The organism is Pseudonocardia sp. ICBG162 (genome assembly GCF_020496225.1).
In the GTDB taxonomy this organism is placed as follows: Bacteria; Actinomycetota; Actinomycetes; order Mycobacteriales; family Pseudonocardiaceae; genus Pseudonocardia; species Pseudonocardia alni.
In genome coordinates, this window is record NZ_JAHLJD010000021.1 from 1 (window position 1) to 57,041 (window position 57,041).

The 57,041-nt window shown below is 69.7% G+C and carries 57 protein-coding genes, 1 pseudogene and 1 other annotated feature (1 of these 59 running past the window's edge); of the genes and pseudogenes, 28 read left to right on the forward strand and 30 right to left on the reverse strand.

Annotated elements, in window-relative coordinates; genetic code table 11:
• Positions 1-1,092 (reverse strand): IS110 family transposase (locus tag KPL60_RS20985; protein WP_226366926.1); only part of this gene is annotated, 1,092 nt, incomplete at its 3' end.
• A 229-nt stretch (positions 1,093-1,321) separates the two neighbouring features.
• Here KPL60_RS20985 and KPL60_RS20990 point away from each other — a divergent pair.
• Positions 1,322-2,548, forward strand: coding sequence for a DUF6545 domain-containing protein (locus KPL60_RS20990; RefSeq protein ID WP_226366917.1), 1,227 nt, complete (start codon positions 1,322-1,324; stop codon positions 2,546-2,548).
• Here the strand turns inward: KPL60_RS20990 and KPL60_RS20995 are convergent.
• From KPL60_RS20995 to KPL60_RS21010, 4 genes are all read right to left on the reverse strand, one after another.
• Positions 2,524-3,084, reverse strand: a complete 561-nt coding sequence (locus KPL60_RS20995) for a hypothetical protein (protein ID WP_226366918.1) — start codon at positions 3,082-3,084, stop codon at positions 2,524-2,526. The two genes, KPL60_RS20990 and KPL60_RS20995, sit on opposite strands and share 25 nt — an antisense overlap.
• Positions 3,085-3,360: 276 nt before the next feature.
• Positions 3,361-4,263, reverse strand: coding sequence for a hypothetical protein (locus KPL60_RS21000; RefSeq protein WP_226366919.1), 903 nt, complete (start codon positions 4,261-4,263; stop codon positions 3,361-3,363).
• Positions 4,264-4,267: 4 nt separating this feature from the next.
• Positions 4,268-5,416: a GGDEF domain-containing protein gene (locus KPL60_RS21005; RefSeq protein WP_226366920.1), complete on the reverse strand. Its 1,149-nt coding sequence runs from the start codon at positions 5,414-5,416 to the stop codon at positions 4,268-4,270.
• A 1,296-nt stretch (positions 5,417-6,712) separates the two neighbouring features.
• Positions 6,713-7,945 (reverse strand): MFS transporter, encoded by a 1,233-nt coding sequence (locus KPL60_RS21010; protein ID WP_226366921.1) that lies wholly within the window; start codon positions 7,943-7,945, stop codon positions 6,713-6,715.
• Positions 7,946-8,151: 206 nt separating this feature from the next.
• Here KPL60_RS21010 and KPL60_RS21015 point away from each other — a divergent pair, with 206 nt between their 5' ends.
• Positions 8,152-8,592 (forward strand): helix-turn-helix domain-containing protein, encoded by a 441-nt coding sequence (locus tag KPL60_RS21015; protein WP_226366922.1) that lies wholly within the window; start codon positions 8,152-8,154, stop codon positions 8,590-8,592.
• A 9-nt stretch (positions 8,593-8,601) separates the two neighbouring features.
• On the opposite strand, the gene KPL60_RS21020 is transcribed toward KPL60_RS21015, so the two are convergent.
• From KPL60_RS21020 to KPL60_RS21070, 11 genes are all read right to left on the reverse strand, one after another.
• On the reverse strand, positions 8,602-9,732 hold the full coding sequence (locus KPL60_RS21020; protein ID WP_226366923.1) for a hypothetical protein: 1,131 nt from the start codon (positions 9,730-9,732) through the stop codon (positions 8,602-8,604).
• A 154-nt stretch (positions 9,733-9,886) separates the two neighbouring features.
• A complete protein-coding gene (locus KPL60_RS21025) occupies positions 9,887-11,110 on the reverse strand; it encodes an acetylxylan esterase (protein WP_226366924.1) in 1,224 nt (407 codons plus the stop codon).
• Between the two features lie 233 nt (positions 11,111-11,343).
• Entirely contained in the window at positions 11,344-11,520 is a 177-nt protein-coding gene (locus KPL60_RS21030; protein WP_226366927.1) for a hypothetical protein, read from the reverse strand.
• Positions 11,513-11,881: a hypothetical protein gene (locus tag KPL60_RS21035; protein WP_226366928.1), complete on the reverse strand. Its 369-nt coding sequence runs from the start codon at positions 11,879-11,881 to the stop codon at positions 11,513-11,515. The genes KPL60_RS21030 and KPL60_RS21035 overlap by 8 nt, the downstream gene beginning before the upstream one ends.
• A complete protein-coding gene (locus KPL60_RS21040) occupies positions 11,871-12,155 on the reverse strand; it encodes a hypothetical protein (RefSeq protein WP_226366929.1) in 285 nt (94 codons plus the stop codon). Before KPL60_RS21040 ends, KPL60_RS21035 begins: the two co-directional genes overlap by 11 nt.
• 578 nt (positions 12,156-12,733) lie before the next feature.
• On the reverse strand, positions 12,734-12,940 hold the full coding sequence (locus KPL60_RS21045; protein ID WP_226366930.1) for a hypothetical protein: 207 nt from the start codon (positions 12,938-12,940) through the stop codon (positions 12,734-12,736).
• A gap of 93 nt (positions 12,941-13,033) precedes the next feature.
• The gene (locus tag KPL60_RS21050; RefSeq protein WP_226366931.1) at positions 13,034-13,225 is read right to left on the reverse strand and encodes a hypothetical protein; all 192 of its coding nucleotides are present in this window, start codon (positions 13,223-13,225) and stop codon (positions 13,034-13,036) included.
• A 93-nt stretch (positions 13,226-13,318) separates the two neighbouring features.
• Complete coding sequence (locus KPL60_RS21055) at positions 13,319-13,675, reverse strand: hypothetical protein (protein WP_226366932.1); 357 nt, start codon at positions 13,673-13,675, stop codon at positions 13,319-13,321.
• Positions 13,676-14,466: 791 nt separating this feature from the next.
• Positions 14,467-14,943, reverse strand: a complete 477-nt coding sequence (locus KPL60_RS21060; RefSeq protein WP_226366933.1) for a hypothetical protein — start codon at positions 14,941-14,943, stop codon at positions 14,467-14,469.
• An 82-nt stretch (positions 14,944-15,025) separates the two neighbouring features.
• On the reverse strand, positions 15,026-15,298 hold the full coding sequence (locus tag KPL60_RS21065) for a hypothetical protein (RefSeq protein WP_226366934.1): 273 nt from the start codon (positions 15,296-15,298) through the stop codon (positions 15,026-15,028).
• Positions 15,299-15,500: 202 nt separating this feature from the next.
• Positions 15,501-17,042 carry a hypothetical protein gene (locus tag KPL60_RS21070; RefSeq protein ID WP_226366935.1) on the reverse strand — a complete coding sequence of 514 codons (1,542 nt, stop codon included), beginning with the start codon at positions 17,040-17,042 and terminating at the stop codon, positions 15,501-15,503.
• 138 nt (positions 17,043-17,180) lie between these two features.
• On the opposite strand from KPL60_RS21070, the gene KPL60_RS21075 reads away from it, so the two are divergent.
• Positions 17,181-17,402 (forward strand): hypothetical protein, encoded by a 222-nt coding sequence (locus tag KPL60_RS21075; protein WP_226366936.1) that lies wholly within the window; start codon positions 17,181-17,183, stop codon positions 17,400-17,402.
• A gap of 17 nt (positions 17,403-17,419) precedes the next feature.
• On the forward strand, positions 17,420-17,659 hold the full coding sequence (locus KPL60_RS21080; protein WP_226366937.1) for a hypothetical protein: 240 nt from the start codon (positions 17,420-17,422) through the stop codon (positions 17,657-17,659).
• Between the two features lie 468 nt (positions 17,660-18,127).
• Here the strand turns inward: KPL60_RS21080 and KPL60_RS21085 are convergent, their stop codons facing one another.
• Positions 18,128-19,300 carry a hypothetical protein gene (locus KPL60_RS21085; protein WP_226366938.1) on the reverse strand — a complete coding sequence of 391 codons (1,173 nt, stop codon included), beginning with the start codon at positions 19,298-19,300 and terminating at the stop codon, positions 18,128-18,130.
• 104 nt (positions 19,301-19,404) lie between these two features.
• On the reverse strand, positions 19,405-19,638 hold the full coding sequence (locus tag KPL60_RS21090; protein ID WP_226366939.1) for a hypothetical protein: 234 nt from the start codon (positions 19,636-19,638) through the stop codon (positions 19,405-19,407).
• Between the two features lie 486 nt (positions 19,639-20,124).
• On the opposite strand from KPL60_RS21090, the gene KPL60_RS21095 reads away from it, so the two are divergent.
• The 6 genes from KPL60_RS21095 to KPL60_RS21120 all read left to right on the forward strand — a co-directional run bounded on the left by KPL60_RS21095 (position 20,125) and on the right by KPL60_RS21120 (position 24,485).
• Positions 20,125-20,856 (forward strand): alpha/beta hydrolase, encoded by a 732-nt coding sequence (locus KPL60_RS21095; RefSeq protein ID WP_226366940.1) that lies wholly within the window; start codon positions 20,125-20,127, stop codon positions 20,854-20,856.
• The gene (locus tag KPL60_RS21100; protein WP_226366941.1) at positions 20,856-21,038 is read left to right on the forward strand and encodes a hypothetical protein; all 183 of its coding nucleotides are present in this window, start codon (positions 20,856-20,858) and stop codon (positions 21,036-21,038) included. Before KPL60_RS21095 ends, KPL60_RS21100 begins: the two co-directional genes overlap by 1 nt.
• Complete coding sequence (locus KPL60_RS21105; protein ID WP_226366942.1) at positions 21,035-21,616, forward strand: hypothetical protein; 582 nt, start codon at positions 21,035-21,037, stop codon at positions 21,614-21,616. The genes KPL60_RS21100 and KPL60_RS21105 overlap by 4 nt, the downstream gene beginning before the upstream one ends.
• A gap of 909 nt (positions 21,617-22,525) precedes the next feature.
• On the forward strand, positions 22,526-23,050 hold the full coding sequence (locus KPL60_RS21110) for a glycosyltransferase (RefSeq protein ID WP_374228731.1): 525 nt from the start codon (positions 22,526-22,528) through the stop codon (positions 23,048-23,050).
• Positions 23,051-23,628: 578 nt separating this feature from the next.
• Positions 23,629-24,051 carry a YafY family protein gene (locus KPL60_RS21115; protein ID WP_226366944.1) on the forward strand — a complete coding sequence of 141 codons (423 nt, stop codon included), beginning with the start codon at positions 23,629-23,631 and terminating at the stop codon, positions 24,049-24,051.
• Positions 24,052-24,053: 2 nt separating this feature from the next.
• Positions 24,054-24,485 carry a hypothetical protein gene (locus KPL60_RS21120; RefSeq protein WP_226366945.1) on the forward strand — a complete coding sequence of 144 codons (432 nt, stop codon included), beginning with the start codon at positions 24,054-24,056 and terminating at the stop codon, positions 24,483-24,485.
• Between the two features lie 371 nt (positions 24,486-24,856).
• Here KPL60_RS21120 and KPL60_RS21125 read toward each other — a convergent pair whose 3' ends face one another.
• Positions 24,857-25,735 carry an aminoglycoside phosphotransferase family protein gene (locus KPL60_RS21125; protein ID WP_308016802.1) on the reverse strand — a complete coding sequence of 293 codons (879 nt, stop codon included), beginning with the start codon at positions 25,733-25,735 and terminating at the stop codon, positions 24,857-24,859.
• Between the two features lie 153 nt (positions 25,736-25,888).
• On the opposite strand from KPL60_RS21125, the gene KPL60_RS21130 reads away from it, so the two are divergent.
• A complete protein-coding gene (locus KPL60_RS21130) occupies positions 25,889-26,290 on the forward strand; it encodes a hypothetical protein (RefSeq protein WP_226366947.1) in 402 nt (133 codons plus the stop codon).
• A gap of 180 nt (positions 26,291-26,470) precedes the next feature.
• On the opposite strand, the gene KPL60_RS35165 is transcribed toward KPL60_RS21130, so the two are convergent.
• The 3 genes from KPL60_RS35165 to KPL60_RS34785 all read right to left on the reverse strand — a co-directional run bounded on the left by KPL60_RS35165 (position 26,471) and on the right by KPL60_RS34785 (position 28,250).
• Entirely contained in the window at positions 26,471-27,187 is a 717-nt protein-coding gene (locus KPL60_RS35165; protein ID WP_374228732.1) for an Lsr2 family protein, read from the reverse strand.
• 176 nt (positions 27,188-27,363) lie between these two features.
• Positions 27,364-27,936, reverse strand: a complete 573-nt coding sequence (locus KPL60_RS21140; protein ID WP_226364804.1) for a Fic family protein — start codon at positions 27,934-27,936, stop codon at positions 27,364-27,366.
• On the reverse strand, positions 27,933-28,250 hold the full coding sequence (locus tag KPL60_RS34785) for a type II toxin-antitoxin system Phd/YefM family antitoxin (RefSeq protein WP_226364803.1): 318 nt from the start codon (positions 28,248-28,250) through the stop codon (positions 27,933-27,935). The genes KPL60_RS21140 and KPL60_RS34785 overlap by 4 nt, the downstream gene beginning before the upstream one ends.
• Positions 28,251-28,429: 179 nt before the next feature.
• On the opposite strand from KPL60_RS34785, the gene KPL60_RS21150 reads away from it, so the two are divergent.
• Positions 28,430-28,762: a hypothetical protein gene (locus tag KPL60_RS21150; protein ID WP_226364802.1), complete on the forward strand. Its 333-nt coding sequence runs from the start codon at positions 28,430-28,432 to the stop codon at positions 28,760-28,762.
• Between the two features lie 289 nt (positions 28,763-29,051).
• Here the strand turns inward: KPL60_RS21150 and KPL60_RS21155 are convergent, their stop codons facing one another.
• Positions 29,052-30,125, reverse strand: a complete 1,074-nt coding sequence (locus tag KPL60_RS21155) for a hypothetical protein (RefSeq protein ID WP_226364801.1) — start codon at positions 30,123-30,125, stop codon at positions 29,052-29,054.
• 691 nt (positions 30,126-30,816) lie between these two features.
• Here KPL60_RS21155 and KPL60_RS21160 point away from each other — a divergent pair.
• The 3 genes from KPL60_RS21160 to KPL60_RS21170 all read left to right on the forward strand — a co-directional run bounded on the left by KPL60_RS21160 (position 30,817) and on the right by KPL60_RS21170 (position 33,133).
• Positions 30,817-31,176, forward strand: coding sequence for a hypothetical protein (locus KPL60_RS21160; RefSeq protein ID WP_226364800.1), 360 nt, complete (start codon positions 30,817-30,819; stop codon positions 31,174-31,176).
• A 559-nt stretch (positions 31,177-31,735) separates the two neighbouring features.
• Complete coding sequence (locus KPL60_RS21165; protein ID WP_226364799.1) at positions 31,736-32,740, forward strand: hypothetical protein; 1,005 nt, start codon at positions 31,736-31,738, stop codon at positions 32,738-32,740.
• 141 nt (positions 32,741-32,881) lie between these two features.
• Positions 32,882-33,133, forward strand: a complete 252-nt coding sequence (locus KPL60_RS21170; protein WP_226364798.1) for a hypothetical protein — start codon at positions 32,882-32,884, stop codon at positions 33,131-33,133.
• 472 nt (positions 33,134-33,605) lie between these two features.
• Here KPL60_RS21170 and KPL60_RS21175 read toward each other — a convergent pair whose 3' ends face one another.
• Both KPL60_RS21175 and KPL60_RS21180 read right to left on the reverse strand, forming a co-directional pair.
• Positions 33,606-34,751, reverse strand: coding sequence for an IS701 family transposase (locus KPL60_RS21175; RefSeq protein WP_226364762.1), 1,146 nt, complete (start codon positions 34,749-34,751; stop codon positions 33,606-33,608).
• Between the two features lie 15 nt (positions 34,752-34,766).
• Positions 34,767-36,023 (reverse strand): annotated as a pseudogene (locus KPL60_RS21180) (IS3 family transposase).
• Positions 35,608-35,739 (reverse strand) — a sequence feature (AL1L pseudoknot). Its footprint overlaps the pseudogene before it by 132 nt.
• Between KPL60_RS21180 and KPL60_RS21185 the strand changes: the two are divergent.
• The 10 genes from KPL60_RS21185 (at position 36,022) to KPL60_RS21230 (ending at position 43,893) form a co-directional block, all read left to right on the forward strand.
• On the forward strand, positions 36,022-36,612 hold the full coding sequence (locus KPL60_RS21185) for a bifunctional DNA primase/polymerase (protein ID WP_226364797.1): 591 nt from the start codon (positions 36,022-36,024) through the stop codon (positions 36,610-36,612). The pseudogene KPL60_RS21180 and the gene KPL60_RS21185 sit on opposite strands and share 2 nt — an antisense overlap.
• Before the next feature lie 77 nt (positions 36,613-36,689).
• On the forward strand, positions 36,690-37,349 hold the full coding sequence (locus KPL60_RS21190) for a hypothetical protein (protein WP_226364796.1): 660 nt from the start codon (positions 36,690-36,692) through the stop codon (positions 37,347-37,349).
• Between the two features lie 39 nt (positions 37,350-37,388).
• Positions 37,389-38,681: a DUF1173 family protein gene (locus KPL60_RS21195; RefSeq protein WP_226364795.1), complete on the forward strand. Its 1,293-nt coding sequence runs from the start codon at positions 37,389-37,391 to the stop codon at positions 38,679-38,681.
• Positions 38,682-39,116: 435 nt separating this feature from the next.
• On the forward strand, positions 39,117-39,917 hold the full coding sequence (locus KPL60_RS21200; RefSeq protein WP_226364794.1) for a hypothetical protein: 801 nt from the start codon (positions 39,117-39,119) through the stop codon (positions 39,915-39,917).
• 417 nt (positions 39,918-40,334) lie between these two features.
• Positions 40,335-40,574 (forward strand): hypothetical protein, encoded by a 240-nt coding sequence (locus KPL60_RS21205; protein WP_226364793.1) that lies wholly within the window; start codon positions 40,335-40,337, stop codon positions 40,572-40,574.
• A gap of 105 nt (positions 40,575-40,679) precedes the next feature.
• Entirely contained in the window at positions 40,680-41,624 is a 945-nt protein-coding gene (locus KPL60_RS21210) for a DNA-processing protein DprA (RefSeq protein WP_226364792.1), read from the forward strand.
• Between the two features lie 600 nt (positions 41,625-42,224).
• Positions 42,225-42,377, forward strand: a complete 153-nt coding sequence (locus KPL60_RS21215; protein WP_226366948.1) for a hypothetical protein — start codon at positions 42,225-42,227, stop codon at positions 42,375-42,377.
• Between the two features lie 71 nt (positions 42,378-42,448).
• Positions 42,449-42,709 (forward strand): hypothetical protein, encoded by a 261-nt coding sequence (locus KPL60_RS21220; RefSeq protein ID WP_226366949.1) that lies wholly within the window; start codon positions 42,449-42,451, stop codon positions 42,707-42,709.
• 366 nt (positions 42,710-43,075) lie between these two features.
• The gene (locus tag KPL60_RS21225; RefSeq protein ID WP_226367084.1) at positions 43,076-43,441 is read left to right on the forward strand and encodes a hypothetical protein; all 366 of its coding nucleotides are present in this window, start codon (positions 43,076-43,078) and stop codon (positions 43,439-43,441) included.
• Positions 43,441-43,893 carry a hypothetical protein gene (locus tag KPL60_RS21230; RefSeq protein ID WP_226367085.1) on the forward strand — a complete coding sequence of 151 codons (453 nt, stop codon included), beginning with the start codon at positions 43,441-43,443 and terminating at the stop codon, positions 43,891-43,893. The genes KPL60_RS21225 and KPL60_RS21230 overlap by 1 nt, the downstream gene beginning before the upstream one ends.
• A gap of 247 nt (positions 43,894-44,140) precedes the next feature.
• On the opposite strand, the gene KPL60_RS21235 is transcribed toward KPL60_RS21230, so the two are convergent.
• The gene (locus KPL60_RS21235; protein WP_226366950.1) at positions 44,141-44,722 is read right to left on the reverse strand and encodes a translation initiation factor IF-2; all 582 of its coding nucleotides are present in this window, start codon (positions 44,720-44,722) and stop codon (positions 44,141-44,143) included.
• Between the two features lie 322 nt (positions 44,723-45,044).
• Here KPL60_RS21235 and mobF point away from each other — a divergent pair, with 322 nt between their 5' ends.
• A complete protein-coding gene (gene mobF / locus KPL60_RS21240) occupies positions 45,045-49,742 on the forward strand; it encodes a MobF family relaxase (RefSeq protein ID WP_226366951.1) in 4,698 nt (1,565 codons plus the stop codon).
• Positions 49,743-49,910: 168 nt separating this feature from the next.
• On the opposite strand, the gene KPL60_RS21245 is transcribed toward mobF, so the two are convergent.
• From KPL60_RS21245 to KPL60_RS21260, 4 genes are all read right to left on the reverse strand, one after another.
• The gene (locus KPL60_RS21245; RefSeq protein ID WP_226366952.1) at positions 49,911-50,702 is read right to left on the reverse strand and encodes a hypothetical protein; all 792 of its coding nucleotides are present in this window, start codon (positions 50,700-50,702) and stop codon (positions 49,911-49,913) included.
• Between the two features lie 1,021 nt (positions 50,703-51,723).
• Complete coding sequence (locus KPL60_RS21250) at positions 51,724-52,650, reverse strand: ParB/RepB/Spo0J family partition protein (protein ID WP_226366953.1); 927 nt, start codon at positions 52,648-52,650, stop codon at positions 51,724-51,726.
• 3 nt (positions 52,651-52,653) lie between these two features.
• Positions 52,654-53,370: a ParA family protein gene (locus KPL60_RS21255; RefSeq protein ID WP_226366954.1), complete on the reverse strand. Its 717-nt coding sequence runs from the start codon at positions 53,368-53,370 to the stop codon at positions 52,654-52,656.
• 219 nt (positions 53,371-53,589) lie between these two features.
• Positions 53,590-54,447 carry a TraM recognition domain-containing protein gene (locus tag KPL60_RS21260; RefSeq protein ID WP_308016808.1) on the reverse strand — a complete coding sequence of 286 codons (858 nt, stop codon included), beginning with the start codon at positions 54,445-54,447 and terminating at the stop codon, positions 53,590-53,592.
• Positions 54,448-54,613: 166 nt separating this feature from the next.
• Here KPL60_RS21260 and KPL60_RS21265 point away from each other — a divergent pair, with 166 nt between their 5' ends.
• Together KPL60_RS21265 and KPL60_RS21270 are read left to right on the forward strand one after the other, a co-directional pair.
• Positions 54,614-55,768 carry an IS701 family transposase gene (locus KPL60_RS21265; protein WP_374228582.1) on the forward strand — a complete coding sequence of 385 codons (1,155 nt, stop codon included), beginning with the start codon at positions 54,614-54,616 and terminating at the stop codon, positions 55,766-55,768.
• A 521-nt stretch (positions 55,769-56,289) separates the two neighbouring features.
• On the forward strand, positions 56,290-57,041 hold the 5' portion of the coding sequence (locus KPL60_RS21270; RefSeq protein ID WP_226367075.1) for a DegT/DnrJ/EryC1/StrS aminotransferase family protein. 373 nt of this gene lie beyond the right edge of the window; the window shows 752 of its 1,125 coding nt (coding positions 1-752); the start codon lies at positions 56,290-56,292; the stop codon falls past the right edge of the window.

Here is a 57,041-nt window from a genome sequence, read left to right on the forward strand (position 1 = left end):
CCGCGGCGGAACGCGACGTAGTGCGACCCGGCCGGATGCTCGGGTCGAGGGGGAGATCCCGGCTGCAGCGGCGAGCGCGTCGTCGGTGGGGTAGCGGCCGCGGGCGTCGCCAATCTCGGCGAGCAGGGTCGCGGCGCGGACGCGCCCGGAACGGGGCAGGCTGGTGAACACAGCACCGTCGGTGTGGGCGTCCAGAGCCTGTTCGATGTGGGTCTCGATGATGGTGATTCGCTCTTTGAGGCTGCGCAGCAAGGCGACCAGCTGGGTCGTGATGACCTGCGCGGAGTCGGCTGCGGGCCCGTCGGGGTGTCCGGGCGGGGCCTGGCGCAGGTGGTCGAGCAGCTGGGCCGCGGTGCGGGTGTTGGAGCGGGTGTAGCGGGCGCTGCGCAGCCAGGTCGCGAGGCGCTTCTCCGAGAGCCAGGCCGCGTGGCGCGGGGTGGGGAACCGCTCGAGGAACGCGAGCGAGACCGTCCCGGCGAGTTCGTGGAACAGCCCCACCGCGCCGGGGTGGGCGAGTTGCAGGTGCGCTTCGTGGAACAGCCCCACCGCGCCGGGGTGGGCGAGTTGCAGGTGCGCGCGGAGCTGGTTGTGCGCGGCGACGCGAGCCTTGACCAGGTCGGCGCGGGTGCGGATGAGCATGCGCAAGCCGACGGTGGCGTCGGTGTCGACGGTGAGCGGGATGAGGCGGCGGCGGTCTGTGCGCAGGACGTCGGCGAGCAGGTAGGCGTCGAAGCGGTCGTCCTTGTTCCCGGCGGTGGAGTAGCGGGTGCGCAGGGCGCTGACCTGGCGGGCGACGATCACGAACACCGTCAGGCCGGCGGCGAGCAGCGCGGCCACGACCGGGCCGTCGCCGCGTTCGATCGCGACGCCGGTGACTCGGTGGCGGTGGAGGGTTGTGACCATCGTGGACAGCCCGGTGGTGGTGTTCGGGACGGTGAACCGTTCGACGGCGGCGCCGGTGTCGTCGACGACGCAGACCGCCTGATCGGACCAGGACCAGTCCACTCCGGCCCAGCGGGTCGGAGCCTCAGGGTCGGTGTCATCGGGCAGGTTTGCGCTGGTCGTGGTCGTGGTCGTGGTCGGCTGGTGCATCTGTGTTCCTCCCGTCGGGGCGGGGTGAGCGCTCCGGGAGGACGCGGCTGCCGGTCGGTCACTACAGCGCTCGTGGCGCACAACCCCATCGCCGGTCAGCACGTCCCGTCCCGTCGGGTCTCGCGATTGTCAAGTCAGACCTCGCAGGTCTGGCGAGCCTGGGCGATGACCCGACGGTCCGGGATGCGCACCGGACCCGTCCGGGCCCGGCGAGATCAGCCTGCCCGTAGTGACCCTGAGCCTCATCGCTGCGGCCACGCTTCTGCTGGCCGCGGTGCTGGGACTGCGCCGGCGAACGCAGCCCGCGGTGGGGATCACCGTCGCAGCCCTCTTCGCCGGTGTCGCCGCGCTACTGGGTGCTGTACCCAGCCCCGGGACACCGACGGCGCGGGCCTACCTCGCCGCCGGGATCCTCGTCGCGATCGGGCTGGCAGGGACCGGACTGTTCACCACGGCAACAGCGCTGTCGCGCCGCCTCTACGCGATCTCACCGATCGCTGCCGGAGGCGGTGTTCTGCTCGGCCAGATCCTCCTGCTCGTCGACGGGGCCCTGCTCCCCCTCGTCGAGCCTCGCACCGGCGGGAGCTGCTACCCCCAGCTCGTCATGCTCACCGGTCTGACCCTGGTCTGGCCGATGGTCGGCACCGCGGTGCTGATCGGACACGGCCGACGGGTGCTGCGCTACATCCCCAGCACCGCCATGCAGACGACCCTGCGGCTGTCCGCCGCACTGTTCGTGGCTGCCTTCGCCGCCCTCGCGGTGCTCGCCGCGCTGCAGCTGCACCCCGCCGCCAGCCCGGTAGCCCAGGGGGCGCTCGCCGCGAGCGACGTCGTCCTGCTCTGCTGCGCGACCCTGCTCGGCCTCGGGCTCGTCGCCACCCGCCTGAGCGGCCCGCTGCAGCCGGTCATCGAGCAGGTCCGGGCCGCCATCCTGTTCCTCCGGCTGCGCCGGCTCGAAGGTGTCCTGGTCTCGGCAGTGCCGAGCTGGCAACAGAGCGAGGCCATCGCCCGGCCGAGCCTGCTGCGGGATCGCCCGGACGCGGCGCTCTACGCGCGGATGGTCGTCATCTGGGACACGACACGCGCCCTGCTCAGCGGGGTCCCCACCCACGTGGTGTCCGCAGCGGTCGACTTCGCCCGCGAGCACGGCTCCGGCACCTCCCCCGACCGCCGGGCGGCGCTGGCCGAGGCCAGCTGGCTGGCCTGGGCCCTACGGGGCGGGCGCGGCGACGGTCCGGACGCGACGTTCCAGGTCCTCGACGCCGAACCGCCACCCCGTACCGGCGAGCTCCTGGCCGAAGCACGCCTACAGACCGAGGTCTCCACACAGCTGCGACACGGGCGACTGGTCGAGCCCTTCCTGCGACACCTCCAGAGCACCGAAGCCGAAGACACTGCGCAGGGGAGCGGCATCGGCCAGGAGCCGGACCGTCAGCGGGTTGCGCCGGACTCGTAGCGGAACAGAACGGCGAGCTGGGGCACCGACCGGCGCACGTCCCGTGGCGAGGCGACGGCCAACATGGTCAGGTCCTCAGCCGCAGCCCACAGCTGGTCGGTGGAGGACAGATCACCGTCACGAGCCCATTCGGTCAGACGTGCGATCGCGGCGTCGCTGCGCGGGCTCACGTGCGCGACCCGCCACAGCAGGTGACGAGCGGCGGCACAGAAGGCATCGTCGGGCCGGGCGGCCTGCCGACTGTCGAGATGGGCGAGCAGCTCCCAGGTCGGCTCTCCGACGCTGGGACGCACCGCGAACAGCGGGCGCGCACCTTCCCGCTCCCGGACCGCGTGCTCCCGGCTGCTCATCCGGCTCGACCAGACCACGAAGCCGACTGCAGCGGTGACCAGCAGAAGCACCTGCAGCGCCTCGGTCGCCATCACGACAGCTGCGGCGAGCCCTCCGCCAGCCAGCAGCGAGACCACGACGAGGCGCGCCCGCCGCGGCCCGGTGGCGGACACGTCGTCGGCAGCGTCGGACAGCAGTGCCGTCATCAGCGGTCGGGGCAGAAGGGGATCGGCTACGACCAGCTGGCCTGCCCGCGGCAGCACCGCGCCCCACCAGGTCAGCTCCGCGCCGACCGGTGACGAGGCGGCAGCTCCGCTGAGCTGCTAGCTGTTGCGTGCCGCCACCTACGCAGCCTCCGTGAATGCTTCTCGCCCGCTGAGCCCTTGCCGCGCTCACCCAGCAGCATGACGCTGCGAATACAACACATCGCGCGTTGTGGGACTAGCCATTGGAGCACCCCGTCACCCAGTGAGTCCAACCGCTTACACGAAGCGCAACGGATCATGTGACGCCAAGTAGTTGCAGATGGCAAAGGCAGCGTGATGGGAGTGGTCGGTGCGACCGTCGACGTCCCCGAGGGCGTGTGCCAGGGCCGAGATCGGTACACCGGCGCTCAGCGCGAGCGAGACGAAGGTCTGCTCCAACGCCGCCGGCGTCACCTGCCGGTCCAGGCCGACCGCCGCCGCGACCGCAGTGAACCGCTGGGCCGCCTCCACCGACGAGAGCCGCTCGCCGGCGTCCAGCGCGCGCAGCAGCGGTCCCTCCGAACGTCCGGCGGTGCACTGCGTCAGGGCCGCGGCGGTCGCCGCCGCGAGCGGGACCACCGACCGTCGCCCCCACCGTCGAGGCAGGCGAACCACGGGCAGGCTGTCGGTCGACGCGACGTGCTCGACGTCCAGGCTCAGAGCCTCGCCCACCCCGAGCCCGTTCACTGCGACGAGAAGCGACAGACCCAGGATCGGCGCGTCGATCACCTCCGCGGTGTCGAGCAGCCAGATCAGCGCCGTGGGTTGAAGGGCACCATCGGGGGCGGCGGAGGAGGCAGGACTCGGCAACACCGCCGAGGCCTCCGAGGAGGTGCTCGATTGCATGGCTGCGTCGTCGGCAACCGTCGACCGGAACTGCTCCAGGACCGTCTCGGCGCGCTCCCGGTCCCGGTAGGTATGGCCGACCGGGGCCGTGGCCAGGAACGCCCGTATGGCCGTGCGATCCAGAACCAGCGGATCGGAGCCCTCGCGGCGACACCAGCGCTCCCACGCCCCGAGCACCTGACGCGCCGTGCGCCGCGCGCCCCCCGCGCTGGCGTGAGACACGAATTCCGCCGACTGCCGCAGAAAGCCCGCGTCGTTCACCTGTCCGGCACCGCCCGCGTCGTCTCTGCGCACGCCCTCATGCTCCAGGGCGCGGCGACGGCACCGACGGGCCGGGCGGGGGAGAGGCAGGCGGAGGCGGAGTGGGGCCGTGGCTGACGAGGACCCGGTTCCGCCCGGCGTTCTTCGCCGCGTAGAGCGCCTCGTCCGCGGCCGCGAGCACAGCGTCGAGATCGCGGCCGGCCTCCGGGTAGACCGCGGCCCCGATCGAGGCGGTGAGAGCGGAGACCTGCATCGGGGGAGCCTCGTCGCCGTCGACGTCGACCGTCAGAGCCTCGATCCTCCGACGAATCCGCTCTCCCACCTCACGGACCGCTCCACCGTCGCGGTCGGCCGGCCACCGCACCCCGGCCAGGGCGATGACGAACTCCTCCCCGCCGAAGCGTCCGGCGGCGTCGCGATCACGGATCTCGGCCTCGATCACCTCGGCGACCGCGCGGAGCACCGCGTCACCGACCAGGTGCCCGTAGCGGTCGTTGACCTCCTTGAAGTAGTCGAGGTCGAGGATCAGGACGCCGACGTTGGAGCGGTCACGCTCCGCCGCGTCCAGCAGCTGCAGCGCCTGCGAGCGCCAACCCTCCGCGTTCAGCAGACCGGTTTTCGCATCCGTCGACGCCCGTCTCTCGAGCTGCCTGATGAGAGTGGTCTGCTCCATCAGAACGAGCGCAGGAATCAGCAGCACCACGAGCGGAAGATGGTCCGGCATCACCGCGTAGGCCACGATTGCGCCAAGACTCAGCGTGGCGGTCTCCAGTGCGATCTCGCCACCGGCCAGGATCGTCAAGAACTTGCTCCCGGGCTGAGCCAAGCGGATAACGCTCATGACGAGCAACATGTTCGTGCCAGTGTAAACCGCTAGACACGCCGCGATCTCAACGATCGCAAACCATGAGTTCGACCCGTCGAAGCCTAGTCGGACCGCTGCGACCAGATAGACGGCCAACACGACGGTGGACGTCGAGTAGAACTGTCGATGGGGAGGGGTCCCGGCGGGCCGAAAGACGCGGAAGTACAGATGGGTATAACTGACGATCACGGTGCACGCTGCCAACAGTGGCGGCAGCAACAACGCACCCGCGAATGTCCACACCGAACTCAGGTCGATATACCTGGTCTCTGCGATGCGGCGGCGCAGTCGCTCAGCGCGTAGTGAGATCTCGGCGTGCACGCCACTGAGGACCACCAGCGCACCCGCGGTCAGCCACACTGACAGCCCACGGGGAGCGCCGTGAATGACGATGTCGACAGTGACTAGGCACACAGCTGCGAGTTCGACTGCGACAAGTAACGCCCGAACGCGAGGCGGAAGTGACCAGAGCCGCCACGCCGACAGCCTTGACCGGAGGATGCTCCGGTCGGCGTGTCGCGCGGTGGATGAGGTCACGAGAATCCTCGAATCGTAGATCGTTTTTTCCCGTCTCAGCATAGACGGCGGCGAGCGGTTGCATCCCAGCTCAGTTGTGTCGCTCTCATCCATCCGCTGGTCGCCGGGAGGGCTCAGAACTGGCGATCAAGATCAACTACGGCGCTGACGTAACGATGTTTCTCGCCTACCCTGTCGAGGCCGTCGCGAGCCGGGGCGACCTCGGACGCGGGTGTGGTCGACAGAGCTGCGCCTCAGCTAGGCCATTTGTAGTAACCCGGCGGAAGTTGCCACGACGAGAGGGGGAGCTGTGCGTAACTGGAACTGGTGATGAGGAAAGAGTCTGAGCGTAAAGGGGTCGGATTCTATTGAAAGGGGCTGTAATGCGCAACTGGAACTGGTGAATGAAGCAGGCGAATGAAGCAGGCGACGGAAGCGGGGCTCAACGAGATGGGATCTGGTGAACGTGCGTAATTGGGACTGGTGAACTGGAGTCGATGGGCAGTCGTGACGATTGGAGGTGGCGAGATGCGTAACTGGAACTGGTGAAATGCGGTTGGGTCATGGCGAGTGAAATAGAAAGGAAGGTGCGGGTAATGCGTAACTGGAACTGGTGATGGCGCTGTCGATGGGCCCGTATGTCCTATGCGAAGGAGGGGTTTGAGTGCGCAACTGGAACTGGTGAACGTGGAGTGGCCTGTTCTTGTGGCTATGGGAGGGAGTGTGCAGTGCGCAACTGGAACTGGTGAATGCATTCCGCTGGTAGGTATCGCGTGAAGGGGGATGGCTCGTGCGCAACTGGAACTGGTGACTCGACGATTCTTGGGTATTGGAGAGGAGAGAGGAGAGGGCTCGTGCGCAACTGGAACTGGTGAACGGTTGGGATCGTCCGGTCGAACGACTAGGTAGGAGGATGAATGCGTAACTGGAACTGGTGACGCGGTTCTGGTCGAAACAAGTAAGAGAGGAGAGGTCACGTGATGCGTAACCGTGTGTGGATCTGAGGTCTGCACTGGTGACGGCCAGGCGGTGAAAGTGCGAAGCACGACGACGGTGAGGCGGTGGGGAGCCCGAGTGGAAAGTCCTCGGCAACCCCACCGCTCACAGCGCTCGGGCCGACCCTGACACCGCCAAGGCCGCGAGCCCGACCCCGGCGACGGCGGCGGTGACCGCCACTGCAACGCCGGGGGAGGACCACTCGGCGAGCAACCCGGCTGCGAGAAGGCCGATACCCTGCGCTCCGATCAGGCCGGCGGCGGCAAGCCCGGTCGCGCGCCCCCGCGCCTTGGCGGGAGTCCGGCGCACGAAGCCAGCCTGAGCCTGGATCAATGCGGCGGCCACGGCCGCTCCGCTGAGCGCCCACAGCGTGGCGACCGCAACTACCGACGTCGCGATCGCGCTCACCATCAGGGGGACCCCCGCGACCCCCGCAAGCGGGAGCATCCAGCGCTCCCGGGCCCCCTGGGGGACCCAACGGGCGAAGACGATTGCCCCGACGACGCTGCCGGCCGGGATGGCTGCCAGCAGGATCCCGACGGCGACCGGACCAGCGCCCAGCTGCGCGGCGTACGGAGCAGCCACCCCCTCAGGGGCGATGTAGGTCCCGGACATCCAGACGACGAGGGCCAACGTGCGACGCGAGGGATCGGCGAACACCGTGTGCGCCCCGTCGGCGATGTCACGCCGCCAGGAACGGACCTCGCCGGCCTCGGCAGCAGCGGGCGCCGCCCGAGCCGTGACCCCGGCGGTCAGCACGGCAGCTGAGAGGACGAAGGTCCCGGCGTTCGCCAGCAGAGCGGTCTGCGGACTCAGCAGAGCCAGCAGTGCGCCGCCGGTCGCGAACCCGGCGACCTGCGCGATCTGCCCCGTCACCTGGCGAACGGCGTACCCGCGTTCGAGCAGGTCGCCGCGCAGGATCTCGGGCAGCAACGCTCCCTGCGCCGCCGAGTGCGGGGAGCCCAGCAGCACCATGACCACGATCAGGGCACACAGCACGGGTAGGGGGAGGCCTGGCCACGCCATCGGTGCGACCAGTGCCGCGCGGGCGAGGTCGCTGCCGATCATGACCCGGCGGCGGGGGTATCGGTCGGCGACCCATCCCAGCAACGCGCCGCCGAGGAGCGCGGGCAGGAAGGTCAACGCGTACACGGTCGCCGACAGGGCTGCCGAGCTCGTGCGGTCGTAGACCAGTACCGAGAACGTCACCCGAGCGAGCTGGTCGCCCAGGATCGAAACGACCTCAGCCGACCACAGCGCACGGAACTCTCGAAGCGCGAAGACCTGGGTCAGACGGCGCGGCCCGGGCGCGGCGGCTGCAGAGTCGGCATCGTTCATAGTCGGCGCCCGACCATGTCACGAACAGCAACACGCCGGACACCCAGGGTCCGATCCCGCCCACTAAGCGAACAACACTCGCGAACAGCTGATCAGACAGCGCTCCGATCGGGTTGCGGCGTCCCTGCGTCGGGATGGCCCCGCTGGGCGGTAGAACTACCGTCGGCCTCTCCGGGGCTCGGGAGCGGGCCAGATGAGGGGGCAGGGTGGTGGCGCAAGGGAACTCCGCGGGCTCGCGATCTCTGGCGGACAAGCTGAACTACCTGTTCAGCACGCTGGAGTCGCAAGGTCGGCCCACCACTCTCGACGAGGTGGTCGCAGGCATCCGGGCCTCCGGCGGATCGGTGTCGCGCGGGACGCTCAACCACCTGCGCCTCGGGCGCACCACCAACCCGTCGAAGGCAACCCTGGAGGACATCGCCCGGTTCTTCCAGGTGCCCGTCAGCTACCTGCTCGACGACCCCTACGCCCAGGTCAGCACCGAGGAACTCGAAGTGCTGCAGGTCGTGCGGCAGGCAGACATCGCCGACCTCGTCCGGGCCATCGGTCACCTCCGGCCGGCGACCCGCCGAGCGCTGGAGCAGGTCGTCGCTGATCTGCGGGCCATGCCGACGCCCGGACACACCGAGCGCACGGACCGCCCCTGACCTGCCCACTCATCCGGCAGTGGGACTCGCGACCAGCCGCGACGGATGACGGTAATTCGGCCGCTGTTCGGGCGTCGCCGGGGCGTCGGGCCCCACCGCGAAGTACTCGTTGACCAGCAGCGGAGCCGCCGCCGCGGAGGCGACCCTGTCCTGGCCGGTCCGGCCGTCGAGGACCAGCGGTCCGACGTCGGTGTAGCCGTAGACCATGCCGTGCCAGGCGGTGGTGACCGTCGGTGGGACCCGTCCCGAGTCACGGGTGATCCGCCACAGCTCGACGCCGGCGGCGTCGAACCCGAGGACGGCGTCGGTCCCGATGTAGGGAGCGAGCGAGCAGATCGTGAGGGCCTGGTCGTCGGAGCGGCAGGACCAGCCCGGCTGGCCGTTGAGCGGACTGTCGACCGGCCGCCCGGTCGCGATCTCCACGACCCGACTGCCTCCGGCCGGACGCGACAGGCTGCTCAGGTCGACCAGCATCCGAGCTCGGCCGACCGGCCACACCGCGCTGCCCGTGAGCCCGGCCCAGCGGGTGCTGCCGTCGCCGATGCTGAGGCCGCGCAGTTCACGCTCGACGAGGTCGCGAGCCTCGACGGCGACGGTGCTCTCGCCGACGAGCACAGCAGCGGCGCCGGGCGCGGACCATCGCAGGGTTCCCCCTGCCAGGTCGACCGCGGCGGTGTGGGCGGTGGCGGAGGTCGAGGCGCTCACGATGGCCGTGGTCCCGACCACGCCGGCGACCGAGACCGTGAAGCCTGTCAGCGACTCCTCGAGCCACTCGGGAGGCAGAGGGACGGTGATGGAGGACAGCGTGCGGGCGGTGCCCGGATCCGCGGCGACCAGCTCGATGCCGCGGCGGGCCGGGGTGGTGCCCTGGCCGGGCTGCTCGACCGGCCAGGCCGCCAGGACCCGACGGCCCTCGGGCAGGTCTGCCAGCACCGGGGCGCCGAGGACCGGCGGGGCACCGATCGCGGTCGCCCGGGACACATCCAGTCCGCTGAACAGCGGGGCCTGGGGGAAACCGCCCACGATGGCCTCACCCGAGGTCAGGTCGACCCGGGTCAGGCCGGTGTCGGACAACGACCAGCCATAGACGCCGTCGAGGACCTGCGGGGCCGGGAGTCCGGTGTCCCCGCCGAGGGACAACGCGGCGGACCCGAACGCCGTCGGGGGATCGAACGCCTGCCTGGCAGGCGGGGGCGGCGCTCCGGGGGCGTCGACGGGGGATGGGGCCGTGCACCCGACGAGGAGCAGCGCCGCGGCCGCGCCGGCGACCGCTACTGCGACACGACGCCGCTGATCAGCGCGTGAACAGGTTGCTGCCCAGGTAGATCTGCCAGTCGGCGTCTTCAAGCCCGTGCCCCCCGGATCGCAGGTGATAGCTCATCCCCGGGCCGCGGAAGCCCTTCCCCGTGGCCGGCGGCCAGTTCGCCGAGGACAAACCGGTCTCCCCGAGCCCGTAGAGCTCATAGACCGGGGCGGCACCGAGGTAGGACAGGAACTCGCCCTGCGGGTCGGCGTTGCCGTCGTCCGCGGCCGAGGCGACCACGACCCGACCCGGCGCGATCAGCGCGAGCAGCTCGTTCTGATCCACCGGCAGGGCGTCGGCGTTGCCGTCGAAACGCTTGTAGGTCTCGGGGAACCAGTGCGGGAACTGGGAGTTGATCGCCGAGATCGACTCGCCCGAGGAGTCGCGGCGGGCGAGCTTCGCGCCGGTGGAGCCGGAGTTGTTCGAGATGACCACCGGGAACCGTGGGTCCTGGGCCCCGGCCCACAGCGAGGCCTTCCCGCCGCGGGAGTGCCCGATCACCGCGACCTTGCTCGGGTCGATGTCGGGGTCGGTCTGCAGGTAGTCCATCGCTCGGCTGGCGCCCCACGCCCACGCACTGATCGTGCGGCCCGCGTTGGCCGGGAGGTCCTGTCCGGCGGGGTAGAACGCGTTGATCACACCGTTGCGATAGGAGCCCGCGTCGTCGGGGGCGACCTCGTCGGCGTTCAGCGCGGCCAGGGCGTAGCCGTCACCGGTGATCGCCGAGACCGGGGCGTAGCCCCCCGAACCCGGGTCATCTCCCACCGAACCCCGGTGGTCGATGAGCAGGAACGTGCCCTTCGGCTTGCCCGACGACGGGGTGAACAGCCGCAGCGTGAAGCTCGCCGTGCCCTCAGGCCCGGTCACCGTGATCGTGATCTTCTTGGCCGACCCGCTGCCCCCGCCGCTGTCCTCGGAGAACGTCGTCTTCGTCGGTGCGGGCAGCGAGGTGCCGTAGACATTGTTCTGAAAGGCCTTCAGCAGCTGCGGGCGGCGCTGTTGCTCCCACTGGCGCACGCTGGTGACACGACCACCCGAGTCCGGAGCGAGCGGATCCGGGACCTCCAGGCCGCCCAGCGGGACCGCCGCCCGCACGGCCGCGGCGGCCACGGCCGGGGACCGGTCGACGCCGACTGTCGCCGATCGCGTCACCGCGATCGGCGACTCCTCGGCGGGGAGCACGGCCACGAGCAACGCGACAGCGCCGGCGACCACGCCTATCGGTGCACGCCGGCGGCGAGTCCCAGCCCTCATCCGACCGTCCATTCGTTGATACGTAGGAGGGTAGGCGATCCAGTCAGATAGATCTAGGACGTGAGTGTTCGTTGCCGCGCATCACTTGCGGCAGCGCCCCCGCGTCAGGGGACAGACCGGTGTGCAGGGGAGTAGACGGGCGAAGAGCTGAGCCCGGGAGCGTCTGTCCCAGGGCATGGCCGGGCCGGATGCCCTCAGCTGCCGGCGATGACGATGCGGGTGCCCTCCGGGGCTGGTGTGTCCAGGTCGGCTACTTGAATGCCATCGAGGCGAACGCGCCCGGCCTCGAAGTGCATCGCGAGCCGATCGCCCAACGCGGCCACCCGGGTTCGCACGGTCGGGACGTCCTGCGGCGCGGTCTCATCACTCACGCCGGTCATTGTAGGTGGCGCCCATACCTCTGCCACCGCGCCGGAGCTTCCCCGACGCGAAATCGGCCAGGATCTCGTCGCCGAACGCGAGGTCACCCCGTACCCCGGACTTGATCATCAGCCAGGACTCCGACGCCTGCGCCGCCCGCTCCCGGGAGATCCCCTCCGCGAGGTAGGAGTCCCGCACCGCGTGCACGCACGCCGACAGCTCGTCGCCGTAGCCGCCCTCCATCGCGGCCTTCACTGACGGGTCGCGTGCGACGACCTCCTCGTACCGCATCCGCTCGGCGTCACACACCGCCTGGATCCGCGCGACCGCAGCGTCGGTCAGCTCCTCCGCGGAAGGCCCGTCACCCGTCACGCTCGTCGGCCTTCCACCGCCGGATCGCGTCCCGCATGCCCGACAGCGGGTCAGCCTGCCGCCGCCGGTGCTCCGCCTGGAGCTGCTCCGTCCGCCGCCGCTGCTCGTGCAGCTCCGCGAGGTACGCCCGCCCCTCGTCGGTCGGCCAGCCGTCCGCGTCCACGAGCCCGTACCGGCGGAGCCACCGTAGTGCGACACGGGGCTGCGACTCCGGGCCCTGCCCGCCGTCGACGAGGCGGTGCAGCGTCGCCCGCTGCAAAGGCGTGAGGTCCACGCCCCTGATCGTGGCTCAGCGAGTAGCCGCGCCGCCAGCGGGCACCCGCCCTGGGTGCGGTGCACGGTCGAGCCCCGCGCCGAACCGCACACGGCGGCCGGGTGCACCCTCGGGGGAGCCGCGCCCGGCCGCCCGACCTCGCCCGCGGTCCTGGCTCGTCATGGCGCCGTTTCCGAGGTGGGCACCCATCCTGCGGCGATCGCGCGGGCGGCGTGCTGCTGGGCGGTCATACGCCGGCAGGTCTGATCCCACAACGCTCCAATCGTGCGGGGCTCGGCGCGGTCGTCGAACGCGACCGGATCAAGGATCTGCGCGAGGCGCTCTACCAGTGGCGCGGCGCGGCGATCACCTCGACCGCGGGCCGGTTCTCGATCAGGACGGTGCGCAGCCGCGCCGCGGCGGCGTGGAGGTCGTCGACAGGGGCGGCGAACCCTGGGGCGGGGGGCAGGGGCAGAACGGCGGGTCTCGGCGGCGGGTGTAGCGGCGGGCGGAGTCGGGGGCGCGGTGGTGATCACGGTGTGCTCGCCCTGTTCAGGTGGTGGTGCACTCGGTGAGGTCGTGGTCGGCTGCGACTTCGACTACTCGACAAGATAGTATTCGCTGTGACCGTTTCTGGGGTCTTCTTCGGCGATGCGATATGTCAGTTCGTCGCCCGGGATCCCTCGGTCGCGCAGAATCTCTCGTGGGATGACGATCGTGTCGGGTGCGGGTGTCGTGAACCCTATTATCGTCCCTTTCGCTGGACCGTTCATGCATTCACCGCTGTGGCGTTCGTCGGTATCCATGCCTGAAGTATAGATGCTGAGTGTTGTCCGAGTGGGCGCGGCGACCTCGGTTCTTGTCTGCCGCGCCCACTCCTCATGAAGCTGAATTGGTCGTCAGCCGACGACCGGGTAGGCGTAGACCTTCATCGAACGGACAGCTCCGTCGTGGTAGGGGCCGACCCAGGGGTGGTAGTAGCCGGTGTCGCGCCGGAGGTTCCCTGCGAAATTCGGGTTCGTCCAGATCTCCTGCCCGTAACAGAGGTTGGCGGCGACATAGGAGCGGATACCGCCGAGGTTGGTGTTCATAGTCGTGAGGTTGGAGAAGCGGTATCCCACCGGATCGCATGGGCCGCTCCAGCCGTACACGCGATCGACGAGCCCTTTCAGGTCCGGAAGGGACTAGAACTCGACCAGCACGACGACAGGTGCGCGCTGCGCCTTGATCCTCTGTGCACCGGCGCGCAAGGCGGGATCACTGGAGCACGTATCGCCGACTACTTCGGTGTCGCCCGTCTTGTCGTTCGTCCTCCGGACGTAGGTGTCACAGATTCTTTCCGCTTTCTCGAACCGGTCCGGATCGGCTTCCGAACCGATGACCGCCTGCGGACCCGACGGAGGCGGCTCCTCGTTTGCGGCGCTCGCAACACCAGGTGAGACGCTCAGGGTTGTCGCCGTAAAGACAGCGGCAACGATCGCACGTAAAGGCCGCTTAGTAATTCTAGCCATTTTGTATTGATCCCCCTCCAGGAACGCCATGCCAGTCAGATGCACTTCAGTGCAACATGTCGTCGAATACTAATTCGCGCCTAGGATTACGCGATAGGTCACTCGAGTGGGGAGGCGGTGACGTTGCGTGCCCTCATGCCGCCGACGGGCTGGACGCAAACACAAGGTGTAACGAATTACGGAGGGGCGTCGATAAGCAGAGATTCTCGCTCGAGGAAGCCCCGAAGGAACGCCCGGATGACCTTCGCGCGGTCGGTGCCCGGCCTCCGACGACCTCGAGTAGCGGGCGGACCGTGTGCCCTTCGGGCGTCGCGGACCTGGTGCCAGTTCACGTCGGTGCGCTGAAGGAGCGCGTCGACGTCGCCGCGGCGGTAGAGCGGTACCGACACACAGAACTGTAGCGGCTGATCTGCAAGGTTGTGGTGGGCGGCGGGGGCTGATCCACCCAGCTTCGACGGAGATGCCGAAGTGTCATCGGTGGGTGTCAAAGATCGCCGCGGCGTTGTCGGCGGTCACCAGCCGGTTCGCGCGCAGCTGTCCGTCGGCGGCGAGGTGTCGACCTCGGCGCGGGCGATGCGGCGCAGCCGGGGGTGTGGATCGTGCGGTTGGCGATGACCTGGGCCAGCTTGCAGTAGTGGCCGCCCAGCGAGCGGCGGCCTGGTCGAGGGACAGCGAGTGCTGCAGCCACGCGGTCCGCTCGTCTAGCACCGGCCGCACCTGCGCGGTGCGGTGAGTGCGCGCGGAGCGACTGGCACGGTCCGCGGAGGGGGCCGCTGGCACGTGCCTTCTACATAGTGACCATCACGGTGTGCTCGCCCTGTTCAGGTGGTGGTGCACTCGGTGAGGTCGTGGTCGGCGAGTTGCTCGTCGAGGTCGTCCCAGAACCGCTCGTGCGGTGCGCCGTAGCGGGCGGCCGAGGCGCAGCACCAGATTTGCTCGACCAGCCGCAGCTCGCCGTAAGCGAGGCGATGGCGCCGCTCGAACAGCCGGGCCACCGCGTCGTAGATGGACAGGACCTGCTCCGGGGTGGTCGGCGGGGGAGGGTCACCGGCGTCGCGGTGGTGCTCGCAGCGGGCAGTGTCGTGCTGGTCGAAGAACTCGAGGTGATAGTCGAAGAACCGGTGCGGCGGCGTGCCCGGCCAGCGGATCGCGGTCGCGCACAGCCAGATGTCGGCCAGCGTCCGCAGCACGTCGGGCGGCAGGTAGTGCCGGTCGGCACACAGACTCCGCAGCTCGACGCTCGTGGCCGCCGGATCCGGGGTGACGGACGTGTGGGAGACCCGGTCGGTCGGTGTCATCGTCGTGCTCCTGTCCTCCGATGATCCTGAGGCCCACCCGGGGCAAGAGGCGGTGGCGGGCCGTCGCTGGGCTGCTGGGCGTTCATCTGGGGCTCTTCTGGATCGGGCGGGTGGCCGCCGGGAGACAGCTGGGGCAGAGGGGTTCGTCGAGGTGCCAGCCGGCCGCGGTCAGCCACTCGCGGGCGGGCGCGGGGACCGCGCCGTCGGGGGCGGCGGCGAGGTCGCCGACCAGCAGGGGGCCGTCGCCGCAGCGCTGGCAGGTCAGGTCGGTGATCGGCCCGGCGGGTGCGCAGGCTCGGCAGTAGCAGGCGGTGGTGGGCCCGTCGGGGCCGTCGACGAGCCACACGGCGCTCATCAGGATCTGCTGCAGCGGGTCGCCCGGGGGGCAACCGCACCGGTCGCAGCACAGGCTGGGGCCGCTCGAAGCGTGCGGGGCGAGGTCGGCCATCACCGGCCGCGCCGATCCGCCGTGCGGTCGGGGCCGGCCAGGCGTGGGGCCAGGGGCCGGGGCAGGTGCGGGGGACGTGCCGGCGCGGAATGCGGGGTTCATGGGGACCTCACTCCTGGTGGGCGGTGTCGCCGGGCTGATCGGTCGGGTCGCCGGGCTCGGTGGCGGCGGGCTCGGGGGTGACGGGCTCGGTGGCGGTGGGGCCGGGTCGGCGCTGCGCGGCGCGGGGCCGGGCCCGGCGGGCGGGCGGACGCGCTGGCTCGGCGCCCGGATCGACGTCGACGCCGTCGGTGTCGGCGTCGTGGCCGGCGGTGCGGCGTTGGGCGCGGGCCAGCTCGGTGCGCAGGTCGGCGACCTGGGCGGCATGGCGGGTCTCGGCGTCGGCCAGGCGCTGCTCGCCGTAGGCGCGTTCGCGGTCGACGTCGTGGACGAGCTGGGCGCGCAGCGCGGCCAGGCTGCTCTCCGCCGCGGCCCGGGCGGCCCGATACTCCGCGGCCTGCTCCCGGACGTCGTTGATCTCGTCGGCCAGGCGGGCGCGGTCGGTCTCGGCGCGGTCGAGGTCGCGCCGGGTCGCGGCCTGATCCGCGGTCGCGGTGTCGCGTTCGGTGGCCAGCTGCTCGACGCGGGCCCGGGCCTCGGCGAGCTGGGTCTCGGTGCGGGTGTGCTCGCGGGTCAGCGCGGTCAGCTCGGCCGCGACTGCCTCGGCCCGGGCGGTCGCGGTGTCCCGCGCGGCGGCCGCGGTGTCGCGCTCGGCGCCGGCCGTCTCCAGCTCCGCGCGCACTCCGGCCAGCTGCGCGGTCAGCTCGGCGGTGACCTGCTCGGTCTCGGCCCGGGCGGTGTCCCGCTCGGCGGTCAGGTCGGCGACCTGCTGTTCCAGCTCGGCCCGGGTCGCGGTGAGCTGGGCCTCGGCCGCCTCGCGGGCGGTGACCGCCTCGGCGCGGGCGAGCTCGGCGGCGTCGCGTTCGGCGATCGCGTCGGCGGCGTCCTCGTCGGACGCGGCGGCCGAGCGGCGCGCGGCCTCGGCGGCATCCCGGGCGGCGCGGGCCTGGGCGCGGGCCTCGTCGGTCGCGGCCTGGGCGAGGTCGATCTCGGCACGCGCGGCGCGGCGGGCGGCGGCGATCTCCGCGGCGACCGCCTCGGGATCGGCCAGGGTGCCCAGTGCGTCCCGCAGCTCGGTGCCGCCCTCCTCCAACCGCGCGATGAGCGCGACGACCTGGTCGGTCACGGTCTGCCCGGCCCGGGCGATCGGACGGGCCAGCGCGTCGTCGGGCTCCCCGCGCCGGCGCGCCGGGACGCCGCCGTCGGCGATCCGTTTGGCGTTGACCCGGTCGTGCATCACCCCGCCCACGACCTGGTAGCAGTACTTCGGCCGCCGCCCGGACCCGGCGTACTCCATCGTGTTCGCGCAGCCCCCCGGGAACTGGCACGGCTCCAGCTCCGGCCCTCCCACACGGGCCCGCCACCCCGCGCCGCCGGGCGAGGCGATCGCGCCGGACCCGACCGGCCCGGTGCCCGGCGACCCGCCGCCCGCCCGCGCGGCGCCGCCCGGGATGTCGCCGCCCGGGGTGCCGGTGGTGGCGGGATCGGCCGGCGCCGCCGCGGTGTCATCGCTGCGGTCGGCCGGGTCGCCGGGGAAGGACTGCTCGCTCACGGGCTCGACTCTACCTGTTTTGTATCGTTATGTCAATCGTTCTGTATCTCGTTCATTGCAACGAAACGAGACGAAACGTTGTGCCACTTGGCGGGATCATCCATAAGATCCCGCCAAGCAGCGGGGTAGGCTCCGTCGGTGCCGCACGCTGAGCTCGACGCCGTCCCGGGCACCTCGACGGCTGTCGACACCCCGCTGTCGCCGGACGAGGCCGCCTATGTCGCCGCCTCCCGGGCACACAACACCCGCCGCGGCTACCGCTCGGTCTGGACCGGCTTCACCGCGTTCTGCGCCGGCCACGACCTCACGCCGTTGCCCGCTGCGCCGGCGACGGTGTCGGCCTACCTAGTCGCTCGGTGATGCTCGACGATGCCGTCGTGCCAGGGGTGCCGGCCGCCGCCCGGGCCACCGCTGCCGACTCCGTGGCCCAGGTCGGGGAGATCGCAGCCGAGGTCGACGGTGGCCCGCTCGTCGAGCTCGCCGGCCGGGCCTACGCCGCAGGGCTCTCGACGGTCGGCACGGCCGGGGCTGTGCTCATGGGCACCTGCGCGGTCCTGGTCCTCACGGTGCTGCGCCGGACCCCGAGCGCAGCACCCGACGACGCGGCGACAGGCTGACCGGGCGTCATCGTCGTCCAGGCGTACCGGTAGCGGACGATCCCGCTAGTATCCGACGCCGTTGTTCTGGAGCGGCGACACCCGGGAGTGCAGGACCGCATCGTCCCGGACTCTCTGCAAGAGATCAACAAGCCCTCGCCGCTGGACGCGCCCGGCGCGAACTTCCTGGAGAGGCTGCCCGACCCAGCCTTACCCGGACCCCGCGAGGCATGTGAGACCGCCATCGTGGTGCCGGAGTCCGCGGGCGGTCGGCACCGCGCGCCGGGGCATGCTCCGTCGTAACGGCCGGCTGCTGACCGGTACGGGCCCTACAGCGCCGGCACGCCGGCCCCGAGGAGCGAGCCATCGAGCTCTCCCTTCGATAGGCCGGTTCCCGAGTGGATCTGGTGCTGCGCAGGGTCAGCGTCTTCGAGAACATCGCCGTGACCCAGCTCGGGGCGGCCTACACGGGCCAGATGAACGCGGAGGTCAGGGCCGTGGTGGAGCGATGACGCCGAGCTTGTCCGGATTGATGGTGACCACTTTGGTGTCGGAGATGGTGATCATCCCTGCGGCGGTCAGCTCGGCCAGCAGCGTGTCGGTCTCTGTGACGTCGTCAGGTCGGTGCACGTGTAGCTGGGTGATGGTGCGGTCGTCCTCGCAGGACCAGTAGTAGCAGACCAGCATTGACCAGAGTCCGCAGGCGCCGGCCGAGAGGCCCCGGCTGTTCAACACCGGGCGGAGCAGATCAATCGGGACGCCGTCGTTGTCCGGTGACGGGACCGGCACCGGCCCCGGGTCCGTCTCGGCGGCGTCGGCGTCCTCGGAGGCGTCGCACATGGAACGCTCATCCCACGGCGCCGGCCCGATCAGCGGGGCCCATCCGGGCCAGTCACTGGTTCCGAAGGGTTCGCCGTCGGCCTTGAGGGCGCGGCCGCCGAGGTGCTCGTCCTCCCACACCTGCAGCTCAGCCATCTCGGCCGCGGAGAACTGCCTTGCGGCAGCGACCATCGCACCGGTCCAGGCGTTGACGCGGTCGAGATGCGCCAGGCGCTGGCGCACCCGTCGACCGCAGGGCCCACGCAAGGTGCAGTCGATCAGCTGTGCGGGGTCGATGGTTCGAGTGGCGCGCTCCACCGTGGTGAGCAACCGTGGCAGTCGGTGACGTGCGGCCGCTTCGGCGATCGGCACGATGTGTAGGTCCGTGCGGTGGAGCCGGCAGCCGCCCCAGTTGCCTGCGGTCTGGACCTTGGCCATCAGGCCTCGTTGCTCGTCCCAGCCCACGCTGCACTCAGGGTTCCGAGGACCCTCGTCGTCGAGGCCGTCGGGGAGCTGGTTGGTCTCGTCCACACAACTAGACGCTGATGACGCCGGGTACTCCCAGCAGACGTCGACAGTGCACGCACAGCCGTCGTCGTCGAACTCTTCGTGCGCGTGCGCCGGGGCAACCCATCCACGGGACTCCACGATGTCCTGCAGGCGCCGGATCTGCCACAGGTCCTGGGCCCAGCCGACCCCGTCGTCGGCCGTGTCAGGTCGTGCGACCACGAGATCCTCGGGGGACCTTATCCCGCCGACCACGCGTAAGGCGCGGGTGTAGCGCTCGCCCCGGCGAGCGGCGCGCTGGCGCGCCGCGGTCTTACGGCTGCTGTTCTTGGGCACAACGATCCTCACCGGCGAGCCCCACGCGCACGCCGAGGAACGGGCGGCAGCATCTGCGGGCCCGGAGGACCTTGTCCCAGTTGAGGCGCCGCACATCACGTGGGTCAGTGCAGCAGGGAATCAGGCGTCGCAGTGTCGCCGACCAGATGGTAGCACTGGCCAGCTTCGCCGTCGTCTTCAGCAGGCGTCGTCCGCGCGGCGATCACGGACCAACCGCGCTGGACCCGGCCGAGGTAGTCGATGAAGACGGCATCCTCGACGAATTCCTCTGCCCACCGGTCGCCGTCACCGGCGTTCCACGCGTCGGCCCGGCACGCGACTATCTCACCGGGCGCCATACCAATCACCGTGCACAGGTTGAGATCAAGTGTCTGACGCCTGCCGACATCCGCCGACAGTGAGCCGATAATAGAGATTATGACAGATTGATGAGCCTGCCGTACACCGGACGGGCGATGCTGTCCCCAAGATCCGGACGTGGGCCTGGCCTGGTCGCCTGCTGCGCCAGCATCTCCGACGCCTGGCGAGGTCAACGGCCGCCCTGGACGTCGAGCACATCGGCCCGGAGCAGCAGCGCACGGACGACGCCGGCGACCCGGCAGCGCGGTTCGGCCTCGCTCGTGCTTGGCGGGATCATCGGACATCCCGCGCGGGAATTGTCCCGCGGTGGCGAGTCGACCACTGCTACGGTGCCGCTGGCCGTGCAGGAGACCGAGGAGGTGGTACCCGTGAACGATTCGACATGGGTGCTCCCCTCAGGGGTCACGGTCGGACGATAGGTCGTCCGGGAGCGCCGTTCACGACCGCTCCTGAAAGGCACGACCATGGAGTTCACCTCCGAACAGCACCTCGACGACGGCGTCGTCGAGCGCGAGTTCACCCTCGGGGAGATCCCCGGAATCCTCTGGACGGGCGTGATCGGGACAGGGCCGGTCCCGCTGGTCCTGCTCGGGCACCCCGGCGGGCTGGACAGGATGCACGACCGCCTGGTGTCCAGGGCCCGCGACTGCGTCGCGCAGGGATACGCGGCAGCCACGATCGAACTCCCCGGCAGCGGAGGCCGGACCTCGATCGCCAGCGTCGACGGGGCGCGCGCCGATGTCCGCCGGGTGCTGCAGGCCGGCTGGCCCGTCGATGACGACATCATCGACCGACTCATCCTGCCGTTGGTCGACGAGGCCGTCCCCGAATGGCAGCGGACCCTGGACGCCCTGCTCGCGCTGCCCGAGATCGGTGGCCCGGTGGGCTTCGCGGGCGGGGTCATCGCCATCGGCACCCGGCTGGCGGTCCTCGAGCCGCGCATCGTGGCCGCCATCCTGTTCGCCGGCAGCTTCATCCCCCGCACCGTCCTCGAGGAGGCCGGTAGGGTCACGATCCCGCTGCACGTCCTGTTGCAGTGGGACGATGAGGGCAACGATCGGCAGCGCGCGCTCGAGCTGTTCGACGCCTTCGGCTCCGAGGAGAAGGCGCTACACGCCAACATGGGCGGGCACACCGGCGTCCCACAGTACGAGGGAGACGCCGGCTGGCAGTTCCTCGGCCGACACCTGGGATGATGAGCACGGGCGACCGTCCACAGCCTGCGCGCGCCGGGTTCGTCACCTACGCCCACCTGCGCGGAGCGACCGATCGCGCGATCGCCCACCAGACCCGCCACCGCTCCATGGACACCATCACCACCTACATCCGCGTCGACGACGTCTTCACCGATAACGCCGTCCTCCAGATCGGCCGATGAGCATGACCTCTGCGCACGAGGTGCTCCACGATCCCCACCCCGGATGGGTCTGGTGGTGGCGGATCTGGACCGTCGTCGTCAGCGGCTATGTGCTCTCGACCGTGGCGTGGGTGCTGCTCACCAGATCAGCTGGCGGTGGCTGGTTCTATGTCCTGAGCGTGACCGCTGTGGTGTGTCTGGGCCCGATCGCAGCCTCGACGTGGACCCGCGCCCCACAGCCCTACGCCTACGACCGAACGATGCTGGTTCTGTCCCGCGCCCTTGCCCCTGACCCTGACCAACGACTCTCGGTCCATCGCGCCCTGCGCCGCGGCCGAGCAGCCGATATCAGTTCCGACCACATCGCCTACGCCCAAGCCAGAACATCCAAGACCAACCGTGAGCTGGTCGCCGCGCCCGGATTCGTCGGACCGACCTGGGGACAAGTCCTGTACCGGGCCAGCGGGGAGATCGGCTCCCCCTACTTCTGGCTGGCCCTCTCGATGGCAGCTCTGGCCACGACGTTCTCCGCCGCCATGATCGTTCTGCAGCGGCGCCGAGAGCACACCGTGCGCCTTGCCGTTGAGCGCGAGCGGTAGCGAGGTATCGCCGAAGCAGCTTCCGAAGATCGTCCGAGCCGGTACAGGAAGCGGGCCCGCAGGCCGTCCGGCACTGGTCGGTCCGCGAGGCGCATGTGGGCCGGGGCAGGTGGCGGATCGAGACCGCCCCGATGCCCATCTGACGAGGACGGATGGCGCTAGCTCGAGAACTGCTCGAACACCCGCAAGGGGCTGACCCCAGTCGCTCGGATATGGCCTCCCTCGACTGAGCCGACGCTCGCGCAAGTCGACGCGCCTTGTGGCGGCACGACCTCGCTGAAACAGTACTGTAGTGCGTATTCTGTTCACTTGTATCGGGGGCCCCGGACACCTCAACCCACTGCTGCCATTCTCACGGGCGGTCGCCGACGCCGGACACACCGTTTTGTGGGCGACGTCCGCGTCTCTGGGTGGGCTAGTTGAGAATGCTGGATTCTCGTTTCACCAGCTCGGGCACCGGCCCGTCGCCAGACCACGCGAGCGGGCACCGTTGACAGCGGCGGATGCCGACCAGGCCGACGATGAAGTACGGGAGAACTTCGCCCATCGGGCAACCAAGTCCCGGTTGCCGCTGGTGGGACCGCTGGTGCGCGACTGGAAGCCGGATCTGGCGGTGTGCGACGAGTTCGACTTTGCGACGATGCTAACCGCCGAGCGGTCGGGCCTTCCACATGCGAGTGTCCTGGTATCGGCCACAGGTCTGCAGATCCGCCCCGACGTGGTCGGCGAACCACTGCGGAAGATCCGGGCCGAATGTGGGTTGGCGGCCGACCCGGATCTGATCATGCTCGGCCGACACCTGCGACTCTCACCATTCCCGCCAACGTTTCGTGCACCGGAGGCATGGCGGCATGGCACAGAGCACGCGGTCCGGCTCGCCCACCCGGGCCCCGGCCGGACTGGGTAAGAGTGCGCCCCAACGCTCCAGTCATCTACTTCACGCTGGGCACCGAGTTCGGAGTGGAGTCCGGAGACCTGTACGAACGAGTGCTCGCCGGACTGCGGGCGCTGCCGGTGAACCTGCTGATGACAGTGGGATCGCAGATCGACCCGGCCGAGTTCGGGCCGCAGCCGGACAACGTGCATATCGCGCAGTACGTGGCACAGGACGAGGTCCTACCGCACTGCGATGTGGTCGTCTCGCACGGCGGATCAGGCAGCGTGATGGGTGCGCTCGCCCACGGGCTCCCCACACTGCTCGTGCCGATAGGTGCCGACCAGCCGATGAACGCGAAGCGCTGCGAAGAACTCGGCGCCGGGCTGAAGCTCGACGCCGCTACCGCGACGCCAGCGGAGGTCCGCGCCGCGTTGACGGAACTGCTGGCAGTGCCGAGCTACCGACAGGAGGCTGAACGTCTGCGTACCGAACTGGCCGCACTACCTGGCCCTGACCATGCCGCGGCGCTGCTTGAGCAGATCGCGCGGATCCGATAAGTCCGGGAAGGCGCACGGTGTCAGCCAAGTCTGTCTGAATGCTGACAAAGCATTGTGCAGTCGATCGTTTCATTCACGGCACCGCGCCGAGGAGCACGTCGCGACCGCGGATCAAGGCAGTCCTTCAAGTCTCGTTCCGTCGTCGCGGATCTCCTGCCCGACACCCCGCGCAGTGAAGAACCGGATGAGAAATGGTGTCAGCAGGAGTGAGACCGCGAGCGCGACGCCGGCAGCGACAAAGATCCCTCGGATGATTGCTCTCCCGTCCTCGATGGCATCCAGCCTGCGCGTCCTGGGGAGTCGTCACGACGACGCACTCGATACCGCTCCGGGGTGAGAGCGAGCCGCGCCGTCGTGCGCAGGCGAGCGCACATTGCGCCACCGTATCGAGGGCCAGATCGAGCAGGGGAGGGACCTGTGCAGCACCGCGGCCGTGCCCCGGGCCCTCCCCCTCCGGCCGGGCACGGCCGAACAACCCAGTCGCTCACAATCCACAGCTACACCGCAGGGCAGCTCACCACGACCTCGTCGGGCCGTTCGTCGCGAGAGCGCCTCGTGCAGTGTGTGAGCCTTGTTCCATGCAGCCCCGAGTCCAGCTACATCAAGTCGTACCGCTCGTGGAGCGGCAGTACGCGGTGATCGAGCACTTGAGGGCGCGGCATCCGAAGTACACGACCGTGGCCCAGCTGGCCGACCTGGTCGGGGTCAGCCCACGCACGATCGAACGAGATGCAGCTCGTCTGCGTGCAGCCGGCGTACCGCTCGACGTCGTGACGGGAGCTCGAGGTGGGTACCGAGTCGCGTCACGCGAGCACGACCGTTCGGTGTCGTTGACCCCCGGCGAGGTCTCCGCGTTGCTCGCGGCCCTGGTCGCAGTCGGGCCCTTCACCGCCGGCGTCGCACAGAGCGCGTTTGTGAAGCTGATCGCCGCCCTCGAGGTTCCCCCGAACCAGGATCGAACGCCGCCACGGCTCCGACGGGGTTCACTCCTAGAGTCGTGATCATGAACGACACGCAGATCACGGCCTACCTGGACCGCTACGCAGCGAGCCTGAGCAGCTTCGACGCAGCCGCAGCCGCGGAGCTGTGGGCGATCCCCGGAACGATCATCGACGACAACTTCTCCGGGGTACTGGAGTCTCGCGAGGCGATGGTCGCGGGGCTGGAGCGGTCCTACCCGCTGTACAAGAAGCTCGGACTCGCCTCAGTCCGCTACGACTTGATCAAGCAGGACCGGCTCTCCAACGGAATCACTCAGGTGCATGTGCGCTGGCTGTTCTACGACGTCAACGACGATCTACTGGTTGACAGCAACGCCCATTACATCCTGAGGCGCCAGGACGACAGTATCCGTGCGTGCGTCTGTATCCAGACCGACGACGCCGAGAAGCTTCAGGACCTTGCGGCGAAAAAAGGCATCGACCTGTTCGAGTAGACCTCCTGACGACTGAGCTCGAAGCATGACGGCGCTCGGAACCTCGTTACCGGCCGGTGACGTCGGTCCGGTAGGAGTGCGCCATGATTGATGAACAGTCGCCGACACTGTGACCCCCGCTCTTAGAAAGCCGACAATTAGGATCGTGGCAATTACGCTGGTGGCGGCCCCGCCCGACGGGCGTAGTAGCCCGCGAACCTGCCCGCGTCTGCCGGAAGTGCGCCGGTGAGGTCCTCGACGAGCCGCAGCTTCTGGACCGGCCTCCCGTCGTGTCCTGAGCTGTTAGCGGGACCCGGCCGTCAATTCACGTGTGCCTTTCGAGGTGCCCACCCCGGTCCGGCCCGGCGGCGAACACCGGCCGGACCAGAGGCTCAGCCGTCCAGTACCTGCTCGATGACGTGGCGCGCGTTGCTGGAGATGACGGGATTCGTCCCGCGGTAGTACGGCAGCTGGATCAATGCCATCGACAGTGCCCATCCGCGCCCGCGCTCCCAGGTGTCGTCGTCGACGCCCACGGCGGCGCGGAACGTCGAGCGGGCGGCAGGGGGCAACAGGTTCCAGGCCGGGATGAGGTCGACCGCCCGGTCCCCCAATCCTGCAGTGCTGAAGTCGATCACCGCGGTGAGCTGCCCGTCCCGGGTCAGCAGATTGCTGGGCATGAGGTCGGAGTGGATCCAGCGCGCGGGGGCGCCCGGGGCGGGGACGGCGGTCACCGACTCCCAGACCGCGATCGCCTCGTCGGGATCGAACGGCTCGTCGGTGCGCGCGAGCTCCTCGACCGCGGAGCGGGTCTGCGCGTCCCGGTCAGCGAGTGTCCCGCTGCGGTGCGCCTGCGGTGCGCCGGTCACGTCGACCTCGTGCAGTGCGGCGATGAACGCGGCGAGATCCCGGGCGATGCCGTCCGGGGCCGGGACCCGGCCCTCCACCAGGACCTCGCCGTCGATCCACCGGTGGACAGCCCAGTCGAAGGGGTAGTCGCCCCCAGGCCGTCCGATCGCGACGACGTCCGGCACCGGGACGGGCGACGCCGAGGCGAGCACCGGCAGCCACCGCGTCTCCCGGTGCAGACCCTCGACACCCCCCGCGGTCAGCGGCAGCCGCGCCGACAGCGTCGTCCCGACCCGGAAGATCGCGTTCGTCGACCCGCCGGAATCCAGCCGGCGCACAGGCAGATCGGCCCACTCCGGAAACTGCACCCGGACCAGCTCCCGGACGACGTGGTCGTTGACGTCCACCTCGTCCGTATGCATCCTCGCCATCGAATCCCCGTCCCCGCGTTGTCGATCGTCATTGGCTCGCTGCGACCCACCGATCGTCCAGGGCCCTCGAACGTAGGAGCGCGTGAACGTCGTCGACTGCACGTTCTGACCAGACACAGATGCCCCGTGTTTAAGGTGCTCGACGTGTCCGCTCAGTTCGTCCGCTACGAGAGTCCGATCGAGGATGATCTAGGCCGGCGTGTCGGCGTCTTCGGGCTGACCAACACCCTCGGTCGCTCGGGGCACCTCTCCGCAGCCGACCACCAGTTCTGGCGCACGTCCAACGAGTGGTACAACCAAACGCTCGTCTACCCGCCCACCGGGGCATACGACAAGCTGGCGCATCCGCTGGCGGCAGCGTGGTTCAAGGCCACCGCCACTCAGTTTCTGGCTCCCATAGATGGCTACTTGGCGATCCTCCGCCGCCACGGCGTGGCCTGCATCGAACGCCGGTCCGATGATCCAGGTCGCGTGATCTACGAAGATCAGCACCAGGTCGTAGTCGTCCCACACCTGTCGGCAGACATTGCTCCGCACGACGACTGACTGCTTGCGCTACCCGCAGATGAGGAAACACCTTGGCAGCGGAGCAGGTGGGGCCTCGAGCGGTGCCTACTGTTCGCCACCTGGGCAGAGAACACGCGGGAGGCGACCGGCGTGCTCGCCAGACCGCTCCACAAGGTTCCGGTTCAGCGGCGGGCGCCATGGATGTAGGCCTGCGCGGGACTATCCGCTGAACTGGGCGGCCTGTGGCCGCGCCGCGAGCGCAGCCTTCCCCGGCGCGGTCTTCTCCGGTGCGAACGTCGTGGTGCTCGAGTCGCGACCGCGGTAGGCCTCGACGACCTCGGCGGGGATGCGGCCCCGCTCGGAGACGGCGTATCCGTTCTCCCGCGCCCACACACGCACCGCCTGGCTGTGGCGCCGAGCCTCGGTCGAGCCTGCCGCCGCGGCCGCCTCGCGACGTCGTGCGACCCGGCCGCCTCCTGCGGTCCGTGCGGCGGACACGAACGGGGCGAGCTTGTCCCGGAACGTCGCGGCGTTGGTCGCATTGAGGTCGATCTCGAACAGCTTCCCGTCGACGGCGAAAGCGACGGTCTCATCAGCGGCCGCGCCGTCGAGGTCGTCGATGAGCTGTACCGTTTCGATTCGCGCCACTGTGTCACCCTCTGCTGTATTGATACTTGCGGCCGAGGGTAGTGCATGCTCTACGAGAGACATGTCTTCCCCCGGATTATCAATACTGTCGGTCAGCGTGGTGGTGATGGCCCGGGCGGTGGCGCTTCCTGGGTGGTAGGCGAGGTAGGTGGCCAGGACCCGCAGGGCGGTCAGGGCCTCGTTCTCCCGTTCGACCCACTCGATTCGGCGGGCATCGCGTGCGTTGCGGAATGCTGATTGCAGCTGACGGGACAGGGCGGTTCCTGCCACGATGACGGGGTCTGACATCGCGATCCTCTCGCACAGCGCCGGGGAAACGGACTCAGTGTGCGACAGGGGACCGACAATTCTTCAGCCCACTCGGCCAGACGCGGCGGACACACCGGCAGGAACGCCTTGCCGACTCCGGCACACACGGCACACCCCCTCGAGAAGCCGGACCGACGTCGAGACGGAGGCGCTGCTCAGCTGTCGGTGGAGGCCGGCCGTGACTGGGGTGGCTGGCGGAGTGGCCTGACGAGGTGGGCGAGCATGGTGTGCAGGGCGGAGCTGTCACCGGCCAGCGAGAGCGCGGAGGCTCGGTTGTTCTCGGCCGGGTCCATCGTGGTCCAGCGCAGCTCGTAGCCCGCGTCGTGGGCGAGCTGGGCCAGGAACGCCCGCTGGGTGCGTCCGTTGCCCTCCCGGAACGGGTGCAGGGCGTTGATGTCGCCCAGCAGTTCGGCCAGGCCGGTGACGAAGCCGTCGAGGTCACGCCCGCGCAGCACCTGCTGGGCCTGCAGGCGGGTGAAGATGTCGTCGGCGAAGGTTTCGAGGTGGTGGGGCAGGCAGAACAGCTGTCCCTTGCCGATGGACACGGTGCGCAGCTGCCCGGCCCAGTCGTAGAGGTCGCTGAAGATGTAGTGGTGGAAATCCTGCAGGTGGTCCAGGTCGTAGCGCCCGGTGAGCTCGGCCTCGGCCTGGGCGAGCTCGGCCGGGTCGGAGATGCCCAGCCGGTTCCGCAGGACACCGGTGTCGAGGTAGGGGTCCGGGCCGGTCAACGGCGGTAACGGGCCAGGACACGCTCACGGGCCTCGTCGGTGCTCAGCGAACCCGCCGCGACACCGTCGAGCAACGCCAGGCTCTGCGCGCTGGGCTCGAGGCCCTCCGCGCGCACCGAGGCGAGCGCCTCGTCGACATCAGCGCGCCGCTGAGCCGCTCCGACGAGCTGCTCGTAACGGGCCACCGACATCACCACCGCCTCGGGCTTGCGATGCGCACCCACGAAGACGGGCTCCGCATCCGGGTCCTGCACCCGCTTCAACGTCGCCGCCAACGCCGTACGAAACTCCCGGAACGACAACACCTCAGGCACCCACACACCTCACAGCGTACCCGAACGCGTACACATTCGAGTACGCCACGGCTCACTCGTTGAGCGCGACTCCGAAAGCGGGCAAGGTCCCCGGCACGAATCTGAACCTGCCACCCGAGCACAGAACGCCTGGGAGGGGACACATGTCGGATACTGGAGCGTGGATCCCCGAGGAGAGCATGAGCTCTGGAGACCGGTTCGACAGCGCACTCCGTCAGCTGCATTCCCTACGGTGCACACCGACGCCCGCCCCTGACCGACCGGCCGGACCTGTCGGGCCGGCCACCGCTGGGCCGCTCTCCGAGGCCTCCGCCGGGCTGTTCACCCTGCTCACACAACTCGCCGCGATCACCGCTGAACTCGAACGCAACGATGAAGCCGCTGCTCACCCGACCGCACAGCAGCTGCTGGCGGACATCAGCGATGGTCTCGACCACGCCCAGCACGCTGCGATGGCCCTCCTCGTCTCGTACCGCACCGCGGACGGCACCGCCTGGACAGATCCCGGCTGAACAGACGCTGTCGCCAGTGCGGACCACAGTCTCTGGTGGTGGGAATGTGGAAGAGCAGTACCGAGCCCCGCGGGTTGCCCAGGGCCAGCTCCAACACCTGCTCGCGGGCTGGCCGTCGGTGTGCTCCAGCACGCCGATCGCATAGTTGCTATCGCCGGTGAAGACTGGTGAGCGGCCGCAGAACATCCGCGTCGTGACCTGGTGGACGCGATCCGGCGTGGCTGCACCGTCGGGGTCCTGCACACTGAGCCCTACGCCGATCTGGACTCCGGCCGTGCAAGCGCATCGATCAGCAGGTCGGCAGATCAAGCGTCACGGTCGCCACCGACAGGTAGAACGGTGCGGGAACCGGCGGGCGACGCAGCCGGGCGACCCGCCCAAGCATCAGGCGCGGCCACCGCGGGGCGGCCCGGACGCCCGTCAACAGCACCGTGACGCGAGCGGGGTTGGCAGGATTGATCGCGAGGCCCGGGCCGTAGGTTCCGCGGGCCATCCAGAGTGGAGTACCCGGCGCATCGGTGTCGAGGAGCCGCCGAGGCTGCGACCAGTCCGCGCGGTCGGCGCTGGGGTGCGCCGCCGTGCTCCACCACAGGCCCTGAGGCGGGAAACCGCCCGTGTCGTGCAGGTCGGACCCGCGTGCCAGCAGCATCACCCACCCGTTGCCGCGCGGCGCGATCGCGATGTCGAAGAAGCCCTCGTCCGGCCCGGCGAACACGCGCGGCGGCGTCCAACCGGTCAGGCCGTCCTCGCTCTCGACGCACCGCAGCTCGTAGTCGGGGTACTCGCCGGGACCAATCTCGTGGGGGTTCGCCTGGTACCACATCCGGTAGCGACCCCCGGAGTGAACGACTCGCGGTTCGAGCACGCTCCACCGTGGGGCGCTGCCCTCCAATACCGGTGCTCCGCGCCGCCGCCACTGGCCGCCGGTGTGCTCGAGCACGCCGATCGCGTATCTGCTCCCGGGCCCGTAGTGCTTTACGTTCGCCCGACCCGAGTAATAGACCCGGGCGCCGTTGCCCCCAGCCGGCGGGACGTAGCTCGGGGTGTGCATGCCGGCAGCGTCCCAACAGCCCTTCGGCGGGTCGGCGGCCAGCGGTCGGGCCCGGCCCCGAGGGTCGGGATCGATCCGCCATGGACCGCTGGGACCGGTCGCCTCGTCGACCAGGTGCGCGCGGAACAGGCGGTTGCGGAACGTGGTGGTGAAGCCGCCGACGAACAAGGTCCACCGGCCGTCGACGAGGTGGACGTTCGGGTCACCGACACCGAGAAGCCCTCGCGGCATCGGACCGTCAAGCATGTCCCACAGCACAATCGGCGCGGGGCTACCCTGGGAGCGCCACAGATCGGGCTGGTCGGCGTTCATGGGTGCGACCTCCTGGCTGGAGACGCGCCGCAGCGCGCTGACTCCCCCGCGGATCAGGTAGGTCGGTTCCCAGAAACTACCGCGGTGTCCGGTTCGGTAGCAACCGGTTCACACGATGCCTACGTTCCTGCGGCCTTTACGCCCCGATCGCTCATGATGCCTTCCACACAGTTCGCGGAAGCGCTTGAAGCTGAGCGCAACCGGCCGCTCAGCGCACGTGAGGCCCGCAACGTCCAGAGGGTCCAAAGCCGACTGCGAGCAACTCTGTCTGAAGACCTGCAGCCGTGGCTTCGAGACGTCGACCGGCTCGCACAGACGATGCTCGCAACCACTGAGGACGGCTCAGGCGAGAAACCGGCTCTGGGATGATGCGCGACAGCGTGGACAGGCACCCGAGATAGAGCACCCGGCTGCCACCGTGAGCAGCTGCAGCAACGGGCGCTTGCCGGCGTTGAGCAGACTCGCCTGCATCAGTGGCGTCTGCGTCCGCGCTGACCGGTCCGTTGCTGCTGACGCTGGCGTCGCGACTCATCGCCAGGAACGAGGCACTGCCTTGATCTCGAGCCGATGGCGATGCCCGGTTTTCTGAAAGATGGTGGGCGTGTCGCGCTGTCCTGATTTCAGAAAACCGGGCAGGATCACCGCCATGGCGAGAAGACCGACAGGGCGCCCGTCGAAGGGCCCGCGTGCAGTGGTTCTTCCACGGGTACTGCTGGCCGACGATCTTGCGCTCAAGACGCTGGCCACCAACCTCGGCTGGTACGTCTCGGAGACCGCTGCGAAGCTCATCAACATCGGGCTTCAGCACGTCGACGAGCTCCCAGACGAGCTGCCCCTCCGAGTCCCCCGCAGCGAGTCAGCAGGCTTCACAGCCCGGATCCCTCTCCCCGACGACCAGGTCGTCCGTGAGATCGCTCGGGAACGCGACCGCAGCATCTCGCTCGTCGCCGGCTCACTGATCCACCTGGGCCTGCGCTACCGCAACGAGATCCCGGGCCAGATCCCGGTCCAGTACAACCGCCCGGAGCAGCCCCTGACCAAGGCCTCCTAAAAGAACGAGACGGTCTCCCTGCCAGGAGACCGCCTCGGATCGTTCTCGCGTCAGCCGGACCTGCACCCGCCTGATGCCGTAGCCCCGGCGAACCGGGGCCGTTACCCCACCTGCGAAGAAGGGGCGCTTTCGCGTGTCCAGGATACATCCTGGGCCGGGAGCCAACCACCTTAGACACGGGGCGAATTCGTCATGCCCGGAAAACCGCCGCTCACCAGCGGCGGAGACCGGGTTCTGCATCCGCTGCTACGAGCACGGCGCGTTCACCCTGGCCTCCGGCCCCACCTCCGACCTCTGCCTGCTCCACCAGCTCCCCCTCGGCGCGCAACCGCCCGCCGGCGACTTCGGCATCCGCAGCACTGCCGCACCTCGTCGCGCGCCGCGCGGCCGCGCCGCGCGCTCGACCTCAGGCCCCTCCAGCGGTCCCGGGCGCCCGAGCCGCGCTCTGCCTCCCACCGCCCGAGCGCGCGCCCGCGGTGTCACCCGCGCCCGCGCCCGACACGCCCGCGGGTTCACCCCGCACCCCGGGTGGCGCAACTTCATCGACCACCAGTGGCGGGTGCTGACCTCCCAGCCCGAGGCCCTCGAATACATCGCCCGCCTCGTCGACGACGAGGAGTGGCGCTCGGACAAGCGCACCAGCTGGTCGGCGATCCTGCGCCGCCTGGTCTGCCACATGGACTGGGACACCGGCCTGATCACCGGGCTCACCACCGACCGCCTCGGCGCCGCCGGCGCCCGCGCCGCCCGCACCGTGTCCCGCGTCCTGGCCTGGGCCCGCGACCGCGGCCTGCTCGTCGTCGTCGAAGCCGGAGCCAGCGCCGAGTTCCTCGGCACCGACACCGGCCGCACACCGACCTACGCCCTGGTCACCCACAGCCCCCTCCCCCAGCTCACCGCGCCGACCGACCACACACACGAACACCCAGCTCAGACCACTGTGGATGAAAGTGGCGACCTCCCCACTTCTCACGTGAGTCTTAAGCCCTTGTCGGGCGGCAGACGGTCAGTGACCACCAAAGCAGCCAAGTGGCACCCCTACGACGTCCCCAACACGCCCGGTGCCAGAAACCAAGCCACCCTCACCCTGCTCACCCTTCTCGGCCTAGGAGGCCGACAACCGGGCACGATCGACATCTGGCGTGCCCGGTCGCTGCTCAAGCCGTGGTGGGAGGCCGGCGCGACCGTCGCTGGGCTGCGCCACGCACTCGAACACCACCCCGACCACCCCGACCGACCGCGTGGACCAGTCACCACCGGTGCCCGCGACCCCCTGCGGGTCATCGGCGCCCGCCTACGCCCCTGGCAGGGACGCCTCGGCGAGATCCGCGCCGTACAGATCGGCCGGATGCGCGCGAGCACCGGCACCGGCAGCGGGCCCACCCCTCCCGCACCGCTGTCGCCAGTTCTGCGGGACCGGCCGGCGGGACGAGGGGCGCGGATGGCCGCCAGGGAAGCGCTCAGCGAGCACCTCCGCGAGCTGCGCGAAGCCCGCGACCTCCCGTCGAGCGGTCCCCAAGGACCACCGCACCGGTCCGGGACGAGGACCAGGCGGATCCGATGAGCTGGCCGCCCTCCGACCACAGCAAGACCCTCCAGCCCCGAGCCGAGCTCGGGAGGGGTCCCGAGAGAGCGCTCCTACCCTCCGTGAAGTCCAAGATCACCAAGCAGGAGGCGTAGGACCATGCGGGTTCTCAGGTCCACGATGATCGGCCTCGCCCTCGGGGCCGCCACGCTGACGTCGGTCGGTGCCGGGGCCGCCGCCGCAGCCCCCATTACCCCTGCCCAGTCCCCAACCTGGAGCTACGTCGCGACCTACGCGAACAGGGGTGCGTGCGAGGAGGCGATCGCTGCCTACCGGGGCAGACCCGACACCTCTGAGTACCGCTGCATCTCGAACGGCAACCCGACCCAGAGCCAGGAAACCAGCTGGTCGTTCTACAACCTGCGGTACTGACCACGACCGACCGCACTGCCCCAGACGACGACGGCCGTCCCGGAAGGAGACCGGGGCGGAGTCGTCAGGTCCCAGCGATGACGATCCGGGTGCCCTCCGGGGCCGGGGTATCCAGGTCGGTCACCTGGACACCGTTGAGGCGAACTCGCCCGGCCTCGAAGTGCATCGCGAGTCGGTCGCCCAACAGAGCCGCCCGGGTTCGTACGGTCGGGACGTCCTGTGGCGCGGTCTCATCACTCACGCTGCTCATCCTCCTCCCTGGGACGTTGGCGCACCTCCAGCAGGGCCGGGGCGCGGCATGGCTACTAGTACTACAGTCGCGTTTATGGGTTGTGGCTGCGGTGTTGGTAGTGGTGCTGTTGGGCGGTGTGTTGGTGTCTTCGTCGCCAGCGTGAGCGGCGCAGCACGTGGCCGGGGTCGGCGATCGTGTCCAGTGCGAGGGTGGCGATGAGGTGGCGGATCTCGGGCAGGCTCAGCGCGATGAGCTCGCCGCTGTCGGCGTGGAGAGCCCCCTTTTTGACCGTGTCACGGTGAGGAAGGCGTGCGCGAGCATGGAGAGAGTGATGTGCCGGTACCAGCCGGTGTATTGCCGGACTTGGTAATGATCGAGGCCGGTCTGGCCTTTCGCGGTCTGGAAGGTCTCCTCGATCGCCCACCGCGCGCCGGCGACCCGGGCCAGCTCGCTGAGCGCGACTCGCTTGGGCGTGTGGCAGAGGTAGTACGCCAGCTCTGAGGGGGCAGTCAGGCTGCGGCGGGCCAGCAGCCAGTACTCGGCGTCGGGATCGCGTTCCCCGTTGATCCGCGCCCGCGCCCACGCGTAGCGACGGTCGCCCTTCGATCCGGCGCCGGCTGACCTGCTGCGCCACGCGGTGGCCGGCAGTCCTGCGATGAGCGCGTCGGCCCGGTACTCGCTCCCGATGATCGACGAGGTGGTCTTGGCGATCACGCGCTGGTTGGAGGGGATCGCGAGCACGTAGCTCATCTGACGGTCTTCGAGGCTCTTGCGGAGCCGGTAGTGCTGTCCGTAGACGGCATCGCCGGTCACCCACGACGCCGGAACCCCGCCGTCGATCGCGCGGGCGATCATCTCGACCGCCAGCTCGGGCTTGGTGCGGAACTCACGATCAGCAGGGATCCCCGCACGGTCACATCGGGGGCGATCCTCGGTCCACGCCTTCGGCAGATACAGCTCCCCGTCCAGGAACGTCCGCCCATGCGGCGTCGCATAGGTCAGGAACACACCGACCTGCGCGTTCTCAATCCGACCCGCCGTGCCGGTGTATTGCCGCGCGACACCCGCCGACCGGTCTCCCTTCTTCAGGAACCCGGTCTCGTCGACGACGAGGATCCCAGCCCGGTCGCCCAGGTGCGCAACGACATACGTGCGCAGATCGTCCCGCACTGCATCGGGATCCCAGTCCGTCGTCGACAGCAGCCGCTGCATCGGATCCGGCACCGGCTGACCGGCCTGCTCGGAGATCGTCCACGAGTTCTTCCGCTCCCGCTCCGAGAGCAGCCCCCGCACATACGCGACCGCGTTCGCCCGCGGCTCCGAACGCGCGAACCGCGACCCAATCAACCGCGCGATCTCGTCCAGACCCGCCGCCCACTCCCGCACTGAACCGCCCCGGGTTCAGTGGAGGCTGGGTTCTGCCCGTTCAGCATGCTGCTGCGGGGCGTGATTGCGGTAGTAGGTGGCTTCGGCTTCGGTCGGTGTGATCATCCCGAGTTGGCCGTGCAGGCGCCGATGGTTGAACCAGTCGATGTACTCAAGGGTGGCGATCTCGAGGTCGTCCACGCCGCGCCACGGGCCCCGCGGACGGATCAACTCGGTCTTGAACAGGCCGTTGAAACTCTCCGCCAGAGCATTGTCGTAGGAGTCCCCGCGACTACCGACCGACCCGACCGCGCCTGCCTCGGCGAGGCGTTCGGTGTAGCGGATCGCCAGATATTGCACCCCGCGATCGGAGTGGTGCACCAGCCCCGAGATGTCGGCCTGTTGCAGCTCACGACGCCACAACGCCATCTCCAGAGCGTCGAGGGCCAGGTCGGTGCGCAGATGCCGGGCCAGTTGCCAGCCGACCACCATCCGGGAATACACATCGACGACGAACGCGGCATAGACCCAGCCCGAGAACGTGCGCAGGTAGGTCAGATCCGCCACCCACAACCGGTTGGGCCCTGGCGCCCGGAACCGGCGTTCAACCAGATCCGCCGGCCGCTGCGCGCCGTGCTCGACAACCGTGGTGCGCACCGTGCGGCCCCGGACCGCACCGCGAATCCCGAGCTCACGCATCAGGCGCTCGACGGTGCAGCGCGCCACCCGGGTGCCTTCCCGGTTGAGCGCGGCCCAGATCTTGTCCGCCCCATAGACCCGGTAGTTCTCGGCGAACACCCGCCCGATCTCAACCTTGAGGACCTCATCGCGGCGCGCCCGCAACGAGAGCGGACGGGTCTTGGCCGCGTAGTAGCTGCGGGGCGATCGGCACGCCGGCCGCGGCCAGCACTGTGCAGATCGGCTCGACCCCGAACCGGTCGCGATGGGTGTCGATGTAGTCGATCACTTGCTGCCGCTGGGGCGGTCGAGCTCCGCCGCGAAGAAAGCCGACGCCGTGCGGAGAATCGCGTTCGCCCGCCGCAGCTCAGCGTTCTCCTTCTCCAGAGCCCGGATCCGGTCCCGCTCCGAGGTCGACGTCCCCGCCCGCACGCCCTGATCGATCTGGACTTGTTTGACCCAGCCCCGCAACGTGTCCCGATTGATCCCCAGCTGCTCCCCGACCCGGGTGCACGCCGCGGTCACGTTCACCTGCTCCTCGCCCTCGACCAGGTCCAGGACCAACCGGACCGACCGCTCCCGAATCTCATCGGGGTACTTCTTCGGCGCTGGCATGACTCCAACCCTTCCGTGGGTTCAGAGCCTCCATCAAGACCGGGGCGGTTCACTGCGCAACACCCACGGAGGGCACGGGCACAGCCTCGGCCCGCTCGTAGATACACGCGCGGGGGGTGGGTTCGTCGTCGGCGCCGGCAGCATCCGCCCCGAGGGCGCCTACCTGGTCGCCGAGCACGGCCAGATCGCAGAACTTCCGACGTGGCTGGCCACCCTGCTCACGCCGCCGCCGACGCCGCGCCCGCAGGGACCGCCGACGAGGGACCTGCCGACCAAGCGGGCGAACGCCTACATCGCAGCAATCCAGGCCGACGAACTCGACAAGGTCGAACACGCCGCGGAAGGCCGGCGGCAGGTCACCCTGCTGGGCGCTGCCCGGGTCTTCGGTCAGCTCGTCGGTGGCGGGGAGCTCGACGCCGACAACGCCTACGCGGCCCTGCTCGACGCCGCCGCAACCCACATCGGTGTCGCGGGGTTCAGCCGCGCCGAGGCTGAGCGCACGATCACCCGAGGGATGACCTTCGGGATCCGCGCCCCACGCACCATCGCCCGTAACCGCACCACCAACTCCACCGACGACGAGCAGTAGCCCGAGGACCAGAGCAGCCACCGACGCCGCCGCCTCGTCCTGGGACGCCCGTCTGACGAACTACCGGAGGGAACAGCATGTCCGGAACCAGTGAGGGTTACGACCGGCAGCTCGGAACGACTCGGGGCCGGGCTGATGAGTACGACCGCCGCATGGTCGAACTCGGGATGGCCGATTCAGAGCAGCACAGACCGGGCCTGGGCCGGTTCTATGGGTACGGGGCGCGTCACGTCTACACCGAGAACGCGGCCCGCTATCTGGGGGAGATGCCCGACGGCTCTTTCGGGACTCCTCACGTCGCCCACGAAGCGTGGGCCGTCCACGAGGCCAGAACGGATCTGAGGATCGCGACCGGGCAGCTTGCACAGGATCAAGATCTAGAGGCCGACGGTTACCTCGTACGCCAGAATCCCGATCACGACTGGGCTGAGGAAAGGGCGGCGATCGACGACGCCCGCGAAACACTGGCGGTCGCCGAGCAGCGCCTTGCCGCCGCGGAACGCGGCGAACTCACCCCAGCCACACCCGACCCTGCTGAATCGGACTGGACCACCAAGGTCCACCCGGCCTCTCTGGCTGCCTACCACGCGGCCCTTGGCCACCTCCAGTACGAGCGCGACGGCGGCGCACCCCACCTCTACGAGGAACTGGTCGAGGATTGGGAGGCCCAGCTCAACCGCGAGATCGCCGAGCACGACGGCGTCGAATTGGACGAAGAACTCGGCCTGGAGCCATAAACGTCCGCAGGACCGAGTCGATCCGGGTAAGGAGACCGCATGCCCCACGGACGCGACGGGCGGCCGTCGACCTCCCGCCACCGAGGCAGCCAGTCCGCGCACAAGCGCGAGATCTCGCGCACGCGGGTGCGTCTCGCCGGGCACGAGGTCGCGTTGTGGCAGCTACGCCGCGCAGCGGGGGACTACCGGGCGCTGGTGGAGAAGGCCAAAGTCACCGACGGTTGCGCCTGGTGTCTGTGCACCGACCCGTCACCACGGCTGGTGATCCGCCACCGCGAGGGGATCTACTACCTGGCCTGCTGGCCCGGCGGTGGACAAACCCATGTCCGCAGCTGCGAGTTCTACAACACCGGTGGACGGTGGTCGGGGCGAAGCCACTACCAGCCCGGTGCCCTGCAGGAGGACGACGACGGCAGCGCGAGCGTGTCGCTGTCGCTCCCCCTGCGCGTCCGCGCCACGAACCCGGCAGCAGCAGCGGGCGCCACAGGCCGTGGTCCGGGGGCTGCGCGGTCCCGGATGGGGCTGCTCGGGCTGCTGCACTATCTGTGGGAACGCGCGGACCTGACCCGCTCCGCCCCGCAAAACGGGACAGGGACCGGCCGGCGTGGGTGGGCCGCTGCCAGTCCGCTGCTGCGGTCGGCGATCATAGGAGTCACCTCGGCGGGCCTGCCGCTGTCCTGGTGCTGTTACGTGGTCCCACCGTTCGACCCAGCCCACCCTGAGCAGCACAATGGCACGTTCGCGCGGTTCACCGGCCGCCTGGTCGAGCGCAACGGGACGGCGCAGCGGGGCTTGGTGCTCGGCGCGGTTCGCTCCTGGAGCCCGACCCCGTACGGGCAGCGCTGCGACCTACGCCATCACCGCACCCCGATCTTCTTCTCCACGGCGCTGCACGAGCGCATCCGTCGCGCGGCGCCGTCGGCGATGACCGACCGCCGCCCCGCCGGCAGCGAGCAGGTCGTGCTCGCCCTTGTAGCGCGCAGCGAGAAGGGCAACCTGTCCGCCGTCGGCGCCGCGGTGATGCTGACCAACGCCGATCTCGTCCCGGCCGACTCCACGCACGAGGTCGTCATGGCCGATGCCCTCACCGCAGCGAGACGGGCCTTCGTCAAACCGCTGCGCTACGACGGTGACGCCGCTGTCCTGCCGGACTTCGTACTCACCGACACCGATCCGACGACCATGGTCGAGGTCTGGGGAATGCTCGACCGTGACGACTACACCGCTCGTAAACAGACCAAGGTCGAGCACTACCGCAGCACGAACACCCCGCTGATCGAGTGGGATGTCCGCGGACCGCTACCGGACCTGCGCCGCCACCTCGCGAACTGAACGCCCCCGCGCACATCCGCGCCGAGGACTCGAGGATGGCCACGCCCGCTGATCCTCACCCCGTACCCGTGGAAGAGACCACTGTCGGGTCGACGGCACGTCGACGACCGTCGGAACAGGGGGTCGAACGTCATGTCGCTGACCTCGCAGCTGCAGCGGGGTGAGCTGGCGCGCTGGTCCGCGGCCCACCTGCCCGGCACCGCTGCTGTGGTCGAACAGGTCCGCGCGGCCGCAACCACGTCGACGCTCGCGCAACCGGGTGCCAGGGTCGGGACGGGCCACTGGTCGACGGTGGGCGGAGTTGTCGGTGCAAGGCTGGCCGCGCTAGTGCAAGACGCCCCTCCGTATGCGGCTCTGAGTGGTCTTCAGGCCGCCGACCTGTGCTCCCCAGCTGCTGCCCACCGCATCGCCTCCGCGTACGCGTCTGTACAGGCGGTGCTCGACCAGCAGCCCGACCTGGCCGCCGAAGCCGCCGGGGTACGGCCGACCCCGAGCGACATCATGGTCATCACCGGACCGACACCGGACTCATCGCGCCGAGGCTGGGGTGACGCGGCGCTGCAGGAGCTCGCCGAGCGCGGCCGCCGCTTCCACACCGGCCACGCCCCGACCGGCACGGTCGGCACCGCCGGCGCCGAGAGGGGTCTGGCCCGCGCCTACGGCGTCTGGGCACTGGGCGAGGACCGCTACCGCGCCGGGATCACCCCGCGAGCCCTGGCCTCCCTGCCCGGGTCCACCACGACCCCGACGGTGGAAGCCCTGCGCCAGCTGTGTCCGGATCCGGTCGTCGTCGACGCCGCCGGTGTCGTCCGGCACTTGGACGAGTCCGGCACCCTGGCCCGGTGGCACCGCTGGGCCGGTGACCCGGTCCCCGGCGAAGGGCTGGGCTACGCCAGCCCGCTGCTGGTCCCGCACTGGGCCGAAGCCGACCTACTCATCGGCGACACACTGATCGAGGTCAAGACCGTGCTGCGCACAGACCAGCCCGCGCGGATCGCACGATGGCTGTGGCAGCTACTCGGCTACGTCTGGCTCGACACCGCAGACCGGTGGCAGATCCGTCGGGCGGCGCTCTACCTCGCCCGCCACGGCGTCACCGTGGCCTGGCCGATCCCCGAACTCGAGGCCCGAATGGTGGGCGACCCCGGCCGAGTCGAGGGAGCGCGGCACGCATTCCGCCGACTCGCCCATCAGAGCGCGATCGCTGAGGGCGCGGCACTGCTGCCACCGCCCTGACCACACCCCAGAACCGGATCCGCGGGGCAGGCGCTCGGCGGGGCGCCCCGGGCGCTCGGGCGACACGACTGGACCACCCGGAGGTCAGCACACCCGGGGCGGGCGACGCGCCGATAACCCGCCGCCGACCCGCCCGGGTGATCCCGCCCCAGCAGGCTGCAGTGGCCCGCCGGTGCCGTGAGTCGCCCTCGACCACGCCGGGTGCGCCCAGACCGCGCCACTCGCTGTGAGCTCGACATCGGCAGGGGCGAGCCAGGTGCTGCCCTGCGGGGTCCAGGTCCCCTCGGGGTCGGGAGGCGGTCTCACACCGGTCGGGCCAGCACCAGGTTCCCGCCGTCCCTGCGGGACCCGCCGCGGGCCGCGCTGAGGCTGCGCCGCGTTCCAGCCGCACCGACCGAGCACACGGAGGTGGCCACGATGGCCGAGAAGTTCCGCATGGAGAACGGGCTGCTGCTCAGCGACGGCCACACGCTCGTCGAATTCGCCGACGGATGCGCCGCCGGGGGCGGACTGATCCCCGGGGTGCACGAGGTCGACGCCGTCGTCCCTTGCCCGGACTGCGAGGCCGAGCACCGCGTGAGCAGCGCGCAGGTGATCCCGACCGCGCACAACATCACGATCAGCGAGGTCGAGCCGGAGGACGAGCCCGGCAACTGACCCCACACCGCTGATCGCGGTGTCTGTGCAGGTGCCCGGGGTGGGAGGCCACCCCGGGCACGCCCCGTCTCCACACCCCCTTCCTGACCTGCGAGAGGTGCCCTGATGCTGACCAACACCCACCCGTCTATCCCCGGCCCGAAGCCCGGTCCGGACCCGCTGGCCGAGATCCGCGCTACGCGCGCGTTCCTGATGCGTCTGATCGACCGCTACTGCCCCGACCTGGAACATCTCGTGCTGCACATCGGTCCGCTCGCCGCAGCCGAGCGCCTCCGCAGCGGCGACATCCCCGGAATCCTGAGAGAGCAGGTGACCCCGGACCGCGTACGGGCCGCGGCCACCGCTGTCGAGACCGACGCGGAGACCAGCGCCCGGTGCGGAGCGCGTCTGCTGATTCCCGAGGACGAGCGGTGGTGGCCCACGGCCCTGGCCGGGACCATGGGGATCCCCGGAGCCCAGGGTATGTGGGTACGTGGCCGCGCCGAGCTGGAGATGCTGGCCCAGCCCTCGGTGGTCATCTCGGGGGCACGCGCCGCCAGCGGCTACGGCATCCACGTTGCCGGCGAACTCGCCGGCGAGCTCTCTGGGGCCGGGCGCGTGATCATGTCCGGTGCCGGGTTCGGGATCGACGCGGCCGCACACCGCGGCGCGCTGGCTGCGCAGGGCACCACGGTGGCCGTGCTGCCGTGTGGCATCGATCGGGCCCACCCGACCGCGCACGTGAACCTGCTCGACCGGATCGCCGAGAACGGGCTGGTCGTCTCCGCGCAGCCGCCCGGCACGATGATGACCCGGGACCGCATGCTCGACCGGAACCGTCTGCTCGCCGCGCTCGGTCACGCCACCGTGGTCGTCGAGGCCGCGGCACGGTCCGGGGTCCTGCACCTCGTCGGGGCCGCGAACGCGTCCGGCCGCCCGGTCATGGCTGTGCCCGGCCCAGTGACTTCGGCCTTGTCGGTCGGGACCCACCGGTTGATCCAGGACGGGGCGACGATGGTGACCGGGAGCGGCGATGTGATCGCCGGTCTCAGGCAGCCGTGGTGCCCCTGAACTGACGGTCTATTCGAGGAGACAGGCCACGGCCGTGAGCCTCGACAGCTTCGATGCCGACATCCTGGTCGGAAGTCCTGACCCCGCCGGTGCCGGTCGGCAGAGGGGCGGTCACTAGCTCGGTGCCGGTCGGCAGGGGCCGGTCACCAGTCCCGGTGCCGGTCGGGTGGGTCGGTCACCGGCTCGGTGCCGGTGGGCAACCGTGGGGTGGCGGCGGGGCCGGTAGCGGTGCGGGTGGGGCCTCCGGTGCTCGGCACGACTGGATCGCCCGAAGGTCAGCACACCCGCGCCGGGGCGTAGCGCCGATGAGCCGCCGCCGACCCGTGCGGGTGATACCGCCCGACGAGGTCGCGCCGGGTGCGCGGAGGCCGCCTCGCAGTCACTCGTGACGCGCGAGTTCGGCGCGTCGGCTGGTCGCCGTCCCTGCCCGCTGGTGGGCGCGCATGGGCGCCGGCGGGTGACCGCCACGGGTTCGCCCGAGGTCGGTAGCGGTCTCACCCGCACGGGCCAGCACCGGCTCCCCGCCGTCCCTTCGGGACCCCGGCACGGGCGTGCTGAGGCTGCGCCGCGTTCCAGCCGCACCGACCACCGGAGGCCCAGATGAGCACTGCCACTCTCGACATCGCCGACGGCTACACCGAGCGCGACGCCCAGATCTTCACCGACATCCGCGAGGACGCGATCTGGCACCACAACGGCGCCGTCGTCGCACCGGAGAGCGCTGACGACCTCGACGAAGAGCCGCCGTTCTGAGGGCGGCCGCGCCGCGGCCCCGCCCGCCGGGCGGGGCCTGCCCCTGCGTTCCTGCGAGGAGGCCACGACCGATGCAGATCGAGATTCACCAGACCCAGACGAGGAAGATCCGGACAGGGGACCTGCTGCCGCTGGACACCATCGACCGCATGCGACACGACTACGACGGCATTCCCGCCCGGGTGGACACGACCAGATGTGCGCGGGTCGCCGACGTCAGACACCACGGCCCGGACGAGCCGGTGACAGTCGTGCTCAAGGGCGGAACCAGCATCGAGGCCCGCTCGGGTCGGATGATCGTTCTCGTCCGCAAGACCACGCCACACGGCTAAGACTGATCCTTGGTCCACGGTGCCGCCGGAGAGAGTGCCGCGCCGGGTACGCCGGGTGTCGGTGGGCGCCGGCGGCCGCCGACCGAGTAGAGGCGCTCAAGGCCGCGCCGGGCCGAGGAACCCCGGGGACCCGCCTTCGGCGGGGCGGGTGGGCCTCCCGGCCCTAAAGCTGAACACGGCCTCACTCGACGTAAAGGGCGCTTCGCGTCGCCTGCGGCGACAGCCCTGGCGGGCTGCCCTTGACGTCGAGCCTCGGAGGCCGTGTGACCGCCGCGAAGCGGCAGCGGGGACGACGCCCGCTGCCCCTCACGGGCCGAGAGGCCCACCCACTTCTGATCACCGGCCAGTAAGGGAGTGCAGTCGCGAATGGACACCACGACCGACACGAAGACGGTGGACACCGCCGAGGAGCTGCGCCAGGTCTCCGACTTGATCGCGGCGGGCGCGGTCCGCGAGGCGCGGCGCCGTACCGCGCGGATCGCCGACTCCGCAGGCGGAGAGACGCGGGCCCTGCTGGGCCGGATCCTCGACGCCCTGGAGAAGCACCCCGCGGTCGCCCTGCCGCAGTTGCGCTACCTGTGGAAGGTCAGCGACGGCGCCGGGCAGGAGCTGATCGAGGCGTGCGTTCCGCGGCCGGAGCGCCGTGCCGAGGCCGTCACCCAGGCCGACCGTGCCGTGCGCGCCACCCGGGCCGAGCGCCGCGAGTACGCCCGCCGTGCCCCCGGGACCTGATGACCCGCCAGGGCGTGCCGCGCCAGCGCCGCAGCCAGCGCAGCGCCGACAACGACGCCGCGACGCGCCGCTACTTCGCCGACCGCGTCGACCCGGCCGAGGACACCGACGAGCAGTCCACTTACGACCAGCTCGACTACGACCGCGCGGCCGTGCCGCCCATGCGTGGCCTGCCGTGCGTGGCCTGCGGAGTGGAGCGCTCGACCCGCGATCAGCAGCGCACCTGCGACGACGGGCTGTGCGAGGACTGCCGCGACAGCGGAGCCGCCGGTGTGCCGATCCTGCCCGCCACCGCGACCCGCGCCGAGATCCTGACCGCCCGCTGCGACCACATTGCCGCCACCTCGACGAGCACGGCCGAGCGGAACGCGCGGCTCAACCGGGACTGGCGTTGCCTGCGCACTGGTGACCGCTTCACAGTGACCGACTGGCACGCCCGCCAGCCCGCCTAACCGCTCGCTACGAGGAGGGGCCCCGCAGATGGCGGGGCCCCTTTTCGTGCGCCTACCTCATCCGGGTCGGCGCGAACAGTCCCGACACCTCAGGTCCGCTGACCGATGACGCTCGCCAGCCAGAGGACGCCGGCGCCGGAGGCGCTCAAGGACCGCGCCGGGCCGAGGGTTTGGCGGACCCGCCTGCGGCGGCGCAGTGTCATCTACGCGGCCACGCTCGGCGCCGCCAAGCACAGCGAGAACTCAGTCAGCCGTTCTTCCGCTCGGGCCCCTGCGCGGCCGAGCTGTCCGGGGCTGTGGCCAGAGCGACGGTGGACTCGGCCGCCGGGGCCGGTGGGGTGGCCACATCCTGCGCCGCGCGCGCCTGCGGCGCGGTCGCGGGGCCGGCAGACCCGGCCGGGGGCCGGCCCTGCCGTAGGAGGGAGCGGACACGCTTGACCCCGATCCCGAACATCGCGGCCAGGTCATCGGCCTTGCGCCCCGACCGGTTCAGCTCGGCAAGAATCTCACCCCGCCGCTGCTCGATCTCGTCAAGCCGCGTGGCCGCGGCCTCGCTCACTCGCTCGCGCTGCGCCGCCAGCTCGGCAAGCGCCGCGTCGCGCTCCGCCACCACCCGGTCCGCGGCGGCGTCCGCGTGGGCGTACCGCTTGAAAGCATCATCCTCACGTCTGCGCCGCTCGGCATCGTCCGCGTCGAGCCGGTCCCGTGCAGCCGCCAGTTCGGCTACCCGATCCCTGACGCGGCGGTCGCTCTTCGCCTTACCTCGGTTCGCCATCGCGTTCCCTCCCTGCGCTCGCGTTGGTCCGCGCGGCAGCTCGATGGAGGTCACCACATGGTGCCCTCCATCGGCAGCACAGAGGCCACGAACTCGTGGCCTAACCCGGTGCCCATGTGGTCAGCCGCCGCTGATCGCGGAGCGCTCCTGTCCGTCACTTCGACATTCGTCTCCGCTCCGTCTTCCTATCGCTCCTCCTTGTGCCGATCCTGCTGAGCTAGCTACCGCTCGTCCTGACTGTTCTTGATCGACGTCTCTGTCTGCCTCGTCATGATCTTATCGTCCGCCTGTCAATTGCTCACTGCCTCACATTGCCCCACACCTATGCATCAAATGATCTTGTCGGATGCGGTGCCGGCCGCGTAGCGTTCTTGCCATGGGTGTCGTGCGGGTGACTGCGATGGCGCCCGGGTCTGTCGAGTACCTGCTCCACGGGTGCGACTCGCGCCCCGAACAGGGTCACGAGCACGGTTCAGAACAGGGTATCGAGAACGGCGGCGACGGCCTGCAGCGCACCCCCGGCGCGGCCGAGTATCTGACCTCTGCGGCCGAGCGCGGCGAGCCCGACGGCGTCTGGTTCGGCGCCGGGATCGACGCACTCGGGCTGCCGTTCGAGGCCGGCGACACGGCTACCGCAGATGACGTTCGGGCGGTGTTCGGGCAGCTTCGTTACCCCGAGCATGTGCTCGCGGGGTCGACCGAGAAGACCCCGGTCTACCTCGGCTCGAAGCCGCGGAAGTTCCGCACGGCGGCGCAGATCGTGGCCGACGCGCTCAAGGAAGAACCGACCGCGTCGGCGGAGCGACGCTTCGAGATCGAGACGTCGGCCAACCGCAACACCCGGACGCCGACGGCCTACTACGACGTGACGTTCTCGCCGGTGAAGTCGGTGTCGATGTACTACACGGCGTTGCTCGCCGCGGGCGACACCGACGGCGCTGAGACGGTCCGCTGGGCGCACGACGAGGCGGTGCGGATCGCGCTGTCGTCGGTGCAATCCGACGTGGCGTATGTCCGCTCTGGCCGCCACGAAGGCCGGGGCCCATCGGGGCGGACAGTGGGTCAATGGGAGGCGGCCACGGGCCTGGCCGCCGTGGTCTACGGGCATCACACCAATCGCGACGGTGAGCCGCAGCTGCACTCGCACGCCGGGGTGCTGAACCGGGCCGCGACCGCGGATGGGCGGGTGCTCGCGCTGGATGGGCAGGCGTTCCGGCCGATCAAGGAGGCGCTGTCGGCGGCCTACACGCGGGCCTATCAGCAGTTGCTGACCGAGCGGATGGGCGTGCTGTTTCAGCAGCGTCCGGACGGGCTGGCTCGGGAGATCGCCGGGTTCGATCCCGAGCTGCTGGCGCAGGCGAGCACTCGCACCTTGGAGCGTGTCCGCCCGGCGGTCGCGGAGCTGGTAGAGGCCTACACAGCCCGGCACGGGCGGGCCCCGGGACCGCGGGCACGGCGCGCGTTGGTGGAGCAGGCGGTCAAGGGCACCCGTGAGCCGAAGCGCGGACTGGCCGGGCCGGCCGCGGTCCTGGCGTGGACGACCGGCCAGCCGGGGCGGGTGGCCAAGCTCGCGACCGCACTGGACGCAGTCGACGAGGTGGTGATGGCCGCGGCGGCCAACGGCACCCATCCGATGTCCGCTCGTGGTGGCCAGGAGCAGGCCACCGACGGCCGCGAGGCGGCGCTTAAGGTCCTGACGGCCATCGGCGCCGGCCGGGCGGTCTCCGGTCAGAACACGCCTGTCGGTGAGGGTGCGGCCACCCTCGCGGGGGCGGTGGCCATCGCCATCGAGGCCGGAGTGGCCGATGTCCAGAGCCGGTATGCGACGTGGACGGTCGGGAACCTGACTGCGGCCATCGACGACCACCTCGGTGACCACGCGGCCGCACTCGGGGTGGCCGCGGCCGCGAGGCCGGCGTTCATGGCCACCGTCACCGAGGCGGTCCTGGCCGCGGCCGGCCAGTTCGGGATCGTGCAGGTCTCCGCGTCCGACCCGGTGCCGGTACCCGACGAGTTGCGACGCCTGAGTGCAGGTGGTGACGGCCGATCGATGTTCCGCGCCCACATCGACGAGCGCTACGCGACCACCGCAGCGGTCACCGCCGAGGAGCGACTGCTGGGCTACAGCCGCACCGACAGTCTCACCCCGCTCCCGGCAGAGCGGGTCGTGGAGCTCGGTGACGTTCTCGGCGCCGGGAAGCTGTCCCCCGACCAGGCTGCGGTGATTGTCGGGGTGCTGGGGTCCGGGCGGACAGTGGACGTGCTGGTCGGGCCGGCGGGCACCGGGAAGTCGCACACCGTCGGCGCACTGGCGACCGTGTGGGCGGGTGAGCACGGTGGTCGGGTGTTGGGCTTGGCGACCGCGGAGATGGCTGCACGGAACCTGGCCGAGCTTGGCCTGGAGGGGATGAACACCGCGCAGTGGCGGACGCGGTTCCTGCCCGACCCGAATACCGGCGTGGTGCGTGATCGGCTGCACGCCGGGGACCTGGTGGTCGTCGACGAGGCAGGCATGAGCACCACTGCGGAACTGGTCGAGATCAGTGACGCGGCTGCGGCGGCCGGGGCCAAGGTACTGCTGGTCGGCGATCACCACCAGCTCCAGCCGGTCGGCGCGGGCGGCATGTTCGCCCACCTCGCCGACCAGGATTACGCCCTCGAGCTGGACACGGTGCACCGGTTCTCCCACGCGTGGGAGGCCGAGGCATCGCTGCAGCTGCGCGTGGGCGACGTCGCAGCTGTCGCCGCGTACGCCGACCGGGGGCGGCTGCGCACGGGCACGGTGGAGGAGATGAGCGAGCACGCCGTGCGCGGGCACATGGCCGACGTGCTCGACGGCAAGGACGCCCTGCTCATCGTCGGCACCAACCGGACCGCGGCGCAGATGTCGCAACAGATCCGGCAGACCCTGGTCGGGCTGGGGCGGGTTTCCCCCGAAGCCCTCGCCACGGTGACCGTCGGCGGTGTGGAGAACAAGATTGGGGTCGGGGACCTGGTCCAGGCGACACGCAACGACCGGCGACTGCGCGTGGACCCTTCGCCGGACGGGACCGTTGGCGAGGTCCTGAACAAGGAGCGCTACACCGTCATCGGCCTCAGCCCCGACGGCGCGATCCTCGCCCGAGACCAGCGCGGCGCGATCGCACACCTGACCCCCGACTACGTCGAGAAGCACGTCGTCCTCGGCTACGCCGTTACCGCCTATGCGGCTCAAGGCGTGACCGTCGATGTCGGGCGGGGCCTGCTCGACCGCGACGCGACCCGCGAATCGGTGTATGTGCCGATCAGCCGAGGGCGGGAGAACAACCTGCTCTACATGGTCACCGAACAGGCCCCGGACGAACACGACCAGCGGCGCATCGAGGACACCCCCGCACAACGACTGACCGACATCCTGGCCCGCGGGGAGGTCACAGAAGCGGCGTTGACGGTGCGCGAGGTCGCCGAGCACGACACCGCCTCGTTCCAGACTCTGGGTGCGCTGATCAACCAGGTCAGCATGCGGGCCTCCGGCAACCGCAACGCGGTCATCCTCGCGGAGCTGCTCACCGAGGGGCAGATGGAGTGCCTGCAGGGCGAGGATGCCTACGGAAGGATGCTGGCCACCGTCTACGGCGCCGAACTCGAGGGACACGATCCGCGCACACTGCTCACCGAGGCCGTGCAGTGGCGCGGGTTCGACGACGCCGAGTCCATGGCGAAGATCCTGCACTGGCGCGTCGGTCAGATCATCGCCGACCGCGAACCGGAGAATGGAACTGCCGAGCCCGAGCACGACTGGACCGCGGTCGCCGACACCCTCGCCCCCGGACCCGTCCGCGACTACCTCCACCAGCTCGGGGACCTGGCCGCTGACCGGCAGAGCGCACTCGGCACCGAGATCGCGCTCGACCCGCCACCGTGGGCGTGCGACCGGCTCCCGGCCGTCCCTGACCAGGACGACTTCGAGGCACGACGCGAATGGGAGCACCGCGCCGGAGTGGTCGCTGCGTACCGGGAGTACCGAGGCATCCCCGATCGCCAGTCCTCCCTCGGCCAGGCACCGCCGACCCAGCAGCCCTTCGCCTACGCCCTGTGGCGCGAAGCCACCGAAGCCCTCGACCCCGACCCGACCGCGCTGGCATGGCAGCACAAGACCGACAGCGAGCTCTACCAGGCCCGCGAAGCCTGGGCGCTCGCGCTGTACCACGCCGACGAGTACGGGCCCCGCGCCGTCGGAGAGGACCTGGCCGCCACCCAGCGGCTGGCCACCGAGATCAACGACGACGCCGTGCTCACCGCAGCCGAAGCAGACGCCACAGCTGACGGTCCCGACCGCGACGAGCTGATCGAGGCCGCCGACCGCTACCGCGCCCTCGCCCAGACCTACACCGCTCAAACGGCGGACATGGCCGAGGAGTACGAGGCCCGGCAGCAGTGGTGGGACGACGTTGCTCCACTGCGCGAGGCCGACCAGGCCGCGGCCGGGGAACTGGAACGACGCCAGCTCCCCACCTGGCGCGACACCCTGGCCCCCGCAACAGGGGAACAACTCATCCTGCCCACCGACGTCCCGGAACCCGCCGGGGCCGCAGAGTCCGGGAGCAGCCCAGCCGCCACGCACTCGAGTGCCGAGCATGAGGGTCCGGGCGCGGACTCGGAGTCGGCGCCGGCCCTCGGGCACCGCGACGAGTCTCCTGCGGTCGAACCGGACGTACAGGAGCCGCGCGCGAGCGCGACACCCGAGACCGCCCAGGAGGAACCCCCCGCGGCCAACGGTGCCCGCCACAGCGGCGAGCGCGACCCGGGCGCGGCACGTGACGCAGTCGATGATCTACGCCGTGTGACCCGGGAGTCGCAGCTCCGAGAGCTGCACCAGCAGGCCCGTGTCCAGAGCAACCAGCCCCACCAGGAGCGCGACGTCGACACCGGCTACGCCGAACGGGCCCACCGCGACCAGCTCGCCCGCGAGAACGAACGCCACCAGAACCAGAGCGGCCAGCCCGAGCAGATTCACGAACAGGGCCACGCTCAGGACCATGAGCACGGTACGGACTTCGACCCCTACGACACCGACTACGGCTATGACGATTAATCCCGTCGGCGGCGCGGCCGGACGGAAAGCCAGGAGCCTCCGCACAAGTGCGCGGAGGCTCCCCACGGGGAATGTCTCAGAACCCGCCGCCCTCCCAGCAGTCAGCTCGGGCCATACCTCCCGGGGCGGTGAAACAGCGGCGGCGGTTGCCGCGCGGACGGGCCCCGGTCAGCGAGACCGCGGTGACACCGCCGTATCACCGAGCAACTCGGCGTAGCGCTCCATCAGCGACGGCGGTGCCGGCTCGGGCTCGGTCGCCCGCCGCTCCAACTCGGCGCGCAGAAACACTTCCTGTTTCGCCGCAAGACGCAGGCTCTCCTCGTCGGCCACGACCCGCACACCCTGGACATCCCACGGCCCCGGACACACACCACGGACAGCCGAAGGATCGACGTGCTCGTGCCACGGCGGATCAACGATCTCGTCCAGCTTGGCGCTCGGCCGAGGACGACTCCATGTCACGCCGAACTCACGCTCCGCGAGCTCCCGCACGTCAGCGTTGTGGAAACTGTGGGCAAGGCCGAAGACACCCCGCTCGATCTGGGATGCATACACAGGGAACCGCTCCCCCGTGGCCAGCACACACGCTGTCGACCCGATGTAGACGTGACAGTGCCACCGCGCCGCGTCGATCCCCGGCACCGCGGTCTCTACCACCGCCGCCAGCTCCAGGCGCGCCGGCCGACCGACATCGGGGCTCGCGGGATCCGCCGCGTAGCCACACGCCTCCTGCACACGACGCAGAACCTGGTCCTGCACCAGCTGCGTGTAAGCCGCCCCCCACGCCGCGACGTCCTGGTCCAAGCCTGCTGTGGCCATGCTGTCGAGCATCGCCGAGAGCGAGAGAGGGATGCGGAACTGCACTTCATGGGAGTCAGCTGGCGGCGACGCATGTGGATCACTGACATCGAAGAGCGGCACCGGGGCGACGTGGGTATCGCCAAAACGACCACGAATCATCCCGGCCTCCTTGTCTTGCCGCTGGTCCCGAAGGCGCTGTAAGCGCCGGTGTGAGTCCTCCTCCAGACTATGGCAAGAGCTGCAGTCGGAGGTCAGAACTAGCCGGTTCGGCGCCTTCCCGCCCAGGTAGGCACCATAGCCTCCAGTAAGAGATAGTATATCGCAAATACTCTGTCTGTGACTGCCGGACCGACCGGTTGCATCGACAACGAGCGAGACGGGCGGTTGTGCTGGGTGTGTAGCTGATGCCGCCGACCGGTAGGGGAAGTGTGTGGGGAGATCTGGTCGGCGCGCTCTGGTGCAGCGAACAGTCGTCGCAATAGTGGGTGGGCACCTGGCAAGGCATAACCGTCGGAGACGGAAGCGCTTTGACGTGACTGATGCCGGACGTCAGTGCGAGGTCCACACCGCCGTCGATGCGAGGGAAGACAGGGCAGAGGTCGGGCGGGCTAGCTAGCCCGGCCACTCCAAGCGCGTTGCCGGGCCGCGCCGGCCTCGGTCAGCAGCGCGTGGGGACGCGCGGCGGCTCTGTGGCGATTCAGCACTGGACCCCGGCCGTCGAAGGCGGCGCTGCTGCTTGGCGTCCCGCGTTCGGGCGAAGTCGCGAGTGTGCAGGACGGTGTAAACGTCGTTTACTGGCCACGAGCTGCTGGGCAAACGCTGACCCGATCGGCAGCCCGAATTGGCCTTGGGCAGACGGCCTTGTCCTTGCGTCCACCACTGCCGAAGTGACGTCAGGTCCGTGTCCAGGCCCCTCCGCCCGAGGCGGGGGCCGCTATCGACCTCGCGGCTGCACTGGTTGGGGTTAGGCAGGCCGTGGGTTCGCTCTATGGCGAACCTGCGCATCCTTGGTGCGAGCCGTCGGCACGAGCCGATCGCATGTGTGCCGGCACCTGCGGCGGTCGATCGGAAGGATCGAGTGGGCAGCGAAAAGGGCCTGGGTGTAAACGTCGTTTACACCCAGGCCCTATGTCGGTGCCGTTGTACTTCGGAGCCAGAGGATCTGACTCGTCCTACGTCGTCACTCCGCAGGACTGGCGTCAGGCGCAGTGGTGGATTCGAGAAGAAGACGGACGAGCTCGGCACGTTCGGTCTCGGTGAACACCTCTCGGATCGACGCAGCGGCGCGAGCCGGGCTCGACACCGCGATGCTGCGGCGCGTGCGCCTCGGCGACTCAGAGTTCGCCACGGCCCCTCCCGCCGGCCGCCGCCGGTACGGGGGGCCGGCAGCGGCAATGGCCTCCTGCTCCGGTACCGGCAGAGTGCCGAACTGGCGGGCCTGTTCGAGCTTGAGCGTCCCGGTCTCGAGTGCATCCCGCAGCGGAGGAATCAGATCCAGCAGGGCCATCCGCTGGCTGACATACATCGGAGTGCGTCCGATCCGTGTCGACAAGGCCCGCCGGCTGATGTTCGCCTCGTCGAGGAGACGCTTCATCGCCTCTGCCTCATGGAGTGGGCCGAGGGCCTTGCGGTGGCTGTTCTCCACCAGCATGACCTCATACATCGAGGCGACCCGGTCGTCGTTGACCAGAGCCGGGATCTGCTGCAACCCGGCCACGCCAGCGGCGCGAAGCCGGCGATTGCCGATCAGCGCTACCCAACGGGCGCTGCCCACAGCGGTCTGCTGCTCGGGGTACCGATCGACGAACGCGGGAGCCGAGCAGACGACGATGGGCTGCAGAACCCCGTGATTGCCGATCGTCGCGACGAGCTCGTAGAACTCGGCATCTTCTTCGTCTGCGGCCGCGCGCTGGTTGAGCGGGTTGGACACGATGTCCCCGACCGGGAGCATCGATGTGGCCGGACCGGGATCGGTTTCCACGACAGGTTGGGGGGCAGTCGGCGGCGGTGACGCCGGGGCGACCGATGCTTCGACTGGCGCGCGGGCCGAGTAGCTCTCGGGCACCTCTTCCCGGGCGAGCTCTGCCAGGTTGACGCGCTTACCCACGGCTCAGCCCTCGCCCGGGGTGTAAACGTCGTTTACACCGCTCGCGTGCCGCGGCCCTTCACCACCAGTGCCGAGGACCTCCAGGGCGAGTTTGAAGAAGTCCTGTCGCGCTTCGAGGGCCACGCGGTTCTTTGCGTACTGGACCACGGTGACCCCCTCGGCTGAGGCACGTGTGTGGAGCTTGTAGTGCCGGATGACCGTGTTGAACACAGGCCACTTCTTCGCGGCCACATACTCGCGAGTCTGATCGAGGTCGCCCGTCCCGTCGCGGGGATCCCAGTTATTGAGCAGCACGCGCCACGGGACACCCGCGGGCTCGATGACTCGCTGGATGGAGCGCGTCGCCGGCGAGAACGACATCGGCTCGGGCTCCAGCGGGACGATGACATCATCGGCCTGTGTCAGGACGGTCTGCAGGATCGACTCGTCCTCCAGGCTCCCCGGGGTGTCGACGAAGATGTGTGAGTACTGCTTGATCTCCCGCAGCTTGCCGAGCAACTGCGGATTGTCGTGGCACTGCTCGAAGTCGAATGGCAGGTGGTCCCCGACTCGCTGCGCCCATTCCAGCATCGAGGCCTGTGGGTCAGTGGACACACCCAGAACCGGCGACGATTCTGCGGTACCGCCCAGAGTGTCCGCGACGACCGCGGCCAGGTTGACCGTGACGGTCGTCTTCCCGACGCCGCCCTTCTGATTTGCGACGACATGTACGCGGGCCATGGAGAATCCCTCCGTCTGCTTCCCACCTGGCAGGTGGTACTTCGGATCCCTTCCATCGTGGCAGACCCTGCTCACGCCCTTATGTAGGTGGGCGTCATCCGCGCGCCGCTCATTAATCGAACATTTGTTCGTCGAACATATGTACGCCTTCGGTCTCCTCGTCAAGGTGGACGAGCTGTACTCCTCCGCCCGCCAGCACCCGGTACCAGCCGAGCGCGCCTACGCGGAGTGAACCGACCGGTAGCCGCGAGCATCGATCGGGATGCTGGATCTCTCCCGCAGGATGGCGGTGTCGGTGGCGATGTCCGAATAGTCGGATCGATCCGTGACGTCGATGGCGTCGGCGATGAACACCGGCATGCCGCGGTGAACCACCAGCACGCGACCCGGTGGAAGCTTGCGGATGTCGCCGGGGCGAAGGACCGGGGTGGTCTCGCTGCTGAGCGAGTGGCGCGCACTGCTGAACAGGCCGTCGGTGTGGCTCTGGCGCCGATACGTCTCGTGTGTGCCGCAGAGGTCGGACAACGCGTGCAGTGTCCGATCGTCCTTGATCCCGCCCCACACACTGAGACTGACGGTGTTGTCCAGAACCTCCCGAGAACCCACCGGGCCGAACAGGCGTTCCAGCTGAGCAAGCGACTGCGCCGACCAGTGGATGATCACGCCTCGACCTGCGGCGTCGGAGATCACCTCAGCGAGGCGGGGGACAGGAGTGCCGTTGGCGAGCTCGTCGAACACCACCGTCACAGGCGGGTCGACGCGCCGGGCAGGGAAGTCCATGGCCATCTCCTGAGCTGTCCGCAGCCAGTGTTCGGCCAGAGCTGTCAGGACCGGAACCGCCTCGGCCGCCTGCTGCTGGTCGGCGATCAGGAACAGCGAACCGCCCTGTGCGATGAAGCGGCGAACGTCCAGACCGTGCCCGTGGGCAGGGCTGATCAGCTTCCGGACCCGGGGATCGGTCCAAGCCCCGACGACGCGGCGCACCGACATCCACACCGCCGATGCGGTCCGAGGATCGAGAGCCATCTCCGCAGCGAGGTTGGCGGCGAGTTCCCCTCGGCCTGCATTGCGCAGAATCGTGACCGGCGCCGGATCCGCGGGAAGTCTGCGCCTCGGTGCCGCCGCAGAGGGGCGGACCCCTGGCCTAGTACTACAGTCGCGTTTATGTTGAGGGTGATCGGTGTGTTTCCGGTTCTGGTGTTCGTGACTGTGTTAACCCTTGGCGGTGGGTGACGATATTGGTGTGGCGGATGTGCGGGAGTGGGCGGCGGGTCTGGACGAGATCGCGCGGTTGATTGGGTCGCGGTTCGCGCGTTCGGAGCCGCGGGCGAACGCGGTCGCGTATGTGCGGGGGCTGCTCTCGGAGCGGGAGCGGAAGAACTCGTGGACGATCTCCGAGCAGGCCGGTCAGCCGGTGCCGGATCCGATGCAGCGGCTGCTGTCGACGACGGACTGGGATCCCGATGCAGTGCGGGACGATCTGCGCACGTATGTCGTTGCGCACCTGGGCGACCGGGCTGGGATCCTCGTCGTCGACGAGACCGGGTTCCTGAAGAAGGGAGACCGGTCGGCGGGTGTCGCGCGGCAATACACCGGCACGGCGGGTCGGATTGAGAACGCGCAGGTCGGTGTGTTCCTGACCTATGCGACGCCGCATGGGCGGACGTTCCTGGACGGGGAGCTGTATCTGCCGAAGGCGTGGACCGAGGATCGCCCCCGATGTGACCGTGCGGGGATCCCTGCTGATCGTGAGTTCCGCACCAAGCCCGAGCTGGCGGTCGAGATGATCGCCCGCGCGATCGACGGCGGGGTTCCGGCGTCGTGGGTGACCGGCGATGCCGTCTACGGACAGCACTACCGGCTCCGCAAGAGCCTCGAAGACCGTCAGATGAGCTACGTGCTCGCGATCCCCTCCAACCAGCGCGTGATCGCCAAGACCACCTCGTCGATCATCGGGAGCGAGTACCGGGCCGACGCGCTCATCGCAGGACTGCCGGCCACCGCGTGGCGCAGCAGGTCAGCCGGCGCCGGATCGAAGGGCGACCGTCGCTACGCGTGGGCGCGGGCGCGGATCAACGGGGAACGCGATCCCGACGCCGAGTACTGGCTGCTGGCCCGCCGCAGCCTGACTGCCCCCTCAGAGCTGGCGTACTACCTCTGCCACACGCCCAAGCGAGTCGCGCTCAGCGAGCTGGCCCGGGTCGCCGGCGCGCGGTGGGCGATCGAGGAGACCTTCCAGACCGCGAAAGGCCAGACCGGCCTCGATCATTACCAAGTCCGGCAATACACCGGCTGGTACCGGCACATCACTCTCTCCATGCTCGCGCACGCCTTCCTCACCGTGACACGGTCAAAAAGGGGGCTCTCCACGCCGACAGCGGCGAGCTCATCGCGCTGAGCCTGCCCGAGATCCGCCACCTCATCGCCACCCTCGCACTGGACACGATCGCCGACCCCGGCCACGTGCTGCGCCGCTCACGCTGGCGACGAAGACACCAACACACCGCCCAACAGCACCACTACCAACACCGCAGCCACAACCCATAAACGCGACTGTAGTACTAGGCGGACCTCGGATCGCTGGCCTGGGCAAGCCTGCGGTGGGGAGCAGGTCGGCCGGTCGCAAGCTGATCGGTCCGGCGCGGCGCGGCAGACGCTCAGGCAAGGGGCATGCCCAAGCAGCTGCCCCGTGACCTGCGCCAGGCGCGCCTGTCATAAGTGCAGGTCGCAGCACAACTCATGCGGAACTCTAGGCCGATGCTTTACGTTTTATCACAGCCGGTATAGAGTACGGTTGCCTTGCCGGCAGGGGGAAGGGTGGCGGGGGGCTTCACCTTACCCTGAGAAGTAGAGCAGGCGTGTGCGCTAACGCCTTTCTGGATTGTGTTAATCACGGATGGCACAAGGGGGCTCGTGAGGATGCAGTCAGTCCCGCCCAATGGCGGAATCAGAATGTATCACCCGCAAGTCGACCTGTCCTCACTGGAGATCCTCCGGCAGGTTCTGGAGTCCGGATGGATCGGTCTAGGGCCCGTCACGAAGCAGTTTGAAGACGAGCTGGCGCATTCGGCCTGGATCGGCAAGCACCCAGTCGCTGTAAACTCTGGAACGGCAGCTCTGCATCTTGCACTAGTGGTGGCTAACGTCCCAGAGGGCTGCGCTATCATTGTTCCCGCTAACACGTTCGTCTCTACGGCTGCGGTCGCGCTTCAACACAGATGTCGCGTAGTTCTCGCCGATATCGAACGCGCGACGGGCAATATCGACCTAAACTCGGTGCGGGAGATACTTGACTCAGAGCCGAACGTTGGCGCCGTCATAGCAGTCCATTACTCGGGTATCCCGTGTGACATAGCCGGCTTGGACGAGATATCCAAGAAGTACGGCGTGCCGGTAATCGAAGACTGTGCTCACGCCATCGGAACGGTGTGGGAGGGGCGGTCTATGAGCGAGTCGCCGCACATTCAAGCCTACTCTTTCCATGCGACAAAAGCTCTCGCTCTCGGCGAGGGAGGCTGCGTCACGTTTAACGACCGGCAGTCCGCGGAGCGGGCGAAGCGGTTGCGCCGACTCGGTATCGACATGAGAACCAGGACCTGGGCGAAACCGTACGACATCCCCGAACTCGGGTTTAAATACAACATGGGGGACATCGCCGCGGCGGTCGGACT

Bases quoted from the DNA above. Each gene is read 5' to 3' on its own strand.
- KPL60_RS20995 (WP_226366918.1), bottom strand. From the start codon at position 3,084: ATGACGGCACTGCTGTCCGACGCTGCCGACGACGTGTCCGCCACCGGG.
- KPL60_RS21010 (WP_226366921.1), bottom strand. From the start codon at position 7,945: ATGAACGATGCCGACTCTGCAGCCGCCGCGCCCGGGCCGCGCCGTCTG.
- KPL60_RS21045 (WP_226366930.1), bottom strand. From the start codon at position 12,940: ATGGATACCGACGAACGCCACAGCGGTGAATGCATGAACGGTCCAGCG.
- KPL60_RS21050 (WP_226366931.1), bottom strand. From the start codon at position 13,225: ATGAACACCAACCTCGGCGGTATCCGCTCCTATGTCGCCGCCAACCTC.
- KPL60_RS21055 (WP_226366932.1), bottom strand. From the start codon at position 13,675: ATGGCGTTCCTGGAGGGGGATCAATACAAAATGGCTAGAATTACTAAG.
- KPL60_RS21060 (WP_226366933.1), bottom strand. From the start codon at position 14,943: ATGACACCGACCGACCGGGTCTCCCACACGTCCGTCACCCCGGATCCG.
- KPL60_RS21065 (WP_226366934.1), bottom strand. From the start codon at position 15,298: ATGAGCGCCGTGTGGCTCGTCGACGGCCCCGACGGGCCCACCACCGCC.
- KPL60_RS21090 (WP_226366939.1), bottom strand. From the start codon at position 19,638: ATGGCGCCCGGTGAGATAGTCGCGTGCCGGGCCGACGCGTGGAACGCC.
- KPL60_RS21095 (WP_226366940.1), top strand. From the start codon at position 20,125: ATGGAGTTCACCTCCGAACAGCACCTCGACGACGGCGTCGTCGAGCGC.
- KPL60_RS21100 (WP_226366941.1), top strand. From the start codon at position 20,856: ATGAGCACGGGCGACCGTCCACAGCCTGCGCGCGCCGGGTTCGTCACC.
- KPL60_RS21105 (WP_226366942.1), top strand. From the start codon at position 21,035: ATGAGCATGACCTCTGCGCACGAGGTGCTCCACGATCCCCACCCCGGA.
- KPL60_RS21115 (WP_226366944.1), top strand. From the start codon at position 23,629: ATGCAGCCCCGAGTCCAGCTACATCAAGTCGTACCGCTCGTGGAGCGG.
- KPL60_RS21120 (WP_226366945.1), top strand. From the start codon at position 24,054: ATGAACGACACGCAGATCACGGCCTACCTGGACCGCTACGCAGCGAGC.
- KPL60_RS21125 (WP_308016802.1), bottom strand. From the start codon at position 25,735: ATGCATACGGACGAGGTGGACGTCAACGACCACGTCGTCCGGGAGCTG.
- KPL60_RS35165 (WP_374228732.1), bottom strand. From the start codon at position 27,187: ATGTCAGACCCCGTCATCGTGGCAGGAACCGCCCTGTCCCGTCAGCTG.
- KPL60_RS21150 (WP_226364802.1), top strand. From the start codon at position 28,430: ATGAGCTCTGGAGACCGGTTCGACAGCGCACTCCGTCAGCTGCATTCC.
- KPL60_RS21155 (WP_226364801.1), bottom strand. From the start codon at position 30,125: ATGAACGCCGACCAGCCCGATCTGTGGCGCTCCCAGGGTAGCCCCGCG.
- KPL60_RS21170 (WP_226364798.1), top strand. From the start codon at position 32,882: ATGATCGGCCTCGCCCTCGGGGCCGCCACGCTGACGTCGGTCGGTGCC.
- KPL60_RS21185 (WP_226364797.1), top strand. From the start codon at position 36,022: ATGACTCCAACCCTTCCGTGGGTTCAGAGCCTCCATCAAGACCGGGGC.
- KPL60_RS21190 (WP_226364796.1), top strand. From the start codon at position 36,690: ATGTCCGGAACCAGTGAGGGTTACGACCGGCAGCTCGGAACGACTCGG.
- KPL60_RS21195 (WP_226364795.1), top strand. From the start codon at position 37,389: ATGCCCCACGGACGCGACGGGCGGCCGTCGACCTCCCGCCACCGAGGC.
- KPL60_RS21205 (WP_226364793.1), top strand. From the start codon at position 40,335: ATGGCCGAGAAGTTCCGCATGGAGAACGGGCTGCTGCTCAGCGACGGC.
- KPL60_RS21210 (WP_226364792.1), top strand. From the start codon at position 40,680: ATGCTGACCAACACCCACCCGTCTATCCCCGGCCCGAAGCCCGGTCCG.
- KPL60_RS21215 (WP_226366948.1), top strand. From the start codon at position 42,225: ATGAGCACTGCCACTCTCGACATCGCCGACGGCTACACCGAGCGCGAC.
- KPL60_RS21220 (WP_226366949.1), top strand. From the start codon at position 42,449: ATGCAGATCGAGATTCACCAGACCCAGACGAGGAAGATCCGGACAGGG.
- KPL60_RS21225 (WP_226367084.1), top strand. From the start codon at position 43,076: ATGGACACCACGACCGACACGAAGACGGTGGACACCGCCGAGGAGCTG.
- KPL60_RS21230 (WP_226367085.1), top strand. From the start codon at position 43,441: ATGACCCGCCAGGGCGTGCCGCGCCAGCGCCGCAGCCAGCGCAGCGCC.
- mobF (WP_226366951.1), top strand. From the start codon at position 45,045: ATGGGTGTCGTGCGGGTGACTGCGATGGCGCCCGGGTCTGTCGAGTAC.
- KPL60_RS21245 (WP_226366952.1), bottom strand. From the start codon at position 50,702: ATGATTCGTGGTCGTTTTGGCGATACCCACGTCGCCCCGGTGCCGCTC.
- KPL60_RS21255 (WP_226366954.1), bottom strand. From the start codon at position 53,370: ATGGCCCGCGTACATGTCGTCGCAAATCAGAAGGGCGGCGTCGGGAAG.